The following is a 48064-nucleotide window of genomic DNA, read 5'->3' as shown; positions in this document are numbered from 1 at the left end:
CAGCAAGGCGGGCAGTCCGAAGATCCTGCCAGAATGCACCCTGCCGCTGACCGGCAAGGCCTGTGTCGACCTGATCGTCACCGACCTGTGCGTCATGGCGTGCGACAAGCCGGGCCTGCGGCTGATCGAAATGGCCCCCGGCGTCACGCTGGAGGAGGTGCGCGCCAAGACAAGCGCGCCGTTCGCCACGAATATACTGGAAGGCGTCGCCTGATGCCGTTCGTGACATCCGACGGAGCCGACATCTACTGGAAGGTCGAAGGCCAAGCGGATCGGCCGCGACTGGTGCTGCTCAACTCGATCGGCACCGACATGGACCTATGGAGCCCGGTCCTGCCGCTGTTGCGCGAACACGTCGCTCTATTGAGGATCGACACGCGCGGGCATGGCGCTTCGGATGCGTCGGCGGGGGATTATACCCTGGCCGGGCTGGCCCGCGATATCGCCGCGGTGATGAGTGCGGCCGAATGGGATAGGGCTCAGGTGGCGGGGGTGTCGCTGGGCGGCATGATCGCGATGCAGATGGCACTGGACATGCCAGACCGCGTGACGGGCCTGATACCGATCTGCACCTCGGCCGCAATGGACCGTGCCGCCTGGACCACCCGCGTCGACACGGTGCGTCGCGACGGCATGGCGGGAATCGTCGATCTTGCCATGTCGCGCTTCCTCTCCCCAACCTTCATCGCCGAGCGGCCCGGCCATGCCGCAACGATTCGGCAAGGGCTGCTCACGATGCGGGCCGAGGGCTATGCCGGTTGCGCCGCCGCGATCCGTGACATGGCGCTGGCCGATCGGTTGAACGGGATCGCCTGTCCGACGCTAGTGATCTCGGGCGAGCGCGACATCTCGACGCCCTATACCGGGCATGGCGAGCATCTGGTCGCGGCCATTCCGGGCGCACGGCATATCGCCCTCCCCGCCGCCCACCTCGCGCCGTTCGAAGCACCCGATGCGCTGGCCGAAGCCATTCTGAATCACCGGAGTTGACCGCATGACCGCCGCTTTCCTCTGCGACGCCGTCCGCACCCCGATCGGGCGGCTGAACGGCGCCCTGGCCGATATCCGCGCCGACGACCTCGCCGCCGTGCCGATCCGTGCGCTGGTCGAGCGCAACCGCAGCGTCGACTGGGACGCGGTGGACGATACCATCCTCGGTTGCGCCAACCAGGCGGGCGAGGACAATCGCAACGTCGCGCGCATGGCGGTGCTACTCGCGGGATTGCCCGAGGCGGTGCCCGGCACGACGGTCAACCGACTGTGCGGCTCGGGCCTCAACGCGGTCGGCTACGCGGCCCAGGCGATCCGGTCGGGGGACGCCGAACTGGTCATCGCAGGCGGGGTCGAGAGCATGACCCGCGCACCCTATGTCATGGGCAAGGCCGCCTCCGCTTTCGATCGCGCGCAGCGGATCGAGGACACCACGCTCGGCTGGCGGTTCGTCAACCCGGCGATGCAGGCGGCGTACGGCGTCGACACCATGCCGCAGACGGGCGAGAATGTCGCCGATCAATGGCGCATCCCGCGCGAGGATCAGGACCGTTTCGCCCTGGCCAGCCAGCAAAAAGCCGCCGCCGCGATCGCCAGCGGCCGGATGGCGGCCGAGATCGTGCCCGTCACCATCCCCCAGAAAAAGGGCGAGCCCCGCGTGGTCACGCAGGACGAACATCCGCGTGGGACCACCTTGGACGCCCTCGCCCGGCTGAAACCCGTCGTCCGCGCCGACGGCACCGTGACGGCCGGCAACGCCTCCGGCCTGAACGACGGTGCGGCGGCTCTGATCGTCGCGTCCGAAGCGGCGGCGGGGCGACACGGCCTGACGCCCCGCGCGCGCATCCTCGGCATGGCCGCCGCCGGGATCGCGCCTCGCATCATGGGCGTCGGTCCCATCGAAGCGGCTCGCAAGCTGTCCCGGCTGACCGGCGTTGCGCTCGACGATCTCGACGTGATCGAACTCAACGAAGCCTTTGCCAGCCAGGCGATCGCGACCTTACGTGATCTGGGCATTGCGCAGGACGACCCCCGCGTGAACCGCAACGGCGGGGCCATCGCGCTGGGGCATCCACTGGGCATGTCGGGCGCGCGCATCGTCATGACCGCCGCCGAGGAACTGCACCGGACGCAGGGGCGCTACGCCCTCGCCTTCATGTGCATCGGCGTGGGCCAGGGCATCGCATTGATGATGGAGCGGGTCTGACGCCATGAGCGGGCGGGGGCAGACACCCCCTGCCCGCTTTCCCATCAGGCGGGCAGCCGCAGGATAGGCTTGATCGTCACGCCGCTTTCGCTGTCCGCGACGGCCTGGTTGATGTCGGCGAAATCATAGAACTTCACCAGCCGGTCGAACGGGAACCGCCCCTGGGCGTGGAGCGCGATCAGTTCGGGAATGAAGACCTGCGGCACGACGTCGCCCTCCACGATGCCCATGATGCGCTTGCCGGGCACCATGACCATGTTCACGTCGAAACTCGCCTCGGTACCCAGCCTGGGCGCGCCGACGATGCCGCAGGTGCCCATGATGGTCAGCGCGTCGATCGCCTGGCGCAGCACCTCGGGCCGACCGCTGCTCTCCAGCGTGAAGTCCGCGCCGCCGCCGGTGATCTCCCGGATCGCTTCCACCGCATCGGTTTCGCGGCTGTTGACCACATGCGTGGCGCCCAGTTCCCTGGCGAGGTCGAGCCGACTGGGCGTCACGTCGACGGCGATGATCGTCGTGGCACCCGCGACGCGCGCGGCCATGATCGCGCTGAGGCCGACCGCGCCCGAACCGAAGGCGGCGAAGCTGGCTCCCGACGGCACCTTCAGCGCGCGCAGCACCGCCCCCGCGCCGGTCTGGATACCGCAGCCGAGCGGCCCGAGCAGTTCGAGCGGCGCATCCTTGGCGACCTTCACGATGTTGCGCTCCTGCGCCATCGCAAAACTGCCAAAGGAGGACTGGCCGAAGAAATGATCGTGCAGCGCCCCACCATGCGCATCGCAGGTGGCGGTCGACCCGTCCTTGCGCCCGCCGCCGAAATTCAGCGCGAAGAAGTCGCCGCAATGCGCCGGGTGGCCGGTCAGGCACGGACCGCAGACCCCGCACGAGGCGAAGCTGAGCACGACATGGTCGCCCGGCTCGACGGCGGTCACGCCGGGCCCCACCGCCTCGACCACGCCCGCGCCTTCATGGCCGAGCACGGCGGGCAGCGGCACCGGATAATATTGGTCGCGCACGATGATATCGGTGTGGCACACCCCCACCGCGACGATCCGGACAAGCACTTCGCCCCCTTGCGGGGCGGCGATCTTGGCCTCCTCGATCGCGAAGGGGGCGCCCTGGTCGCGAACCACGGCGGCGGTGATACTGCGCATGTCTGTCATTGTCATCTCCTGCATCATGTTATGTCGTTGCGAGCCGTCAGAAGGGATAGGCGGGTGCGGCGCCCTTGACCGTCACCCACTGCCAATGGGTGAACTCCTCCCAATTGGCCGGGCCGCCGATTGCGGACCCGTTGCCGGAGGCGCCCACCCCGCCAAAGGGATTGACCACCTCGTCATTCACGGTCTGGTCGTTGATGTGGAGCAGGCCCGCGCGCAGCCGTTCGCCCAATGCCATGGCACGGCCGACATCGCGGGAGATCACAGCAGCCGACAGGCCGTATTCGGTGTCGTTGGCGAGCGCCACGGCTTCGTCGTCCGTGTCGAACGGCACCAGCACCGCGACGGGGCCGAAAATCTCCTCCTCGAACGCCGCCATGCCGGGCACCACGCCGTCCAGCACGGTGGGGGCAAGGCACAGGCCCTGCGCTGTGCCCCCCGCCATGACGCGTGCGCCGGCGGCGACGCTACGGTCGAGAATGTCGAGCGCGTGGTCGAGCTGTGGCTGGCTGATGAGCGGACCGACCGCGACCGCGCCCGACATCGGATCGCCTGCGGGCAGCGCCTTCGCCTTGTCGGCCAGCCGGGCGGCGAAGGCGTCGAAGATCGCGCGGTGGACCAGGATGCGACCCGCCGTCATGCAGATCTGCCCCTGATGCAACCACGCGCCCCACGCGGCATTGCGGGTCGCGAGGTCCAGATCGGCGTCGTCCAGGATGATCAGCGTATTCTTGCCGCCCAGTTCCAGCGATACCTTCTTGAGGTGACGGCTCGCCGCCTCGCCGACTTTCCGCCCGGCTTCGGTCGAGCCGGTAAACTGGATCATCGCGATATTCGGGTCCGCGCAGAGCGCTGCCCCCGCCTCGCCGCCGCCGGGCAGCACCGACAGCACGCCGGCGGGCAGCCCCGCCCGTTCGAACAGTCGCGCGATCACCAGGCCACCGCAGATCGCGGTGCGCGGGTCCGGCTTGAGCAGCACCGCATTGCCCACCGCCAGCGCGGGCGCCACCGCCCGCATCGCCAGGTAGAGCGGAAAGTTGAACGGCGCGATCACGCCGACCACACCCAGCGGACGACGCCGCGCCAGGCTGAGCCGCCCCGGCTCGCTGGGCAGGACCAGCCCCTGCGCCTGATGCGGCATGGCCGCCGCCAGTTCGATCGCCTTGATCGTGATCGCCAGCTCGAACTCCGCCTTGGCGCGCACCGAGCCGCTTTCCCGCATGATCCAGGTCACGATCTCCTCGCCATGCGCCCGCGCCAGCGCCGCCGCCTGGACGAAGACGCCCGCCCGGACATCCGACGTCGCCGCCGCCCAGTCCTGCTGCGCGGCACGCGCGGCCGCCGCTGTTCGCGCGACGGTCGCGACGTCGACCGAGGCGGCCTGCGCCAGCACCGAGCCGGTCGCGGGTTCGAGGACATCATAGCCCTGGTCGCCCTCGATCCAGTTCCCGTCGAAGAACCGGCCATCGAGATGCGCGGCGTCGAGCAGGGATGTCATATCGCTCTCCATCATGATCGTTGAAATATTAGACGACGCGGTATCGAACGCCCCGCGCCTTCGGTCAGGCATCGACGGTGGCATGGACCAGGTCGGCCATGCGCTGGTGGCGCTTACAGCTGTCGGAGTCCTCCATCGGACCCGCCGAACGTTCCCGGTGCGGCCGGCATGCCGAATGCCGTCGGAATGGCATGGTACCCATCATCCGCTTCCTCTCCATAGGATGTCGCGTTCTGTCGTTGCGACGTGTCCGAAGCTCTAGCTTTTATGGAGGCAAGCATGTCGGGGCCGGTGCTGTCCGTCCAACACCAACTTCATATCCTGCCGATACCTGCAGGGTTGTTGGGGGTATTCAGCCCCGCCCGGCGAACAACGCGCCAGTCATCGAGAAAACCCTTAATCTTGTCCTCTCCGTCCGACACGCTATGTTGTTGCCCTCAACCGCGTTGGTACAGCAAGCAGGTACAGCGTGGCTGATCGCAAGACACAAAAAGCCCGCAAATCTGCGCCTTTTGTGACTGTGACATCCCTCCCGTAGGGGTCACCATTCCCGCGCCAAGTCGCGGAGTTTGACGGAAAACGGCGGAAATCAACGCTTCATTAGGTGCCCTATGCTACGAAAGGGTGCTACGAATGGGGCGTCGAATGAGTCACTCGCACAAGCGCGCGAGCTCGCGAAATGCATGGTTCCGAATGGATGTCCCCAAGGACATTCGTCACCTTGCCGGCAAGACGTCCTGGCAGCACTCCCTGAATACCGCAGAGCCCAATCTCGCCGCACAGCGTCGTGCGGCCTGGAGCGCGCACTACAAGGGCGAGGTGATCCGGCTGCGGAAGCTTGCGGCGCAAGAGGCACAGCAGTCCACCGACGAGCTCGTCGATCAGGCCTTCGACAAGCTGGCTCGATTCTCCTGTTCGATGGATCTGGCGGTCGCCGGCGAATTGCAGAAGCTTGCATCCATCGTCCGGTCGTCGTGGAGCAATGCCCATGCCCAAGCCGTGGAACGTCAGCATCTCGGCGAGGCCTGGACGAGTCTGCTCGACCCGGAACCAGCGTTGATCCCGTCGATCGACGACGATGAGGAGCGCCGCCGGTTCCAGCTCCGCGCCGAAATCCTCGAGAGCAACGCTGCGACCAGCGGCATCGTCTACCAGGAACTCGCTCGCGCGTTGCTGTCGCGCGGCGTGTACGAACCGCTGCACTTCGCTATCAGCTACCTGCCCTATCTGGTCCCCGCCATCGACCTTTCCACCAAGGCTGCCTATGACCGCGTCGCGCATGCCTATCTGACACGACTGGCCGAGCATGCGTTCGACTCCTGGCCGGTCGGCATCCGTGAAGCACTGCGCCCCGTCGTCACGTCGGCGGCGAACGGCGTCGCCGCGCCAGCGATAGCGCCGGCGCCACCGGCGTTTTCGGCAGCACCACCCTGCCCTGCCCCGGCCCATCATCACACGCTGGCCGAAGCCTTCAGTCTCTGGCGCAAGCGCAAGCGGATCACCGGCAAGGACAAGACCGCCGATGAGTTCGCGAAGGCGATCGCGCGCTTCGAGGAACTCACCGGCACCAGCATGGTCGAAGCGATCACACCGGCGATGGTGCGGACGTTCATCTCGCTGGTCGAGCAACTGCCGTTCCGCCCGAAGAAAGCCGTCAGCGCGCTGCCGCTGACCGAGCAGATCGCGCTGGCGCATGCGAAAGCATTGCCGACGCTTTCGCCGCCGACCGTCGGCAAGCAGCTGACCGCCCTCCGCGCGATCCTGAGCGTGGCCAAGGATGCGGAGTGGATCTCCGGCAATCCTGCGCAAGGCATCTCCGTCGAAGGGGCCGCCTGGGAAGGCGACGAACGCGACCACTTTTCGGACGAGGACATGCGGCGCATTTATGCCTCGCCGCTGATGACCGATCCCGATGCCTGCGACGACACGATGTTCTGGATCCTGTTCCTGGCACCGTTCCACGGATCGCGCCCCGGCGAGCATTGCAAGCTCAAGCCGAGCGAGATCGTGCAGGATGATGGCGAATGGGTCATGCGGTTCCGCCGGGATCGCCGCATCCGTCCCACCGCTGCCACGAACAATGAAACACGCCCGCGCAGACAGAAGACGCGCAGCTCGGTCCGGGACGTGCCGATCCATTGGATCCTGCTGGAAGCGGGCTTTGTCGACTTCGCCCGCCAGCAGCGGGACAGTGGCGCGGAGTGGCTGTTCGACGATCTCGAGGCCGACAAGTATGGCGACCGCTACAAATACCTGTCACGCCGGATCAACGACGCCTTACGCAAGCTCGGCATCCATGAACCGGACAAGTCTTTCTATTCGACCCGCCACACCATGAAGCGCGAGGGACGGCGGCTCAGGATCGACCATCAGAGCCTCGACCAGCTTGCCGGACATGCTCCCGTGTCGGTGGGGGGCCGCTACGGGCAAGGGTCATCCACCGAAACGCTGAAGGCCGACCTCGATCGCCTGGAATTCCGCAGTGTACCGTGGGACGATGTTGTCGCCTGGACGATATCATGAGGAAAAGCAGCATCGCGATCTGCGTGCTGAGGGGCATGTGGATGCCATAGGCCTGGGCGATGAAGATTGACGCGAACGTCATGTACATCATCGAACCGTCGAGGTTGAAGGAATAGCCGAGCGGAAGGACAAAGCTCGCGATCTTCGGCGGAACACCGAAGCGCTCGAGAGCCTCGAGCATTCGTGGGTAAGCTGCCTCGGAAGACGAGGTGGTGAACGCGATGAGCAACGGCTCCCGCACAAGCCGGATCAGCTCGCGAAACCGGGAACCGACGATCAGAAAGCCAAGCCCCAGCAGGATGCCCCAGAGGATGACGAGGCCGAGATAGAAGCCGCCCATGAAGACAGCGAGCTGACCGATGACGGTCGCGCCGCGTTCCGCCAGCGTCGCGGTGACCGCGCAGAAGACCGCAATGGGAGCCAGGCGCATGGCCTGCTTGATGTCAGCGATAGCTACGAATGGCTGATGGAGGCAGATGGGGCGATCCGACTTACTATCGAGGTTTATGATAGCCCCGACGAACCTGCACTCGCGTTCCGCAAAATGATCATCGAGCGGCCCGTTCCTCGATAATTCAATGTCCGCAATCCACCATAACCATACGAAATGGCACAGTGACATTCGCTACTAGGCTTAGCGAATTGGGCGCCTCGGAATTTATTTTGCCAAGTCGCTGAGGGGGGTATGGCGTATTTGCCTGACCTCGGCGACCATATTGCCACAGCGGGGTATGTGGCATGGCAAAGCACTATGGCGTTCTGACGTTCGACAATCGTGGTCCCATCAAGTCGTGGGAGCGGATGACGTCTATCCAGCGCCACAACGCGCGGACAGAGGAACTGCCCCATTGCGATCCGGCGGCACCGGAGCCTGAATTCCTGAAGGGTTCCGAAAGACTGGTCGAGGACGCGCAACGCGAATTGTGTTCGCGCGGGCTCGATCCGCAAGCTCTCCGGGCTAACGGCGTCATCGCCCATGAGGTGATCCTGACCGCATCGCACGAGTATTTTGCGCAGGGCGACGAAGCGGAGCGAGACCGGCGCCTGTGGCATTGGGTTGCCCGCGCCTATCTGGCTGCGATCAAGATCTGGCGGAAGGTGACCATCGTGCAGATGGTGCTCCACCTCGACGAATACACGCCGCATATTCATGTCGTCCTCATGCCGCTGGTAAAGAAGGTGTTCGGGCGGCGGCCGGAGGATGGCGAGCGCTGGACGCTGAACGGGCGCGAGATCACCGGTCCTGGCGAATTCCAGCGCGCACACGACGAATACGCGACCGAGATGAAGCCGCTGGGGCTGCAACGCGGCGTGTCGGGCAGCGGGCGCAAGTACCGGCCGTTCGCGGAGAAGGCCGCTGAGATGGACGAGCAGTGCAAGCGGGCGGCGGCGGCAGAGGCGGACGCCGCGAAGGCCAAAGTCGAGGCGGAGAAAGCCGAGCAGGCCCGAGCGGCACAGTGGGCGGACGAGTTCGACCGGCTGAAGCGCGACCGGCTCGAACTGGAGGAGGGCCAGCGCCTGCTGAAGATCGAACAGGCCAAGGTTCGTGCCGATACGCGGCTGGTCTTCCACTCGCTGCGCCACCGCTTCAAGGACGAGGGGCGCGGCGCCGATGTGCAGGAGCGCGTGCTCGATCAGCTGTGCGGCCATGTCCCCGCGACGGTTGGCGGTCGCTACGGTGAAGGCGCCGACCTTCAGGCGCTGAAACGCAGCCTGGATCGACTTCGGTTCGACTCCGTCGATTGGACCCGACTACGTACGGCAATCGGCACGATCTCCTGGGCGGATATCGTCTCCGAGATCGTCCTCCGGGTGAAAGCGAACGCGAGGAAGGGCATATGAGCGACGACCATCGCAATCGCTGAACCCGGCGGCGAGGTTATCGAGGTCGCCAGCAGCCTGTTGGTAGCCGGCACGGCCGTGGTCCTCCATGCCGTGACGGAGTGTGGCGTTACAACGCTGACCCTCGGCGACGGGCGTCCCTTTGAGATCGACTTCATCACCGACCCGATCCCGATCGACCATGGGGTCTCGATTTACCCGGACGGTAGCGACGAGCCGATCGCCCGGATTGAACGTCGCTTCCTGGCTCCTTGACCCAAAGGTGTGGCGGCCACAACATCAGTGACACAGTCGCCATACCGCATCTTTGCTGGTCTCAAGCGTCTTTTGCGTTCCCTTGCCAATCTGCGGCAGGCAGTAGAGGAAGCGGCATTTGGTCACGTCCGGAAAGAAGCCGAGTTAAGCGCTTGTAGTGATGTGGCATGGTAAGTAGAGGGTCACTTGCCCTGAACCGCGCGAGATTTGTCGGAAACCCCAACCCCTGAGAGAAAGGGCAATTTTTGTTGGGGTATATTACACCGCCGTATATCCGCCATCCGCGACGAACTCGGCTCCCGTGACGAATGCGCTAAGGTCGCTGGCAAGATATGCGACCAATGGCGCGATGTCTGTCGCTTGGCCTAGCCGCCCCAGCGGGATCAGACGGGTCCACGATGCTAGGGCCTCTTCCGGGCTAAGCGGGCGTCCCTCTGCATCAGTCGGCGGGTCCCAGCTTGCCCCCAAATTGGTCGCGACGGGTCCCGGCAGTACGCAGTTCACCCGTACACCTGAGGCCGCAAGTTCGGCGGCCACCGCCTTGCTAAGTGCCCGCACCGCGCCCTTTGTCGCGGAGTAGGCGGCATAACGCTCGCCGCCGACTTTGCCGTAGACCGAGGCGATGTTGATGATCGAACCGCCGCTAGCCTTCATCAGCGGTATCGCGGCGTGCATACCGATATAGACGCTATCGACATTGACCCGCTGTTGCCGATGAAGCCAGGCCACAGGCGCATTGACGAAGTTCCGGGACAGCATGATACCCGCGCAGTTCACCAGCACGTCGAGCCGCCCGTGTCGCGATCGGATATCATCCATGACGCGTTGCCAGTCTGCTTCGTCACCAACGTCATGTCGATGCAATGCGGCGTCTGGCCCGAAGTCCCCCGCGGTGCCCTTCAAGCCTTCCTCATTGAGGTCGCTGGCCTCTAAGATCGCCCCCAGAGTTGCGAAACTTCGTGCGATTTCATGGCCGATGCCGGATGCGGCCCCGGTCACCAGAGCAATCTTGCCATCAAGCCGGATCATATCTGATCTCCCACATTCGATCGGTCGAAACATTGTCGTGTAAAGGATTCGCCCAGCCATGGCAGCGCGCTGGCGCAATAGGCCTCCTGAGTAGGAACCCATTGATCGGGCTGATCGAGCGTCCCGGCCTTGACGATCGTGACGCCCGGAAAGGCATCTGCCACCGAAACGATAGGCGACCCGCAGCGCCCGCAGAAATGTCGGTTCACCACAAGGCCGGTATCGCCAGTGTCGCGAAAAACCTTTGTCTCGCCCTGCTGGTGATAGGCATCGTTGGATAGGACCCCAACGACAGAGAAGGCGCTGCCCGACTGACGCTGGCAGTGACGGCAGTGGCAGATCGCGACCATTAGCGGTTCCGTCGAAATCTTATAGCGAACCGCACCGCACAAGCATCCACCACTGCTTTCCAGCGCTTCAACGGGTTTCGTCATGGCGCAGCATCTCCCATGCGAGAGGGGAAGGAATAGTCCGCCACCCGGCAAGCATCGCCGCGACATCCTTCGCCGCGCCGATCCGTCCAGGCGTACGATCGAGGCGTGGGGCGGGGACGGGTTGCAACATACCGTCTTCAACGCCGTAGAGACCGCGGTGCCGGTTATGCGGATGGCTCTGAGCTTCGGCCAGTGTTAGCACGGGAACGACACAGGCATCGCTGCCGTCGAACAGTGCCGCCCAATGCGCTGCGGGACGGGTGGCGAACTCTGCTTCCAACCACGCCGTCGTCTGGGCCCAGGCTGAACGCTCCTGTGAGACGAAGGCCGGCGCATTGAGGCGGCTACAGACGATCCGCCAGAATTGCGGTTCGATCGCTCCGATCGCAATCTCGCGGCCATCCGCACACAGATAGCATCGATAATATGGGGCGACGCCGCCCAAGACATTCTCCGTCCTGTCCAAAGACAGCGGGCTGGCAGGTTGCGTGCCACTGAACATCGAGAGCATCGACGCAACCCCATCGAGGATGGCCGCATCCACGACCTGTCCATGCCCCGATCGTTCGCGCTCCACCAACGCCAGCATGATGCCGAATAGCAGGAACATCGACCCACCGCCGAAATCGCCGACCAGGTTGAGGGGCGGCACCGCCGGTTCTCCCGGGCGACCGATAGCGGCCAGCGCTCCGGTCAATGCCAGATAGGTGATGTCATGACCCGCCGAGCGGGCCAGCGGGCCATCCTGCCCCCAGCCCGTCATCCGACCATATACCAGCCGCGGGTTACGCTCCATCAGTATCGAGGGCCCGAGGTTCAGACGCTCCATCACGCCGGGCCGAAATCCTTCGATCACGACGTCGGCCAGATCGACGATCGCCAACGCCTCGGACTGGCCTTCCGGCGTCGTTAGATCGAGCGTGATGGTCGCCCGGCCACGATCCATGACAGGATTGGGCCAGCCATTCCCGCCGGGCCGGTCGATCCGCAGGACATCCGCGCCATGATCGGCCAACAGCATGGCACAATGCGGACCGGGGCCGATGCTGGCGAACTCCACGACCCGCAGTCCGGCCAAGGCCCCGCCGGACGCGGCAGATGAGATCGTGCCCACCATCAATCCTCGGGTGCGATCCGTATGCGACAATTCATGCCCATATCGCGGACCGCAAGTTGACAGGCGAGACGGGATCGGTCGGTGCGATGGGCGCTGCTGTCGAGCAGATCATCTTCGTCGGAACCGGGCGGCGGCGACTCCTCTCCCCCTGCCTCGACATAGACATGGCAGGTCGCACAGGAACAGCATCCGCCGCACATCGCCAGCAGTTCATCGACACCGGCCTCGCGGATCGCTTCCATGACACTAACATCGGCAGTGCCCTCGACCTCGATACGGTCGCCCTCACGGGTAATGACCTCGATCGTTGCCATTACGCCGCTCCCTGCGTGATGAAGCCCGACAAGCGCTCCGCGATCAGATTTTGCGCATCGCCGACGATCCGCTCGATCAGCTGGCGACAAGTCGGCACGTCATGGATCAGCCCCTGCACCTGCCCGGCCCAGACCAGACCCGCGTCCAGATCGCCGGTTTCCAAGGCCGTCCGGCCCTTGGCGCCGGACACCAGCGGCCGGATATCCTCGAACACGGCTTCGGGTCGCGCGGAAATTTCCACCACCTGATCCGATACGCTGGTCTTGGCCACCCGTCCGGTATTGTGGAAGCGGCGGAAGATCAGGTTGGTCGCGCGCTCGTCGTTGGCGACGATCAGTTGCTTGACCGCATCATGGATTGGGGCCTCGACCGTCGCACAGAAGCGGGTGCCCATATTGATGCCCTCCGCCCCGAGCGCTAGGGCGGCTACCAATCCCCGGCCATCCGCAAAACCGCCGCTCGCCAGCATGGGGATCGTCACCTTGTCGGCGGCGGCGGGGATCAGGACCAGGCCCGGAATATCGTCCTCCCCGGGATGTCCCGCGCACTCGAACCCATCGATCGAGATGATGTCGACACCCATCCCCTCGGCCGACAGCGCATGGCGCACGGCGGTGCATTTGTGGATGACGGTGATGCTGTGTGCCTTGAAGTCCTCGACATGCTCCTGGGGCTTGTGGCCCGCCGTCTCGACGATCGTCACCCCGCTGTCGATGATCGCGCGGCGGTACTCGGCATAGGGCGGCGGCGTTACCGAGGGGAGAATGGTCAGGTTCACGCCGAACGGCTTGTCGGTCATCCCCCGGCACCGCTCGATCTCGCGGCGCAGGTCGTCGGGCGTCGGCTGGGTCAGCGCGGTCAGCATCCCCAGCCCGCCCGCATTGGACACCGCCGAGGCCAGCTCGGCGCGGCCGACCCACATCATGCCGCCCTGGACGATGGGATGCGCGATACCCAGCATCCGGGTGACACGCGTCGCGAGCGCCATCACAGCGCCTCCACGATGGTGACGTTGGCGATGCCGCCGCCCTCACACATGGTCTGAAGGCCATAACGCTTGCCCCGTGCGCGCAGTGCGTGGATCAGCGTCGCCATCAGCTTGGTGCCGCTCGCGCCGAGCGGATGGCCGAGCGCGATCGCGCCGCCGTTGACGTTCAGCTTCGCTGGATCACCACCGACATGCTTCAGCCACGCCAGTGGCACGGGGGCGAAGGCCTCGTTCACCTCGTACAGGTCGATCTCGTCGATCGACAGCCCGCTCTTCTTCAACGCCTTGTCGGTCGCAAACAGCGGCTCCTCCAGCATGATGACCGGGTCGCCCGCGGTCACCGTCATGTCGACGATCCGGGCGATCGGGGTGAGGTTGTGCGCCTTCAACGCCCGCTCGCTGACGACCAGCACGCCGCTCGCGCCGTCGCAAATCTGGCTGGCATTGGCCGCCGAGATCATGCCGCCTTCCTGAAGCAGCTTGACCGCGCCGATGCTCTCCAGTGTCGCGTCATAGCGGATGCCCTCGTCACGGACATGCGGTTCGCCATCGACCAGCACCGGGACGATCTCGTCGGCAAAGCCCCCTGCCTCGGTAGCGGCGGCGGCGCGACGGTGGCTCTCCAGCGCGAAACGATCGAGCGCCTCGCGGTCGAAGCCATATTTGCGCGCCATCATCTCGGCCCCGGCAAACTGGCTGAATTCCTTGACGCCGAAGCGTTCGGCGATGCTGGGGCTGACCGGGCCGATGCCGATGCCTTCGCGCTGGTGAAAGCTGAGGTTGGAAAACATCGGCACCCGGCTCATGCTCTCGGTGCCCGCTGCGATCACCACGTCCTGCGTGCCCGACATGACCGCCTGCGCGGCGAATTGCACCGCCTGCTGCGACGATCCGCATTGCCGGTCGATGGTGACGGCAGGCACGCTGTCGGGCAGTTTCGACGCGAGCACGGCGTTGCGGGCAAAGGCGAAGGCCTGCTCACCCGCCTGGGTGACGCAGCCCATGATCACGTCGTCGATCGCCGCCGGGTCCAGGTCGTTGCGGTCGACCAGCGCGTTTAGGACATAAGCGGCGAGATCGGCCGGATGGACGCCGGACAAGCGCCCGTTGCGGCGGCCCCCCGCGGTGCGAACGGCGTCTACGATATAGGCATCGGCCATGTCAGGCTCCTTCAAAGTCGGGTTTGCGGCGTTCGATAAAGGCGACGATCCCCTCGCGCGCTTCGGCCTGGGCTCCGGCATGGGCGATGGTCCGGGCCTCATGGTCGAGATGATCGCGTAAGGACGCGGTCGCACCGTCGATCAGCAGGCGGCGCGCGGCACCCAAGGCAGCGGTCGGCGCGGCGATCAGGCGCGCGACCACCGCTTCGGCCTCGCTTGGCAGATCGGCGTCCTCGACCATGTGCGTGACCATGCCGATCCGCTCGGCCTGCTCGGCACCGATCCGCTCGTTGGTCAGGATGATAGCCTGCGCCCGGCGAAGCCCGACAAGGCGCGGCAGCAGCCAGCTCATGCCACCATCGGGGCTGAGCCCCACGCCGGTATAGGCGGCGGTGAAATGCGCCGAGCGGGCCGCGAGCACGACATCGCCCAATATGCCCAGGCTCAATCCCGCCCCCGCCGCCGGGCCATTGACCAGCACGACCAGCGGCTTGACCATCCCGGTCAGGGTGACGATCGCACCGTGCAGCGTATCGGCCAGATCGCGTAGGAAGGGCCCCGCCTCGCTACCCGCCGCCGCCATCGCGGCCACATCGCCGCCGACGCAGAACAGCCGTCCCGCGCCGGTCAACACGACGCAGCGTATCGTCGGATCCTCCGCCACGTTCCGCGCGGCCTCGGCCAGTTCACGCGCCATCGCCGGGTTGACCGCATTGCCCGCTTCGGGCCGGTTGAGCGTCAGCCAGGCGGCTCCCCCCTCCTTGCGGACCAGCACATTGTTCATCGACATGCCTCCATCGCTTCACGGGCCAGTCGTGCGAGGCGCGGAAAACTCGCCGCGCGTTCGCGGGCATGGGCGGAGGCCGCATTGCCCCGGATCACCCGTCCCTTGATCCCATGGAAGATCGCCGCGATGCGAAAGAAGTTGAACGCGAGGTAAAATTCATAATCCGCGATCCCGTCGCGCCCGGTCCGCGCGCAATAGGCCGCGACATAGTCCTGCTCGCTCGGCAGCCCGAGCGCCGCGACATCCGCCCCGCCCAGCCCGGCGACGATATCGGGCGGCATCCGGTACATCATCGCATGATAGGCGAAGTCCGCCAGCGGATGGCCGAGCGTCGACAGCTCCCAGTCGAGCACCGCCAGGACACGCGGCTCATGGGGGTGGAAGATCAGGTTGTCGCAGCGGAAATCGCCATGGACGATCCGGCTTTCGTCCCCCGCCGGGATATGCTCGGGCAGCCAGGCGACCAGCGCGTCCATGTCCTCGTTCCGCCCGGCATCGGCATCGTCCAGATATTGCCCGGACCAACGCGCAATCTGCCGCGCGAAATAGTTGCCAGGCCGCCCGTAATCGCCCAGCCCGACCGCCTCCGGGTCGATCCGGTGGAGCGCCGCGATCGTCGCGTTCATTGCGTCGAAATAGGCCGGGCGATCGGCCCGCGCGATCTCGGCAAAGGCCGCGTCCCAGAAGATGCGCCCCTCGACCATCTCCATCACGAAAAAGGGCGTGCCGATGACGCTTTCGTCCGAACAGACGCCATGGACGCGGGCCACCGGCACCGGCGTGTCGGCCAGAGCGGTCAGGATTCGCGCCTCGCGCAGCACGTCATGCGCACCCTTGGCCAAAGGGCCCGGCGGCTTGCGGCGCAGGACATAGCGGGTATCCGGGGTCGACAGCCGATAGGTCGGGTTGGACTGGCCGCCCTTGAACTGCTCGACGGTCAGGGGGCCGGTGAAACCGGGAATGGCCTGCGCCATCCACGCCGCCAGCGCCGCCTCGTCGAAGCGATGCGCCTCGCGGACCGGGGTGGTCCCGGCATTGGCGGCCTGATCGACAGCGGTCGCCATGGTCAGCGCCCCTGCCAGACGGGCGCGCGCTTCTCGGCGAAGGCGGCGGGCCCCTCTATGGCGTCCTCCGAGGCGAGCATCGCCTTCATCGCCGGATACTCCCAACCGGCCTTCAGCGCGCTCTCGACCGGCGCGTCCAGACCGCGCAGCACGGCGTCCTTGGTGGCGCGGATCGCCATCGGGCTGCACGCCAAAATCTGCTCGGCCCAGCGCCGGGCGGCGGCAAGCACGTCGCCCTCCACCACCTCGTTGACGAAGCCCAGCCGCACGCCTTCCTCCGCACTCACGCGGCGGCCGGTCAGCATCATGCCCATGGCGTGCTTCAGCCCGACGACACGCGGCAGACGCTGCAACCCGCCCGCCAGCGCCGCCAGGCCGACTCTGGGTTCGGGCAGCGCGAAGACCGCCCGCGTGCTGGCAACGATGATGTCGCAGGCCAGAGCCGTCTCGAACCCGCCACCCATTGCGACGCCATTGACCGCCGCAATCACCGGCTTTGTCATGTCGAACCGCCCGGTAAGCCCGGCAAAGCCGGTCGGGGGCACGACCATGCCGCCGCCGGACGCCTGCTGCTTCAAGTCGTGCCCGGCGCAAAACGCCTTGTTGCCCGCCCCGGTGACGATCGAGACCCATTGATCGGGATCGGTGGCAAAGGTGTCGAAGACGTCGGCCAGTTCGCGATGCGCCTCCGCATTGAGCGCATTGTACGCCTCGGGCCGGTTGATCGTCACGATGGTCAGCCGGTCTTCGCGGGCGACGGTGATGTATTGATAGGTCACTGTGCGGCTCTCCAATCCCGCTTGATTGCCTTGGCGAGGCTCCATTTGTGGACCTCGGTCGGCCCGTCATAGATTCGGAAAGCGCGAATCTCGCGGAACACCTGCTCGACGATGGTGTCGCCGGTGACGCCCGTCCCGCCCATCACCTGGACGCAGCGGTCGGCGACGCGCATCAGCGCCTCCGACACCGCGACCTTGGCCATGGAGCTTTCCGCGCCGCCGCTCTCGCCCGCATCCAGCACGCCAGCGCACCAGTCGATCATCAGTTCGGCCTGTTTCAGGTCGATCCGGTTCTCCGCCAGCATGAAGCCGACGCCCTCATGGTCGATGATCGTCTTGCCGAACGCCTCGCGGCGACAGGCATAGTCGGTGGCGATCTCGTTGGCGCGCAGGCACGCCCCCAACCAGCGCATACAGTGTGACAGGCGGGCGGGCGCGAGACGGATCTGGGCGTATTTGAAGCCTTCTCCGCTCTGCCCCAACATCTGGTCGGCGGGGATGCGGAGATTGTCGATGCGCACCACCGCATGGCCGCCGGGCATCGAGCTGTCGATCGTGTCCAGCACCCGCTCGACGGTGATTGCCGGGTCGGGCAGGTCGACCAGGAACATGCAGGCGCCATCATCCGACTTCGCCATGACGATCCCGACCTGCGCTCCTTGCGCGCCGGTGATGAACGCCTTGCGCCCGTTGACGACCCAATGATTGCCGTCGAGTACGGCGCTCGTCTTCATCATCGACGGGTCGGAACCCGCTCCGCCCTCACCTGCCGGTTCGGTCATGAAAAAGGCCGAGCGCGCTTCGCCCCGGACCAGCGGGTCCAGGAAGCGGCGCTTCTGCTCTGCGCTGCCCACCTTGCCGAGCAGATACATATTGCCCTCGTCGGGCGCGGCGGTGTTGACCGCCAGCGGCCCCAGCGGCGACAGCCCCGACTGGCGCAGCACATAGGCGGTTTCGCGCTGGGTCAGATGCTTGCCATTGCCCAGAATATGAGGTGTCAGTACGCCCGCAGCGCGTGCCTTTGCGCGCATCTCGGTGACCAGTTCGTCGGAGGGGCCGTGGGCGTCGCGTCTCGGATCCTGCTCATAGGGCACGACCACTTCGCGCACGAACGCAGCCACCGCCGCGCCGATCGTCTCGGCCCGCTGGGAGGGGGCGGGGCCGGTCGGGCTCATCGCGGGGCCATCCGGATCGCCCCGTCGATGCGGATCGTCTCGCCGTTCAGCATCGGGTTGGTGACGATCGCCTCGACCAGCTGCGCGAACTCATCCGGCTGGCCGAGCCGCGAGGGGAAGGGCACCTGCGCGCCCAGCGAGTCCTGCGCCTCCTGCGGTAACGTGGCCAGCAGCGGGGTCATGAAGATGCCCGGCGCGATGGTCATCACGCGAATGCCATAGCGGGCCAGTTCGCGCGCGATGGGCAGGGTCATGCCGACCACGCCGCCCTTGGACGCCGAATAGGCCGCCTGCCCGATCTGCCCGTCATAGGCCGCGACCGAGGCGGTGTTGATGACCACCCCACGCTCCTCACCCAGCGGATCGGCGGCGTGCAGCGAGGCGGCGAATTTGGACAGCACGTTGAAGGTGCCGATCAGGTTGATCGTCACGATCTTCGAGAAGGCGGCGAGCGGCAGCGGCTGGCCTTCGCGGTCGATGACCTTGGCGGGAGGACCGATCCCGGCGCAGTTGACCAGGATGCGCGCCTTGCCGTGCAGCCCTTCGGCCTCCTGGATCGCGGCGGCGACGGCGGTTTCGTCGGTCACATCGACCCGCACGAAATGCCCACCGATCTGCCGGGCCAGTGCCGTGCCGAGATCGGCGTTCAGATCGAAGATGGTGACCTTCGCACCCGTGCGGGCCAGCCGCTCGGCCGTACCGCCGCCCAGCCCCGATGCGCCTCCCGTGACGATGGCGGCTACGCCTTGGATGTCCATGACCCTGTCCCTTTCCGTATCAGATGAGTTCGATGGCGATGGCGGTCGCCTCGCCGCCGCCGATACACAAAGCCGCCACACCGCGCCGCAACCCCCGTGCTCGCAGCGCCGCGACCAGCGTGACGATGATCCGCGCGCCGCTCGCCCCGATCGGATGGCCGAGCGCGGTCGCACCGCCGTTGACGTTCATCCGGTCGCGCGGGATGTTCAGGTCCTGCATTGCGATCATCGCGACGGCGGCAAAGGCTTCGTTGACCTCGAACAGGTCGACATCGGCGACGCTCCAGTTCGCCCGCTCCAGCACCTTACGGATCGCGAAGACCGGCGCGGTGGTAAACAGGGCAGGCGCGTGCGCATGGGCGGCGGTGGCGACGATGCGTGCCTGCGGGGTCAGCCCTTCGGCCTCCGCCACGCTGAGCTGCGCCAGAACCAGCGCCGCCGCTCCGTCCGAAATGGAGGCGGAGCTGGCCGCCGTGATCGTCCCGTCGGCTGCGAAAGCGGGGCGCAGACCGGGTATCTTGTCGGGGCGCGCCTTGCCCGGTTGCTCGTCACGGTCGACCAGCACCGTACCTCCACGGCCGGTCACGGGAACGGCCGCAATTTCCCCGGCGAACGCGCCCTGCTCGATCGCCGCTTGCGCCCGCGCCAGGCTTTCCAGCGCATAGCCATCCTGCGCCGCGCGGGTCAGGCCATAGGTGCGCGCGGAGTCCTCGGCAAAGGCCCCCATCGGCTTGCCGCGATCATAGGCATCCTCCAGCCCGTCCATCATCATCGAGTCGATCACCCGGTTATGGCCGATCCGTGCGCCGCCGCGATGTTTGGGCAGCAGGAAGGGCGCGCCGGTCATGCTCTCCATCCCGCCCGCGACGATGATCCGCGCCGATCCGGCGGCGAGCGCCTCGGCCGCCATGATGACCGCCTGCATCCCCGATCCGCACATCTTGTTGATCGTCGTGGCTTCGACCGATGGCGGCAGCCCAGCTTTCAGCGCCGCCTGTCGCGCGGGGGCCTGTCCCAGACCGGCGGGGAGGACGCAGCCCATGGTGATGCGCTCAACGCGTTCCCCGGCGACCCCGGCCCGCTCGACCGCCGCCGCGACGGCGACCGCGCCCAGATCGACCGCGTTCAGCGTGGCGAACGCGCCCTGAAACCCGCCCATCGGCGTCCGGGCACTGCCGAGAATGACGATCGGATCAGCCATGATGCTCTCCCAGGCCACGAGCGATCACCATCCGCTGGATGTCGGACGTACCCTCGTAAATCTGGCAGACGCGGACATCGCGGTAGATCTTGGCGAGTCCGAATTCTTCCAGATAGCCATAGCCGCCCAGCGTCTGGATCGCTCCCGACACCACCGCTTCGGCGGTTTCGGAAGCGAAGAGCTTGGCCATCGACGCCGCCTGTAAGGCCGGACGCCCCGCATCCTTCAGTGCGGCGGCATGCAGTACCATCTGCCGCGCCGCTTCCAGTCGGGTGGCGAGGTCGGCCAGGCGGAAGCCGACCGCCTGATGCTCGATGATCGGCTTGCCGAAACTCTGACGGTCGCGCGCATAGGTGATAGCGATGTCCAGCGCGCCCTGCGCCATGCCGACCGACTGGGCCGCGATGCCGATCCGCCCGGACTCCAGATTAGCGAGCGCCATGGCATAGCCACGCCCTTCCTCACCGAACAGCGCGTCGGCGCCAACCCGGCAATCCTGAAAGCGCAGGCCGCAAGTGTCGGACGCCCCCTGCCCCAGCTTGTGCTCCACCTTGTCGACGCCGTAGCCGGGCGCGTCGGTGGGCACCAGAAAGGCCGACATGCCCTTGCGTCCCGCCGCCGGGTCGGTGACCGCAATGACCATCGCGACCGAGGCGATCTTCCCTGAGGTGATGAACTGCTTGGCCCCGTCGATCCGCCAGCCATCCTCCGTCCGCTGCGCCCGCGTGCGGATGGCTGCGGCGTCGGACCCGGCATCGGCCTCGGTCAACGCAAAGGCCCCGATCGCTGCGCCGCTGACCAGATCGGGCAGCCAGCGGTCGCGCTGCGCGGGGGAGCCAAAGGCGATCAGGCCGTTGACCATGATCGAATTCTGGATCGACACGATGGTCGACAACGCACCGTCCGCGGCGGCCAGTTCGATCAGGGCCAGCGCATAGGACACGTAATCCGCCCCCGCCCCGCCCAGTTCGGCGGGTACGGTCATGCCCATCAGGCCCATATCGCCCAGTTCGCGGAACAACTCAGGCGGATAGCCGCCCGCCGCTTCGAACGCCGCGGCTTGGGGGCGGATGCGCTCCTGCGCGAAGTCACGGACGGCGTCGCGGATCGCGACCTGATCGTCGGTCAGTACCAAAGGGCCTCTCCCATGCTCCCGTTTGCCGGGATGCCTGTTGCCCCATGGATAGCCGACAATGCCGCCACAGGCTTTGCCCCACATCGCCGTGCTTTTTCACATTTCTTGCGCCCCCGTTGCCGGGTGGCCAGCGACCGTGGTTCGCAACGGACATAAGATAAAAGGAGAGGCCCGATGCATCCGGCGAACCATGCCGCACGCCATCCCGACAAGCCCGCCATCATCATGGGCGGGACCGGCTCAACTATCCGCTTTGCCGAACTCGACACTGCGTCGAACCGGAGCGCGCACCTGCTTCGCGCCCTAGGGCTGAAGCGCGGTGACGTCGTCGCAACCGTCTTCGCCAATGCGCCGGAGGCGTTCATCCTGGGCTGGGCGGCGCAGCGCTCGGGGCTCTACCAGACCGCGATCTCGTGCAAGTTGAGCGCGCGCGACATGGCCTATATCCTGCGTGACTCCGGCGCAAAGTTGCTGGTCGTATCTCCCGCCTATGCCGATCTGGCGCGCGAAGCGGTGGCGGACATGCCGACGCTGCTGACCTATCGCTGGACGGGATCGGATGCCCGGTTCGCCGACTGGAACTTTGCCGCCAACGGCCATGCCGCAACGCCGATCGCGGACGAGAGCGCGGGCACCGACCTGCTCTATTCCTCGGGCACCACCGGGCGTCCCAAGGGCGTGATGCCGCCACTGCCCACCGGGCCGATTGACGCGCCGACGTCGCTGATGAAGATGGGCCAGGCGCTGTACGGTATGGGGCCGGACATGGTCTATCTGTCCAGCTCGCCGCTCTACCACGCTGCCCCCTTGCGCTGGGCGATGGCGGCGCAACAGCTGGGCGGCACGGTCGTCGTCATGGAGCGTTTCGAGCCCCAGATGGCGCTGGCGCTGATCGAACGCTACCGCGTCACCCACGCGACCTTCGTGCCGACGCATTTCGTGCGGATGCTCAAGCTGCCCGATGCCGAAAGACTGGGCCATGACCTGTCCTCGCTGCACGCCGTGATCCATGCCGCCGCACCCTGTCCGGTGCCGGTCAAGCGGGCGATGATCGACTGGCTCGGCCCCATCGTGCACGAATATTATTCGGGCACCGAATGCTGCGGCATCACCGCGCTAAGCAGCGAGGAATGGCTCCAGCGCCCCGGCTCAGTCGGGCGCGCGGTGCTGGGCCAGTTGCACATATTGGACGACGATGGCGGCGAACTGGCGCCGGGCGAGACGGGGAATGTCTTCTTCAGCGACGGCCCGGCCTTTTCCTATCTCAACGATCCCGCCAAGACTGCCCAGGCGCACAATGCGCAAGGCTGGGCCACCCTGGGCGATATTGGGCGGGTGGACGAGGACGGCTATCTGTTCCTGTCCGATCGCAAGAGTTTCATGATTATCTCGGGCGGGGTGAACATCTATCCGCAGGAGATCGAAAACCTGCTCGTTACCCATCCCAAGGTCGCCGATGCGGCGGTGATCGGGGTGCCCTGCGAGGAAATGGGCGAGACCGTGATGGCCATCGTCCAGCCCGCCGCCGGGATTGCCGGCGACGCCGCGCTGGCCGATGAATTGCAGGCGTTCGCCCGGCGCGAACTGGGCGGGGTGAAGACGCCGCGCCGGTTCGCGTTTCTAGACGAGCTGCCCCGCGAACCGACCGGCAAGCTGTTCAAGCGGCTGCTGCGCGACCGCTATGCCGCGTCAGGCTGACAGCAGGTCTTTCAGCGGTCGCGTCGTATCCTCAAGGAGGTCGGGCGCGATGACCGCCCCCGCCTGCACCAGCGCGCGGCCCTGGACATAGTCCTTCATCGCATTCACCGCGTCGATGGCGATCACCCGCCCCTCGCGCAGATACACCACCGAGAAACTCCGCGTCGCCGGATCGCCTCTCAGCACAGCCGCGTCATGTCCCGCAGACAGGCCGACGGTCTGGAGCTTCAGATCATATTGGTTCGACCAGAACCACGGCACCGCGTCATACGCCACCGGCCGCCCGACGATATCGCGCGCCGCCGTCACCGCCTGATCATTGGCGTTCTGGACCGACTCCAGCCGGATCACGGCACCCGCTGCATGAGGGTTTGGATGCGCGGCGCAGTCTCCGATGGCGTGGACATGGGGCAGGCTGGTGCGGCAATGGGCATCGACGATCACGCCATTGCCCACCTCCACGCCTGCCTCAACCAGCGGAGCGATGGCGGGGACAATGCCGATACCGACGATTACCATATCGGCGGGTAGCAGTTCGCCGCTGTCGAGCCGAACGCCGGTCACCCGATCCTCGCCATCTATGCAGGACACGCCGACGCCCAGCATCACAGTCACGCCATGCGCCCGGTGTTCGGCCTCATAGAAGCGCGACAGAGCTTCGCCCGCGACGCGCGCGAGCACCCGGTCCTGCGCCTCGACCAGCGTGACATTCTTGCCGAATTTCGTGAGCGCCGCCGACGCCTCAAGCCCGATATAGCCGCCGCCGATCACGACGATCCGATCAGCCGTTTCCAACTCGCCCAGCAGCCGGTCGACATCGGCGCGGGTGCGCACGGCGTGAATGCCCTTCAGGTCATGGCCCGCACAGCCCAGACGCCGGGGCTCGCCGCCGGTCGCCCAGATCAGTTCGCCGTAACCGATGATCTGACCGCTTTCGGTCGATACGGACCGGGCGGCGGGATCGATCGCCACCACCGTCTCACCGAGCAGCAGCGTCACCGCCCGCTCCGCCCAGAAACGCTCGGGCCGGATCAGGATACGCTCGAACGGCTTGGCCCCGGACAGATAGTCCTTGGACAGCGGCGGGCGTTCGTAGGGTGGATGCGGTTCAGCGCCCACGATCGCAATGGAACCGTCGAACTTCTCCTGCCGAAGCGCCACCGCCGCCTGCGCGCCTGCATGACCGCCACCGACGATCAGCACATCATAATGCGCGGCACTCACGGGATCAGCACCACCTTGACGCAATCACCGCGCTTCTGCGCCTCGATCGCTTCGTTGATCTCGGTCAGCGGGAAGGTCTGAACCAGCCTGTCAAAGGGGAATTGCCCGTTCCGGTGCGCGGCGATCAGTTCGGGTATGAAGCTCTGCGGATCGCTGTCGCCCTCCATGATCCCGACGACCCGCTGGCCATAGGTGATCATGCCCGCGATGTTGATGGTCAGCGCGGCATCGGCCTTGCCCGGCACGCCGACCAGCCCCAGCATCCCGCGTGGGGTCAGCGCGGCGAGCACCGCCTCCATCATCTCGACCCGCCCGCTGGTGTCGAAGGCATAGTCCACACCATCGGCCACGATCTCGCGGACAGCGGCCGTGACGTCACCCGCCATCGGGTCGACCACATGGGTCGCGCCCAACTCGCGGCCGAGGTCGCGACGCTTTTCGACCGGCTCGACCAGGATGATCGTCGTACAGCCCCGGATCTTCGCGCCCATGACGGCGGCCAGCCCGACCGGCCCGCCGCCGACGATGACGATGGACGCCCCCCCATGGCACGCCATGGAACGCATCACGCCCCCCGCCCCGGTCTGGAACCCACAGCCCAGCGGCCCCAGGATGGCCAGCGGCGCGGCCGGGTCCTCAACCTTCACGACGTTGCGCGCGCGAACGATGGCTTGTGCAGCGAAGCTCGACTGGCCGAAGAAATGCGAGGAGATCGCCTCGCCGTCCTTGGAATAGGCCTTGGACCCGTCCTCCAGCCGCATGCCCGCATAGTTGAGCGCGGGGAATTCGCGGCAATAGCTGGGCAGATGCTCGTCGCAGCGTGCGCAATGCCCGCAGCTCGAAAAGCCCAGCACCACCGCATCGCCGACCGCCAGCCCTTCGACACCCGGCCCCAGCGCCTCGATCACCCCTGCGCCCTCATGGCCCAGCACGGCGGGCAGCGGATAGGGGACGAACTGGTCGCGGAAGATCAGGTCGGTGTGGCAGAGTCCCACGCCTGCGATCCGGACCCGCACTTCGCCTTCGCGGGGTGCCTCGATCTCGACCGTTTCCAGGGTGAACTCGCCATGAGGCTGACGGGCGACGGCGGCAATGGTCTGCATGAAGGGCCTCTATTGAACGGTGTGGCGCCAACCGCTGGGCGTATCCCCGGCATATTGGCGAAAGGCGCGGGTGAAGTGGCTCTGGCTGGTAAAGCCGGTCATCTCCGCCACCTGCGCGATGGAAAGGTCGGACTGGCCGAGCAGGTCGCGGGCGCGATCAAGCCGGGCCTTCATCACATATTGATGCGGGGTGACGCCCGTCGCCCGCTTGAACACGCGGCAGAAATGCGAGGGCGTCAGCCCGGCCTGCGCCGCCAGCGCCTCCAGGCAATGATCATCCTCGGGGCGGCCGAGAATGTCGTTCATGATCTGGTGGATGCGATAGGCGGAGAAGTCGGCGCTGGGAAACGCCCCCTCGCTGCTCGGCGGCGAGCTGCGCAACGTGTGCATCTTCAAGGCGTCGAGCAGCGTGCCGATATAGGCCGTCCGCTCGACCGTCTGCGCGGCATAGAGTTCGCTGAGGATTTGCCGGGTCAGCGCGATGCCCAGCGGATCGGCAAAGGCGAAGCGCATCTCGCGAAACCGGTCAACCGCGCGCTGGTCCTGCAACTGGTCCATCGGCACCGAGACGGTGACGACGTCCAACTCGCCATCGATCCGCCAGCCCGTGCTGCACCCGGCGGGCACGATGGTGGCGCATCCCGGAATGGAGCGCGAACGGCTCCACTGGTCGGCTTCCCACAGCCGGGTGTCGGGCTTGCCACCGACATGGACGACGAAGACGGGATCGACGAGCGCGGGCAGTTCATAGCTGCCGATGAATTGCCGCCACCGCGCGAATTGCCACGATCCCAGGTTGACGCTGCGATCCGGCGCGCGGCCAAGCGTGTTGGCGATGATCTTTTCGTTGCTGGGCGAAAGCTCTGCCACGTTCATCTCTCCTCATACAGCCCGCAGAATGACGTCGAGGTTCTTGAGGCCGTTGATGAAGTTCGACCGGAACCGTCGCGGCGGTGCTTGCACCTCGAAAGATGTAACACGATCCGCGAGCATGTCGAACGCGACGCGCAGCTGCATTTCGGCCAGGCGCGAGCCGACGCAGACATGCTGTCCCGATCCGAAACCGACATGCTGCGCGCCCTTGCGGGTGACGAGGAAGCGGTCGGGCTCGGGAAAGACGGTCTCGTCACGATTGGCGGAGATGTACCAGAGCACGACCTTGTCGCCCTTCGCCACCCGCTGCCCGCCGACGGTGGTGTCCTCCATCGCCGTCCGGCGCATGTGCATGACCGGGCTGGCATAGCGCACCATCTCCGGCGTCGCGGTCTTCAGGACATCGCGGTTCTGGCGGATGATGTCCCACTGGTCCGGGTTCTGCGACAGGGCGACGATGCTGTGGCTCAGCGAGTTGCGCGTCGTCTCGTTGCCGCCGACCAGCACCAGGATCAGGTTGCCGATGAAGTCGCGGAACGGCACCGGCTGCCCGTCGATTTCGGCATTGGCGAGCAGCGAGGCGATGTCCGAGGTCGGCTCGGCCCGCCGTGCCTCGAACAACTCCTGCCCGAAGGCGAAAAACTCGCCCAGGGTCGCCGCCATCGCCTCGGGGCTCTGGCGGAACTCGGGGTCGTCCTCGCCGACGAATGCGTTGGTCCAGTCATACAGTTTGGGCCACAGGTCGATCGACACGCCCAGCAGCTCGGCGAGCGTCATCAGCGGCAGCGGCGCGGAGAGCAGCGGCACGATGTTGACCGCTTCATTGAGCGGGATCGCGTCGATCAGCTTCGTCGCCCGGTCGCGGATACGCGTCTCGATGTCGCCCAGCCGCCCCGGAGACAGGGCGGGCATGACGAACTTACGATAGCGGGTATGCACCGGCGGATCGCGCGAAATGAAGGGGATGCCGATGGCGGACTCACCCGCGCCGGTCAGCCCGACTTCATTCTCGTTGAAGATGCGATGCCCGCCATTCTCATGCGCAGAGGAGAACAGCAGAGGCTGGCGCGACACCTCGACGACATCGGCATGGCGCATCACGGACCAGAAGCCCGTGCCATCCTGTTCCGGGTTCCAGTGGACCGGATCGTCGCGGCGCAGTGCCGCGAAGAGGTCATACGGGACCCCCGCCTCATAGAGGCCGGGGTCCTTCAGGTCGGGGGTCGTGATCGTCGCCATGTCAGAATGCCACCCGGACAGAGCCGCCGAAGGTGCGCGGGGCGGCGGGAACGAGGAAGTTGTAGGGGAAGCCCGCCCCGCGCAGGTCGAGGCCGTAAGCATAGGTCTTGGCGTTCAGCAGGTTGGTCGCGAACGCCTTGATGGTGAAGCGCCCGGTGGTCAGCGCGGCGGTCAGATTGACCTTGGCGAACCCCTTTTGCTGCAACTCGCTATTCTGCTGCCCGGTCCCCGCCACGTTGATCGTGTTGAAGGGCGAGAAATATTGCCGCGAGAAATAGGCGACGCTGGGCGAGACAGTCAGCCCGTCATTGCCGTTGCGGAACAGCGTCAGGTCCACCCCGCCCTGCGCGGTGAAACGTGGCGCGAAGGGCAGGTCGTTGCCGTCTAGCCGGGTATTTTGGAGGGTCAGTTCCTTGTAGGTCGCATGGAGATAACCCGCCGACGCATTCACGGTCACCGCCGGGGTCAGACGCCACCGCGCCTCGCCCTCGACACCGTAGACCTCGGCCTTGGGCGCATTGACCAGGAAGGACACGGGCCCCGGCCGAGTATCCTGCACCTGCTGGTTGATATAGTCGTAATAGAAGCCCGACATGGTCAGGGTTAGCGCATTATCAAAGTACCGCCCCTTCAGCCCGACTTCATAGGCATTGACCCGCTCCGGCGCGATATAGTTGATGCCCGCCGACGAGGTATAGCCACCGCCATTGAACGCGCCCGAGCGATAGCCGCGATTGTAGCTGGCATAGACCAGCGTACCGCCCTCGAAGGTGTAGTTCAGCGACACCCGCCCGGTCAGCGCATTGTTGCGCCCGTCCAGTGCGAACCGCGCATTGGGGTTGTACGGGCAGGTGCCGGGTGCTCCCGAACAGGGCACAGTGGTCGCCAGCGGCAGGTCCGGCCCGCCGATATTGCCCGCGAACAGATAGGCGTAGCCGTCGCGATACTGGCTGCGGTCCCAGGTATAGCGCGCGCCCAGCGTCAGGCTCAGCCGCTCGGTCAGGTCGTAATCGCCCTGCGCGAACACGGCATAGGACCGGCGTACCTGGCGATAATGCTGGAAGAAGCCGCCATTCACCGTCGGCGCGATCGCCTGGCCGATATTGAAGCGGTTGTCGGTGATCACCTCGTCCCAGCCATAAAAGCCGCCGCCGACCAGCTTCAGCCGGGTGCCGTTATAGTTGAACCGCGCCTCCTCGCTGAACTGCTGGAAGCTCGACCGCCAGTTGATGTCGAGGATGTCGAGCGGCGATCCGTCGGCCGCCTGCTGGAGATTCTGCTTGCCGCCATCGCGCGAGGTGATCGAGGTGAAGACCACGGTCGGCGACACGTCATAGGCGATGGTCGCGGACCCGCCATACGCCTCGGTCCGGTTCAGCCCGATCCGGTTCTCGTTCGTCTCGAAAAAGCCCAGGCCGGTGCGGAACGCGCCCAACCCATGGATCGCCGCCTGCGCGCCCTGATCTCGCCCGCCATAGACCTTCAGCTTGATGTCGAGCGGACCATCGCCGGGCCGGATGCGAAGCGAAGCGCGTCCCTGCAACGTATCCTGTGAATTGCCGTCGCGCCCGCCGGGATAGACGTTGCGGATCTGGCCATCGCCCTTGGCATAATTGCCCGCGATGCGCACGCCCAGCTGGTCCTCGACCATCGTCGCCTCGACCGCGGCTTGCGCGGTGAAGGTGTTGAAATTGCCGTATCCCGCCTCGGCATAGCCTTCATTGCCGTGGAGGCTCGGCCCCTTGGTGATGAAGTTGATCGCGCCGCCCGTGGTGTTGCGGCCGAACAAGGTGCCCTGCGGCCCGCGCAACACCTCGACCCGGTCGAGATCGAACAGGCCCATGCCATGCGCAGTGCGGCTGGCGAGATAGACGTCGTCGATATAGACGCCGATCGGCGACGCCTGGTTGGAGTTGTATTCGTTGGCGACGCTGATGCCGCGCAGCGAAAAATTGGGTTGGGTCTGTCCATAAGGACTGCTGACCTGAAGATTGGGCACCGCGACCGCCAGATTGGCCGAGTTGGTGATGCCCTTCGTCACCAGCGCATCGCCACCGATCGCTGAGATGGCGATGGGAACGGTCAGGATCGACTGGGCGCGCCGCTGCGCGGTCACGATGATGTCCCCCGACGATGCAGTATCCTGCGAAGCGGTGGTGGTCGACGTTGCCTCGGTGGTCGGTGGCGCGCTCTGCTGCCCTGCGTCGACGCTTTGCGCCTGTGCCGCGAACGGGAACACGATTGCCGCGCTGGCGAACAGCGCCGCGCTGATCCTGGCCCTCATAGCCCTCTCCTATTTTTGCAGAGACTCTGTGACGGCCTCTTGCTGGATCATGTGTAGATCAGGTCCGGTCAGGCGGCTTTGCATGGACCTGTCGCGCTTTTTGACATTTCTTGCGGGGGTCCTGCGTTCCTTGCGCATGATCTGATAGCGCCCATTGCACAGACAGAGCGGACCGCGACCGACGGGACCGCCGGAGATGGAGAGCGAGATGGACTTCGATACGTCGTTCCACATGACGATCGGCGGCAAGCCGGTGGCCTCGGACAGCCTGTTCGACGTGCTCAACCCCGCGACCGAGCAGGTGCTGGCCCAGGCGCCGGACGCGGGCCCCGACCATCTCGACGCTGCCGTGGCCGCCGCCCGCGCCGCCTTTCCCGGCTGGGTCGCTACCCCCATCGCCCGGCGTCGCGCGCTGATCGACCAGCTGGGCGACGCGGTGATCGCCCATGTCGAGGACTTCAAGCGCCTGCTGACAGCAGAACAGGGCAAGCCGCATGGCGATGCCTTCAACGAGGTGATGGGCGCCGGGCTCTGGCTGAAGGGGGCGGCGACGCTCGACCTGCCGGTGACGGTCAATGAGGATAGCGCCGATCGCTATAGCGAGACGCGGCGGGTGCCGATCGGTGTCGTGGGCGCGATCGCGCCGTGGAACTTCCCGATGGTGCTGGCGATGTTCAAGGTCGGTCCGGCATTGCTGGCGGGCAATACGATGGTGCTGAAGCCCTCCCCCTTCACACCGCTGACGACGCTGAAATTCGGTGAGCTGGCCGCGACCATCCTGCCGCCCGGCGTCCTCAACGTCGTGACCGGCGGCGACCAGCTTGGCCCCTGGCTGACCGAGCATCCCGGTATCGACAAGGTCAGCTTCACCGGATCGACCGCGACCGGGCGGCGGGTGATGCAGAGCGCCTCGGCGACGCTGAAGCGGGTCACGCTGGAATTGGGCGGCAACGACGCCGCCATCGTCCTGCCGGATGCGAATGTCGAGGCGCTGGCTGAGCAACTCTTTTGGGCAGCCTTCGCCAATAACGGCCAGATCTGCATCGCGACCAAGCGCATGTATGTCCACCGCGACGTCTACGAACCGCTGAAAGACGCGCTGGTCGCCTATGCCAGGACGGTGCAGGTCGGTGACGGCGCGCAGCAGGGCGTGCGGCTGGGCCCGATCAACAACCGCCTGCAATATGAGCGGGTGCTCGACCTGATCCGCGACGCGCGGACCAAGGGCTATGACTTCCTGCTCGGCGGCGAGGCGGCGGAGACACCCGGATATTTCGTCCCCATCACGATCCTCGACAACCCGCCCGAGAACAGCCGCATCGTCCAGGAAGAACAGTTCGGCCCCATCCTCCCCCTCCTGAAGTTCGACGAGGTAGACGAGGTGATCGAGCGGGTGAATGCCAGCGAATATGGCCTGGGTGCCTCGATCTGGACCGGCGATCCCGACGCCGCGATGGACCTCGCCGCGAGGATCGTCAGCGGCACCGTCTGGATCAACGAAACGCAGCACCTTACCCCCCTCGCCGCCTTCGGCGGCATGAAGCAATCGGGGCTGGGTGTCGAAGGCGGGACCGAGGGACTGATGGAATATACCAACGCCCAGACCATCACCCGGCGGCGCTGACGATGGGCTCGAACTCGGTCGAACTGGAACGCCGCCGCGCCGCCGCGCGTACCGGTGGCGGCGAGAAGCGCATCGCCGCGCAGCACGCCAAGGGCAAGCTGACCGCGCGCGAGCGGCTCGACGTGCTGCTGGACGAGGGCAGCTTCGAGGAACTCGACATGTTCGTCGAACATAACTGCGTGGACTTCGGCATGACCGAGCAGGTGGTGCCCGGCGACGGCGTGGTGACCGGTTCGGGCACGATCAACGGGCGGCTGGTCTTCGTGTTCAGCCAGGACTTCACCGTGTTCGGCGGCTCGCTGTCCGAGCGCCATGCGCAGAAGATCTGCAAGATCATGGACATGGCGATGAAGGTCGGCGCGCCGGTGATCGGCTTGAATGATTCGGGCGGCGCCCGCATCCAGGAGGGCGTCGCCTCGCTGGGCGGCTATGCCGAGGTGTTCCAGCGCAATGTGCTGGCGAGCGGTGTCGTTCCGCAACTGTCCCTCATCATGGGGCCGTGCGCGGGCGGCGCGGTGTACTCGCCCGCCATGACCGACTTCATCTTCATGGTGAAGGATGCGAGCTACATGTTCGTCACCGGCCCCGATGTGGTGAAGACGGTGACCAACGAGGTCGTCACGCAGGAGGCGCTGGGCGGCGCGGTGACGCACACGACGAAGACCGGCGTTGCGGACGTGGCGTTCGAGGACGATATCGAGGCGCTCTTAGCGGCGCGCGACTTCATCGACTTCCTGCCCGCCAACAACCGCGAGGGCGTGCCCGAGCGGCCGACGGCCGACGCCTGGGACCGTATCGAGGAAAGCCTCGACACGCTGATCCCGGCCAGCGCCAACCAGCCCTATGACATGCACGAGCTGCTGTCGAAGGTCGTCGACGAAGGCGATTTCTTCGAGGTGCAGCCTGCGCACGGGGCCAACATCATCACCGGCTTCGGCCGGATCGAGGGGCGCACGGTCGGCTTCGTCGCCAACCAGCCGATGGTGCTGGCGGGCGTGCTCGACATCAATTCTTCAAAGAAGGCGGCGCGGTTCGTCCGCTTCTGCGACGCGTTCGAGATCCCGATCGTGACCTTTGTCGACGTGCCCGGCTTCCTGCCCGGCACCGCGCAGGAGCATAACGGCATCATCAAGCATGGCGCCAAACTGCTCTTCGCCTATGCCGAGGCGACGGTGCCCAAGATCACCGTCATCACGCGAAAGGCTTACGGCGGGGCCTATGACGTGATGGCGTCCAAGCACTTACGCGGCGATCTGAACTACGCGTGGCCGACCGCCGAGATCGCGGTCATGGGCACCAAGGGCGCAGTGGAGATCATCTTTCGCGGGAGAACCCCGGAAGAGATCGCCGAGCGGACGGCGGAATATGAGGCGCGCTTCGCCAACCCGTTTGTGGCGGCGAGCAAGGGCTTCATCGACGAGGTGATCCAGCCGCACTCCACCCGCCGCCGGATCGCGCTGGGTCTGCGGAAGCTACGGGGCAAGGCGCTGGAGAATCCGTGGAAGAAGCATGACAATATTCCGCTGTGAGTAGGGATGCGATCACCGCGCTGCTCATATTGGCCTTTGGAGGCCTGCTGACCGTTCATTGTCCACGTGCCGCGGTCCGCGAAGTTCGGGATGGCGTCGCTCGCGGTCGCAAGGGCGACTACCCGCGCGCGACGAGGCCTGTTCATTTCTGGACGACGATCGTCATGACGGCTGCCGCGGGGGTGCTGGGGATTATCTTGATGTCATCCGCCATTCTGACGTTGATCGCTCTTCAGAGTACCGATCTATGACCCTCGGTCGCCTCAACCATGTCGGCATCGCGACACCGTCGATCGCCCGGTCGATCGAAACCTACCGCACCCTGCTCGGCGCGACCGCGATCGGGGAGCCGTTCGATCTGCCGACGCAGGGGGTGAAGGTGTGCTTCATCGACGCCGCCAACACACAGATCGAGCTGATAGAGCCCTATGACGATGCCTCGCCCATCGCCGACTTCCTCAGGAAGAACCCGGCAGGCGGGCAGCATCATGTCTGTTTCGAGGTGGCCGATATCCATGCCGCGGTCGCGGACCTCAAGGCGAAGGGCGCGACCGTGCTGGGCGAGCCGCGTACCGGCGCGCATGGCACGCCGATCGTCTTCATCCACCCGCGCGACATGGGCGGGGTGCTGGTCGAATTGATGGAGACGCCGCATGGCCATTGACGGGACTCCCGCCCCGGCGAACGCCGGGGCCCAGTTGGGGGACGGCGCTTGGTTGGCGCTTCGCTCCACGAAAACCACCTTTCCAACTGGGCCCTGGCCTGCGCCGGGGTGGAGCTTTGCGTAAAATGGCCGAGATCGAACGCAACCTCGGTGAGGATGCCGGCGCCGCGCCGCCTCCGCCTGCGCAGCCGGAACCCAAAACGCAGCCGACTCTTGCCGATTGGCAGGCCGCCGCCACGAAGGAGGTCAAGGGCCGCGATCTCGACTGGCGGACGCCGGAGGGGATCACGGTCAAGCCGCTCTATACGGCGGACGATATCGAGGGCTGGGACCCCGGCCTGCCCGGCTTCGCGCCCTTCGCCCGCGGCGTGCGCGCGTCGATGTACGCCGGGCGACCGTGGACGATCCGGCAATATGCGGGCTTTTCGACCGCGGAGGAATCGAACGCCTTCTACCGCCGCAACCTCGCGGCCGGGCAAAAGGGGCTCAGCGTCGCCTTCGACCTCGCCACCCATCGCGGCTATGACAGCGACCATCCGCGCGTGGTCGGCGACGTCGGCAAGGCGGGCGTCGCGATCGACAGTGTCGAGGACATGAAGATCCTGTTCGACGGCATCCCGCTCGATCAGATGTCGGTCAGCATGACGATGAACGGCGCGGTGATCCCGATCCTCGCCTTCTTCATCGTTGCAGGGGAAGAACAGGGAGTCGACCGCAAGCTGCTCGACGGGACCATCCAGAACGACATTCTGAAGGAGTTCATGGTCCGCAACACCTATATCTACCCGCCCGAACCCTCGATGCGGATCATCTCGGATATTTTCGGCTACACCAGCCGCGAGATGCCGAAGTTCAACAGCATCTCGATTTCGGGCTATCACATGCAGGAGGCGGGGGCGACGCAGATCCACGAACTCGCCTTCACCATCGCCGACGGCATGGAATATGTGAAATACGGCGTCGCCAGCGGCCTCGATATCGACAGGTTCGCCGGGCGCCTGTCCTTCTTCTTCGCGATCGGCATGAACTTCTTCATGGAGGTCGCCAAGCTGCGCGCCGCGCGCGTCCTCTGGCATCGCGCGATGACGCAGCTGGGCGCGAAGGACGAACGCAGCAAGATGCTGCGCACCCACTGCCAGACGTCGGGCGTGTCGTTGACCGAGCAGGACCCCTGCAACAACGTCATGCGCACGACGATCGAGGCGATGGCGGCGATGCTGGGGGGCACCCAGTCGCTGCACACCAACGCCCTCGACGAGGCGATCGCGCTCCCCACCGATTTCTCCGCCCGGATCGCGCGCAACACCCAGATCGTGATCCAGGAAGAGACGGGGATGACCAGGGTCGTCGATCCGCTCGGCGGCTCCTATTATGTCGAAAGCCTGACGCAGAGCCTGGTCGACGGCGCGTGGGAGATCATCGAGCGGGTGCAGGCCGAGGGCGGCATGGCGAAAGCAGTCGCGGCGGGCTGGCCCAAGGCGATGATCGAAGAAGCCTCCGCTGCCCGCGCCGCCCGCGTCGACCGGGGCGAGGACGTGATCGTCGGCGTCAACAAGTATCGCAAGGCCGACGAAGACCCGATCGACATCCTCGACGTCGACAATGTCGCGGTGCGCGAGGCGCAGATCCGGCGGATCGAGGCGGTCAGGGCGAACCGTGACGCGGCGGCCTGCCGCGCCGCGCTGGACGCTTTGCGGGATGGCGCACGGGGCAAGGCCAATCTGCTGGCGCTGGCCGTGGATGCAGCCCGAGCGCGGGCGACGTTGGGCGAGATATCGTCGGCGATGGAGGATGTGTTCGGTCGATTCGGGACGCAGCCGACGCCGGTTAAGGGCGTTTACGGCGGCGCCTATATCGAGGACGAGCGCTGGGCCCGGCTGGTCCGCGGCGTCGAGGCGACCGAGCGCCGCCTGGGCCGCCGCCCCCGCATGCTCGTCGCCAAGATGGGGCAGGACGGGCATGACCGCGGCGCCAACCTCGTCAGCTCGATGTTCGGCGATCTGGGGTTCGAGGTCGTGCCGGGCCCGCTGTTCCAGACCCCGGCGGAGGCGGCCGAACTGGCGCTCGATCGCGATGTCGATATCGTCGGCGCCTCCAGCCTCGCGGCCGGGCACAAGACGCTGATCCCGGAGCTGATCGGCCATCTGAAGGATGCCGGGCGGCCTGACATCAAGGTGATCGCGGGTGGCGTCATCCCCGCGCAGGACTATCAGGCGCTGCGCGACGCGGGTGTGCAGGCGATCTTCGGCCCCGGAACGAACTTGATCGCGGCGGCCGAGGACGTGCTGCGGCTGCTGGGCCACAACATGCCCTCCGAACAGGATGCTGCCGAGTAATGACCGACCTGCGTACCGACTGGACCCGCGAAGAGATTGCCGCGCTGTTCGACCTGCCGTTCGACGAACTGATGTGGCGCGCGCAATCAACCCACCGCGCGCATCATGCGGTCGGCGAGGTGCAGCTGTGCACGCTCTTGTCGATCAAGACCGGCGGCTGTCCGGAGGATTGCGGCTATTGCTCGCAATCCGTCCATGCCGACAGCGGCGTCAAGGCGACGAAGCTGATGGACGTGCAGGCCGTGCTCCAGCGCGCGGCGGAGGCGAAGGATGCCGGCTCGCAGCGGTTCTGCATGGGTGCGGCGTGGCGCAATCCCAAGGATCGCGACATGGACGCGATCGTCCAGATGATCGAGGGCGTGCGCGCCATGGGGATGGAAACCTGCATGACGCTGGGGATGCTGACGCCCGACCAGGCGCGGCGGCTGGGCGCGGCGGGGCTGGATTACTACAACCACAATATCGACACCTCGCCCGATCGCTATGGCGAGGTCATCACGACGCGCAGCTTCGGCGAGCGGCTGGAGACGCTGGACCATGTCCGCTCGGCGGGGATCAACGTCTGCTGCGGCGGCATCGTCGGCATGGGCGAGACGCGTGAGGACCGGTTCGGCTTCGTCCATGCGCTCGCCACCATGCCGCATCATCCCGAGAGCGTGCCGGTCAACGCGCTGGTCCCGGTGAAGGGCACCGTGTTGGGCGACATGCTCGCCGATACGCCGCTCGCCAGGATCGACGATATCGAATTCGTGCGGACGGTCGCGGTCGCGCGGATCACCATGCCGCTCAGCATGGTCCGCCTGTCCGCCGGCCGCGAGAGCATGTCCGAGGCGACGCAGGCGCTGTGTTTCATGGCGGGGGCGAACTCGATCTTCACCGGCGACAAGCTGCTGACCACCGGCAACCGCGGCGACAGCGCGGACGCGGCGCTGTTCGCGAAGCTGGGCCTAAAGCCAATGGAGGGCGCCGAGCCAATGCGGTTCGCAGCGGAGTAATGCTGTTACCCCTCATCCCGACCGCCCCAGCGAAGGCCGGGGTGGTAGACGACAGACGACACGGACCAACGACATAAAAGGAGAGATATTCCCGTGTTCCAGAAGATCCTGATCGCCAATCGCGGGGAAATTGCGTGCCGGGTGATCCGCACCGCCAGAGCCATGGGCATCGCCACGGTTGCGGTCTATTCGGATGCCGATGCCAGCGCACCGCATGTGCGGCTGGCAGACGAAGCGATCCGCCTCGGTCCCGCTCCCGCCGCCGAGAGCTACCTCAAGGCCGAACTGATCCTCGCCGCCGCGAAAGCCACCGGCGCGGATGCGATCCATCCCGGTTACGGCTTCCTGTCGGAGCGCGAGAGCTTCGCCAAGGCCTGTGCCGAGGCGGGCGTGACCTTTATCGGCCCGCCGCCGAACGCCATCGCCGCGATGGGCGACAAGATCGAATCCAAGAAACTCGCCAAGGCCGCCGGGGTCAACGTCGTCCCCGGCTATCTGGGCGAGATCGCCGATACCGAGGAAGCGGTGCACATCGCCGCCGAGATTGGCTTTCCGGTGATGATGAAGGCCAGCGCCGGTGGCGGCGGCAAGGGGATGCGGCTCGCCTGGTCCGAGGCGGATGTGCGCGAAGGCTTCGAGGCGACCAAGCGCGAAGGCCTGGCCAGTTTCGGCGACGACCGCGTCTTCATCGAGAAATTCATCGAAAGCCCCCGCCATATCGAAATCCAGGTGCTGGGCGACCAGCATGGCAACATCGTCTATCTCGGCGAGCGCGAATGTTCGGTCCAGCGCCGCCACCAGAAGGTGGTCGAAGAGGCCCCGTCGCCCTTCGTCACCCCCGAGATGCGCCGCGCCATGGGCGAGCAGGCGGTCGCGCTGGCGCGGGCGGTCGGCTATTATTCGGCGGGCACGGTCGAGTTGATCGTGTCGGGTGCGGATACGACCGGCAAGAGCTTCTACTTTCTCGAGATGAACACGCGGCTCCAGGTCGAGCATCCCGTGACCGAAGAGATCACCGGTCTCGATCTGGTCGAGCAGATGATCCGCGTCGCCGCCGGTGAACCGCTCTCCTTCACGCAGGACGAGGTGACGCTGACCGGCTGGGCGATCGAGAACCGGGTTTATGCCGAAGACCCGTATCGCGGCTTCCTGCCCTCGACGGGGCGGCTGGTCCGCTACAACCCGCCTGCCGAGGAACGGGACGACGCCATCCGCGTCCGCGTCGATGACGGCGTCGCGGAGGGTGGCGAGGTCAGCATGTTCTACGATCCCATGATCGCCAAGCTGGTCACCTGGGCCCCGACCCGCGAAGCCGCGATCGATGCCCAGATCGCAGCACTCGACGCCTTCGAGATCGTCGGGCCGGGGACGAACATCGACTTCGTCTCCGCACTGATGCAGCATCCGCGCTTCCGCTCAGGGGGACTGTCGACCGGCTTCATCGCCGAGGAATATCCCAAAGGCTTCCAGGGTGCGCCCTCCAGCGACGAACTGACCCGCACGCTCGCCGCCGTCGCCGCCTTCGCCGCCACCGCCGAGGCCGACCGGGCACGCCGGATCGATGGCCAACTCGGCCACCGGCTGCAACCGCCCGCCGACTGGACGGTACGGATCGGCGGGGCGGACCACCAGGTCAACGTGTCGACCGACGGCCTCATCGTCGATGGGGCGGCTCTGGACCTCGCCATCGCCTATACGCCGGGCGACCGGATGATCGCGGTCGAGGACGAGGCGGGCGAGACGCTCCATGTCCGCATCGCCAGGACTCGCACCGGCTTCCGCCTGACCACGCGCGGGACCAGCCACACGGTGCGCGTTCTTCCCGCTCGCGCGGCGCCTTACGCGCGGCACCTGATCGTAAAGGTGCCGCCGGACCTGTCCAGATTCCTCATCGCACCGATGCCGGGCCTGCTCGTCCGCCTCGACGTGGCCGAGGGGGACCCGGTCGAAGCCGGGCAGCAGCTGGCGGTCGTCGAGGCGATGAAGATGGAAAACATCCTGCGCGCCGCGAAGACCGGCATTGTCAAGACGATTTCAGTCAAGACCGGCGACAGCTTGGCCGTGGATGCGGTGATTCTAGAACTTGAATAGAGGTTCGATCATTACTTACACAAGTGAATTGACAAGAGGATTTGCCCCTAGACCCGAGGAGGACGTTCCACAAACGGTCGCAGTCGTGACGCGAAGGAGGCTCGGCTACGCACGCCCTTCACGCTTGAACACGTAGTGCTGACGACGCCGGGAATCACTGTGTCCGGCGTGATATCCGGGTGGCAGAACTATACATCGCGTAGTGTTCCCTCGACGCCTACCTCATTGATGGGGTGTCTCCCATCGGCTATCCGGGATACTCGGCGCGACATGACTATCTATGAACGTGCCGAGATTCGGCGCGGCCCAGTTGACCTTTTCTCCGGAGTCGCTGGCCGGGTGGCGCCGTCCATCTGTTGCGCAAGCGGCAAACCTCGACATTGACGCCAAATGGCACCTTACTTGCTATTAGCTGAAACAATCTTCGCGGCGAGGTGGACGCCGGCGGTCCGGTCACAGCCGATGGACGTGTGAAGTTGCGGGTCGCGCTATAGACGCAGGATTTCAACGTGTCCTACGACTATGGCGGGCGTCGGCGCTACGCTGCCTACGGCATCATCACCGCCAGCGTGAGGCCGCAGGTTGGATGTGATGGCCGAGGGGTTCGACGTCGCGATCCGGGTGCGCTTTCCGCCGCTCGGCCACAGCGACTTCGTGATGCGCCGGCTGGACACCACTGCGCGTGCCTAGTCGCCAGTCCGGGGCTGATCCCGCAGCGCCTGGCCTCACCGGCCGACCTCGCCGCCCTGCTCAGCCTCGACCTCCGCCCCGCGGGGCGCGATCACCAACGGCAACTGGAAGGGCCGGACGGGCTTCCGACCGTAACCGTTGCGGCTGTTGCCCGCGCCATCTTCACTCGTTCGGTATCGCAGGCTCTTTGCGTCGGGACATATCGGGTCTCCTTCTTCCCCTTTATGCCCGCCCGCACACGAAATTCCTGACACTCCCGCGTCCGCGGACCAGCGATCCGCACCCGGAGCACCGGATCTACCCGTATCTGCTGCGCGATCTGGAGATCACCCGGCCGGGTCACGTCTGGTGCGCCGACATCACGTACCTGCCGATGCGGCGAGGCTTTCTCTATCTGGTCGCGATCATGGATTGGGCGTCACGGAAGGTGCTGGCCTGGCGGTTGCCATACTCACTTCGCATCAGACCGCCCCCTGTCACCCATTCATCGACGAGCCGGGCGTACTGGCGGGTGCTAAGGTGGCCATGCCGATCAACCCGGCTGGGGAAGACGTAGTCATCCACCGTGCCATCCCGCCGTTCGAGCCAAGCCAGCAGGCTGGCGCGAGCGTCTGGAAGCAGTTCGAACTGAACCGGACGGCCTGTCTTCTACTGCATGACAATCGCTCGTGTTCGGACTTGTCCGCCGCTGACGAGGTCGCCGATCTTCATCTGGACCAAGTCGCAGCCTCGAAGTTTGCTGTCGATCGCCAGATCGAACAACGCCCGATCTCGCAAGCGGCTACGCTGATTGAGGTAGAACCGTATCTCCCATATTTGCTTCGGTTTCAGCGCCCGCTTTGCGCCGACAGATCTTCCGGCGTTCCAGACTTGCCGCTTAGTGGCGACGGGTGCGGTTTGGGACATCCCCATATTCATTCTCCAATGGCCAAATCGACCATCGGAAGAACGCCTTGGGGCATGCCGCTTGGTATCTAACGGGACCTGTGCTGACCAGGGCGGGTCGTTTAGAGCAGCCGCCACGACCGTTTGCTTTTGGCAAAAGGTGCTGATGAAACGTTTCGCAGCAGGCCCGCAGAAGGTGCCCCGGTGGCGGTGATTAGGCATCGGACGGCGGATGCCGGGAAGCGGACATCATCCGGATGGCGATGCTGATGCGCAAATATCTAACCCATTGATCGGCACCACAGCTTGGCGTAAAGGCCCTCGCACTGTTTCTCGAACCAAGGAAAGGAGTGAGCAAATGCGAGCCGCAACCGCACCCGTCATCACTCCCGCTTTCCGAGTTCAGGAACATATAACATGGGCAATTCCCGTGCGGGTGACTGCGGTCGCCTGACCCCTTTTCGCGGCCATCGCGCCGCGTCCCGTTCTTATATTCAACGTCCGCCGGCCAACCTCTCCGCTTTCTGGGAGGGTCGCCATGCGCGCTGACATGTTCAAGGTCATCGTCGAGCGTCCCCGCTGGGGCTCGCGGCATGCACCTTCCGTAAAACTCAAGAAGGACAAGAGCGACTTCAAGAAAATCGGTCTCAAACGGCATGTCCGCGAGCGCGCGGACTATTCGAAATCACTCAACGGAAATCTCGCCCCGCTCGTGCGCTTTCTTCAGCGGCGCGTCGGTCGGCGCTGGGACGATGTGTTCAGCGAAATCTGTGCCAAGCTCGATACCGGTAGCACCGTAAAGATGCACGTTCGCGAACATCTGCGCGATTTCGTGATCTTCGGCATCGCACAGGGCCGACATGGCGAATTGTTGCGCGAAGGCCATGTCCTGCGTCCGGACCGGCGTAACTGCCGTGGCAGAGAACTCTATGTCGATCCCCGCGACGGCGTTCTGAAGGATCGCGTATGGTTCTGGCGCGATCAGGGACATGCCGTTCCGCCGGGCAAGCGGCACCTCGGGTGGAAGGATGCGGTGCGATGACCAACGCAACCATTCATATCGTCTCGTCGCCTGAAAGCTGGATCGAGCAGGTCGCCGTGGATCAGCTTCACCAGACCGCGCGGCTCGAAGGGATTGAGCGCATTGTCGGGCTGCCCGACCTGCATGCCGGCCGCGGCATCGCGGTGGGTGCCGCGTTCTGGTCACGCAGCCATGTCTATCCCCATCTTGTCGGCAGCGACATCGGCTGCGGGATGGGCCTGTGGCGTGCGAGCTTGCCGCTGCGCAAGTTTCGGCTCGACGCCGCCGAGCGCAAGCTGCGGGGTCTGGACGATCCGTGGTCGGGCGATGTTGCCGCGCGACTCGCCGAGGCGGGGCTGGCAACCGACCTTGCCGGCGAAGCGCTGGGCACGATCGGCGGCGGCAACCATTTTGCCGAGTTGCTGCGGGTCGAGACGCTGCATGGAGACGGGGACGCGGCGGTTGATCCCGCCGCGCTCTATCTGATGGTGCATAGCGGATCGCGTGGGCTGGGCCAGGCCATCCTCGATGGGCATCTTGCGCGGCATAATGTCGGCGGGTTGGTTGTCGGCGATACGGCCTGTGCGAACTATCTGGCGGCGCATGACGGCGCGATGCGTTGGGCCGAGATCAACCGCGTGCTGATTGCGGAGCGCTTTCTCGATCGGATCGGGAGCTATGGTGAGCGCCTGCTCGACATCTGCCATAACAGCGTCACGCCGCACCAGGGCGGATGGTTGCACCGCAAGGGTGCGGCGCCCGCAGACAAAGGCCTGGTCGTCATTCCCGGATCGCGCGGGGACATGACCTATCTGGTCCGGCCCCGGCTGGAGCGGGCGGACACCGCGCTGCATTCGCTGGCGCATGGTGCCGGCCGCAAATGGAGCCGCAGCGAGGCCAAGGACAAACTCGTCCGCCGGTTCAGCATCGCCGATCTCGAGCGAACGAACCTGGGCAGCCGGGTCATCTGTGAGGATCGCAACCTGATTTATGAGGAGGCGCCGCAGGCGTACAAGGACATCCATCAGGTCGTGCGCGATCTCGAAACGGCGGGGCTGATCGACCTGGTCGCGACGCTGCGCCCGCTTCTAACCTACAAGACGAGGCGGGCATGACGGAGATCATTCTGCACCTCTCCTCCGGTCAGGGGCCGAAGGAGTGCGAGTGGGTCGTGGCGGAACTGGTCCATGCCCTATGCCGGGAAGGTAGGGCGGCAGGCCTCCTCTGCGAGCCGCTCGAGCCGATACAGGCCCCGATGGCGTCGGCATTGCTGCGCGTATCGGGCGACGGCGCAGAAGCGTTCGCCGCCCTATGTGTCGGCACGATCCGCTGGATCGGGACCAGCCCGTTCCGCCCCCTGCACAAGCGGCGCAACTGGTTCGTGGGCGTTCAACCCATCCAGATCGACGAGCAGTCGCCGGATTTGCGAGAGCAAGACATTCGATATCAAACCTTCCGCGCTTCCGGGCCGGGTGGGCAGCACGTGAATAAGACCGATAGCGCGGTTCGGGCGACGCATCTGCCGACAGGGCTGGTCGCGGTGTCCCAAGATCAGCGGTCGCAATTCGCCAACAAGAAAATCGCACGACTGAAGCTGGCGGCGGCGCTTGATGATCGACGCCGCGCAGGTGAAATTCAAGGAAAGCGGGCAGTGTGGGACCAGAACCGCGAGCTCGAACGTGGCAATGCAGTCCGTACATATGAGGGCGAACGGTTCCGGCGACGTTAGCCGATAAGGCTGACCGACATAAGAGAGGGGCAGCTTCGCTCGATCTTCGCAATCGAAGCTCCCCTCCACCTGTGCTGCGCGACGGCGTCGATGATGTCGTCTGCCTTCGCTGTACGGATCAGCTTGCGATAGAGCGGCCTTGCGCCCCAAAAGCGGCGCGGGCCGATCTTGTCAGACGGCTTCAGATAGATGCACAGCATCCCGACTTCGCGGTGCTGGACGATAAAACGATCAGGCATGGCAGGGCTTTCGACAGGCAGCAGAAATCAGGCGCGCGTGCGTCGGCGGGAGGCGCGGTGTGTGCGGACATCGCGCAGGGTCACGCCGGATGTGAGGTGTGCGGCAGGCACTTTCGGCACGGCGACGCGCTGCGACAGGTAAATGCCGTTGTGACCCGAGCAAAGATAGGCGACGAAGCACGCTACCGCGATCGGCACCGCATAGGCAGCGCCGAATAACTCAATCCCCATGAAGGTGCAGGCGAGCGGCGTGTTGGCTGCGCCGGCAAACAGCGCGACGAAACCGATCGCTGCGAACACCCCTGTCGGCACCCCGAATATGGGCGCAAGCGCGTTGCCGAGCGCGGCCCCGATGAAGAACAGCGGTGTCACTTCCCCGCCCTTGAAGCCGGCGCTCAGGGTGACGACGGTGAACAGCAGCTTCAGCGCCCAACTCCACGGATGCGTTTCGGGACCGAAGAAGCTGGCAATAGTCAGGCCGTCCGGCGTCGCCGCCAGTGTGCCGAGGCCGAGATAGTCGCGCGTGCCGAACAGCCATACCAGCGCGATCACGGCCAGTCCGCCCATGACAGGGCGTAGCGGGCCATAGGACACCACGCGCTTCAGCCATCCGCCCAGCGCATGATTGGCCTCTGCAAAGACAAGCCCGACCAGCCCGAAGGCGACACCGGCGACACCAGCCTTGGCGATGAGCAGCGCATCGACTGGCACCAGCGTATCGACCCGGTAGATGCCGTGATGAATACCCGTTGCCAGGCAGGTCCAGTCACCTACCAGCGCGGCGACGAGACATGGCACCAGTGCACGATACTCGACGCGGCCGATCGCCAGCACCTCCAGCGCGAAAACCGCGCCGGCGATCGGTGTGCCGAACACCGCGCCAAACCCCGCTGCGATGCCGGTCATCAGCAGGATGCGTGTGGCGTCCGCATCCAGCTTGAGCACGCGTCCGAACCCGCTGGCGAGGCTGCCGCCCAACTGGACGGCGGTGCCTTCGCGTCCGGCTGACCCGCCGAACAGATGCGTTACGACGGTTCCAAAGAAGATGAGCGGTGCCATGCGCAGCGGTACGCCACCGCCCGGTTCATGGATTTGCTCGACGATCAGGTTGTTGCCGCCCTCCACCGAACGCCCGGTCAGATGGTAGAGCAGCCCAACGACGAACCCGCCGATCGGCAACAGGTACAGGAGCCAGGGATAGGCGAAGCGAAGCCGCGTCACCGCATCGAGGCTCCACAGAAATGCGGCGCATAGCAGCCCGACCGTCGCTGCCATCGGGACCAGGATCAGCGCCCAGCGCAAAACCGACATCGCATGATCGTGACGATCGCGAACGAAGGCCGGCACATTGAACTGGTCGTAGAGAATGCGAAACGTCGCGCGCACAATTCCTCCTTGCTGCCTTACGGCGCCTGGTAGGAATCATCGGCCCTTGCGAGGGCGGTTCGGCCAGATGGCCCGGCGGAAATCCATCGCCGTGCCCACGCATATGCTGTCTAACCGCAATTTCGTCAATCGGTGCGGAACCTTAGAGCATTCTCCGAAAGGAAAGCCTCCGCCGTCTCGCCACGCCCTTCCCTCCAGAGTGAAGGTCTGGGCACCGGGCGGGTGATGCCTCGGTGCCCCTGACTGCGATATGGGACCTATTGCTCGACCTGCCGCTGAACGACGTTGCTCGGCGCCTCAGGCTGGCCAGCAGCGATGACCAGATAGCGGCGTGAGCCTGCGGGGGCAGCCTGCGTGACGATCTGCCGCAGCGGTCCGACTGCGTTGACGATCGCGCCGCCTGCGGGGTTGGTCATGAACTTGGCGAGCGGTTCGACTGGGCCGTTACCATCGGGACTGGCAGACAGTCCCAGCACGAACGGCATCTTTGGCGGCAGGCCGGCGACGGCGGCCTGCAGGATCTGCACCTGCCCCTGATCGAACAAAGTCACCTGGCTTCGTCCCGTACCAGAGAGCATCAGCAGCACCTTCTCGCCCGCCTTGGCGAGCGGCTGAAGGTTGGCCATGCCGGTGCCGGATGGCACCGCGCCCGGAACATAGGCCACGCCTTGCGGGCCTTGCCCGATCGGGATGGTGGCGATGACCATCCCAGGTACCGCGATGGGCGAAGCGGCGATGAAGACACAGCTCTCCGCCAGATACGGCAAGCCCGATGCGGTTAAGGATCAGGGGCTTAGCTGGCACTGGTGTGCGCCGCAGGCGGTGAAGATCTGCGGCATGATCTTTACTGGCGGCGAGCTCGATACGGCGTGGCCGACGCTGCGGGGCAGCACCGCCATGGGCACCAATTCCATCATCCTGGAAGCGGGCACCGATGCCGATCGCCGCCTTAGCCAAGCGTTCGAGGCCGCCGTGCTGGCGCGGACGCCCAAGACAGACCGGGCCGCGTTCTGATGGCCGGACGGGGCGGCTGCCGCCGCCCCGTCCACCTGCTCAAGCGGCGGCCAATTGCTCCCATCCGGCACGGAATGCCTGCCACTCCTCCGCCCACATCCGGTGTGCGGTGTCGACGAGATCGGGGTGCTCCGCGGCCCAGCCGCTCGGCGTGTGCTGGCGCGCCAGCATGCAGACATGGACATGCGGTAGGGCGCGGCTCAATTCATCTCCGGGGGCATGGGCTACGACCACGCTGGTCAGTGATCGGCCGCAGGCGAGATGGATGGCGGCGTAACTGGTCGCCATATCGAACAGGTCGTGGATCGGCTGGGTCACGGCACCGCGCAGCGTCAGCACGCCGGCGAGCAGGCGCTGATGCGGGCGGACGGCACGATCATACTCGTCGAGCAGCGGCGCCAACGCCATGTCCCCGACACCTCGGGCGAGCACGAGCCGGTGCTGGCGGGCGGTCACCGGGATGCCGCAGGCGGTCGCGCGCGAGGCGCTGGTCGCCTCGACCGGCGCCATCTTCGCGCGGATCAGTGCGGTCGCGCTGTTCGCCTTTTGCTTCGCGCGGGGACGTAGCAGAGCATAGCCCAGTTCCTCGCACCCGGGCTCGCGCACATCGAAAAGCGTGTCCATCACGGCGCTCGGGCTCAGCCAACCCGGGACCACGTTCGTCTTGGTCTTCATATCATTTCCAGTCCGGCGGCGCGGGGCTGCTCGCGTCGCCTTCAGGTCCATTTCACCATCATGGTGCAGCCGACAGGCTATTCCCCTCCTTCCTTCTGGCCGATCGCATCGATCGGGGCGGCCCGAAATCCGTCATTCTCTTTCTGAACCGCGATCCATAGGCCGCTGTGACGGCGCTACGTCGTCCGGCCCTTTGCTGCGAATATTTGGCGGTGATCCCTTTGGCCTGTCCCACGGGGCAAACCCGGGCGGCACCTGCCGCTGGCGTTCTTTCTCTCGCTGCGGATCAGCGTTGGTCACATCGAGCGGATCAGTTGGTTTTTGATTGACGGGCTGGGTAGCGGGGTAATCGACAGAAGCGGGAGGAACAGCTTCGGGTGGCGATGTCCTTTCCGGCACGGGCGGCCTGCCCGCAGGCTGGGCGGCTGGCATGTCGGCAGCGACGGGTTCTGGCCGCGCATGGTCCTCCGCCGGCGATATCGCTCTGATACCGTCGTCCGCTTCCGCCGTCGCGGCCTGTTGCTTCTGATGGGCCGCCTCGGCGCGTCGCTGCGCTGCCTGCTCGTCGCGCTGCCGCTTGGCATCAGCCGCGGCTTGATCGGCCCGCCGCTCCCGTTCGCCGGTAAGCCAATTCTGGAATTCCTCCTCGCCAGCGAACAGCCGCATCAGCCATTTACGAAAGTGGCCACGCACCTGCTCTTCAAAATCCGGATGGTGCATCGTCGCGGCGGGCGCCGTCCGTGTGGAAACATAGGTGATCGTAGGAGGGCGTTGGCCCTTTGTCGCAATCGCCGCCGCAACCTCGTCCCATGCGGTTGCAGCCTGCACTTCGATCCTGGCGAGCCGCTGCCGTTCGGCCACACGCTCCTCGTCGGAGGGTGAATGCTGCGCCACCCATTCAAGGTGCGCGTGCGCCGCCTCCAACAGCGCACGGTCGCCAGCGCGTGGCTTGGTCCGGCGGCCGGGCTCCGGGTCCAGCGTTGCGATCACCGCTTCCGCCCTTGATCGCGATGCCGCCACCACGACATCGGCGACGTCCATGTCATGACGGCGCTGGATCAGTCGGCGGGACAATCGCTCATACCGCCGGGCAGAGGCAACCGCGTCGGCCTGGTCACCGATCGACGGCAGGATCAGCGTCATGTCCCTTGCCAGCACGTCGGTCGCAGCCGCCGCCTTCCTATCGCAGGCGGCAAGCTCATCGCTCACGATCCGCCGCGCGTTGCGGGTGCCGACCTCCGTCGCCATTCCACGCCGCTCGTGGCCGGTCGCGCGATTGCCCATATGCTCGAGCGGGGTCAGGGCGATGCCATTTTCCTCATAGGTGCCGTGGAGGTAGCGCTCCTCG

General features: G+C 65.8%; 41 protein-coding genes, 4 pseudogenes and 1 riboswitch. Of the genes and pseudogenes, 18 read left to right on the top strand and 27 right to left on the bottom strand.

Annotation, left to right across the window (positions count from 1 at the left end):
* From SM191_RS14265 to pcaF, 3 genes and pseudogenes are all read left to right on the top strand, one after another.
* Window positions 1-214 (top strand): annotated as a pseudogene (locus SM191_RS14265) (succinyl-CoA--3-ketoacid-CoA transferase); the annotation flags it as partial.
* The gene (pcaD, locus tag SM191_RS14260) at window positions 214-990 is read left to right on the top strand and encodes a 3-oxoadipate enol-lactonase (RefSeq protein WP_341506777.1); all 777 of its coding nucleotides are present in this window, start codon (window positions 214-216) and stop codon (window positions 988-990) included. The pseudogene SM191_RS14265 and the gene pcaD, both read left to right, overlap by 1 nt.
* A 4-nt stretch (window positions 991-994) precedes the next feature.
* A complete protein-coding gene (gene pcaF, locus SM191_RS14255) occupies window positions 995-2197 on the top strand; it encodes a 3-oxoadipyl-CoA thiolase (protein WP_341506776.1) in 1203 nt (400 codons plus the stop codon).
* 44 nt (window positions 2198-2241) lie between these two features.
* Here the strand turns inward: pcaF and SM191_RS14250 are convergent, their stop codons facing one another.
* A complete protein-coding gene (locus SM191_RS14250) occupies window positions 2242-3360 on the bottom strand; it encodes an NAD(P)-dependent alcohol dehydrogenase (protein WP_341506775.1) in 1119 nt (372 codons plus the stop codon).
* 37 nt (window positions 3361-3397) lie between these two features.
* Window positions 3398-4855, bottom strand: a complete 1458-nt coding sequence (locus SM191_RS14245) for a benzaldehyde dehydrogenase (protein WP_341506774.1) — start codon at window positions 4853-4855, stop codon at window positions 3398-3400.
* 693 nt (window positions 4856-5548) lie between these two features.
* Here SM191_RS14245 and SM191_RS14240 point away from each other — a divergent pair.
* Entirely contained in the window at window positions 5549-7378 is a 1830-nt protein-coding gene (locus tag SM191_RS14240) for a hypothetical protein (protein WP_445949864.1), read from the top strand.
* Window positions 7379-7424: 46 nt separating this feature from the next.
* Here SM191_RS14240 and SM191_RS14235 read toward each other — a convergent pair.
* Window positions 7425-7808, bottom strand: a pseudogene (locus SM191_RS14235) (dicarboxylate/amino acid:cation symporter); the annotation flags it as partial.
* A gap of 308 nt (window positions 7809-8116) precedes the next feature.
* Between SM191_RS14235 and SM191_RS14230 the strand changes: the two are divergent.
* Together SM191_RS14230 and SM191_RS14225 are read left to right on the top strand one after the other, a co-directional pair.
* On the top strand, window positions 8117-9220 hold the full coding sequence (locus SM191_RS14230) for a plasmid recombination protein (protein ID WP_341506772.1): 1104 nt from the start codon (window positions 8117-8119) through the stop codon (window positions 9218-9220).
* A gap of 78 nt (window positions 9221-9298) precedes the next feature.
* Window positions 9299-9475, top strand: coding sequence for a hypothetical protein (locus SM191_RS14225; protein WP_341506771.1), 177 nt, complete (start codon window positions 9299-9301; stop codon window positions 9473-9475).
* 258 nt (window positions 9476-9733) lie between these two features.
* Here the strand turns inward: SM191_RS14225 and SM191_RS14220 are convergent, their stop codons facing one another.
* Genes SM191_RS14220 through SM191_RS14160 form a run of 13 tightly spaced genes read right to left on the bottom strand, consistent with a single transcriptional unit; the run spans window position 9734 to window position 21417 of the window.
* Complete coding sequence (locus tag SM191_RS14220) at window positions 9734-10504, bottom strand: SDR family NAD(P)-dependent oxidoreductase (RefSeq protein WP_341506770.1); 771 nt, start codon at window positions 10502-10504, stop codon at window positions 9734-9736.
* Window positions 10501-10938: a GFA family protein gene (locus SM191_RS14215; RefSeq protein ID WP_341506769.1), complete on the bottom strand. Its 438-nt coding sequence runs from the start codon at window positions 10936-10938 to the stop codon at window positions 10501-10503. The genes SM191_RS14220 and SM191_RS14215 overlap by 4 nt, the downstream gene beginning before the upstream one ends.
* The gene (locus SM191_RS14210) at window positions 10922-12055 is read right to left on the bottom strand and encodes a CaiB/BaiF CoA transferase family protein (RefSeq protein ID WP_341506768.1); all 1134 of its coding nucleotides are present in this window, start codon (window positions 12053-12055) and stop codon (window positions 10922-10924) included. The genes SM191_RS14215 and SM191_RS14210 overlap by 17 nt, the downstream gene beginning before the upstream one ends.
* A complete protein-coding gene (locus tag SM191_RS14205; protein ID WP_341506767.1) occupies window positions 12055-12369 on the bottom strand; it encodes a 2Fe-2S iron-sulfur cluster-binding protein in 315 nt (104 codons plus the stop codon). Before SM191_RS14205 ends, SM191_RS14210 begins: the two co-directional genes overlap by 1 nt.
* Window positions 12369-13358 carry an NAD(P)H-dependent flavin oxidoreductase gene (locus tag SM191_RS14200; protein ID WP_341506766.1) on the bottom strand — a complete coding sequence of 330 codons (990 nt, stop codon included), beginning with the start codon at window positions 13356-13358 and terminating at the stop codon, window positions 12369-12371. Before SM191_RS14200 ends, SM191_RS14205 begins: the two co-directional genes overlap by 1 nt.
* Window positions 13358-14518 (bottom strand): acetyl-CoA C-acetyltransferase, encoded by a 1161-nt coding sequence (locus tag SM191_RS14195; protein WP_341506765.1) that lies wholly within the window; start codon window positions 14516-14518, stop codon window positions 13358-13360. Before SM191_RS14195 ends, SM191_RS14200 begins: the two co-directional genes overlap by 1 nt.
* Before the next feature lies 1 nt (window position 14519).
* Window positions 14520-15308, bottom strand: coding sequence for an enoyl-CoA hydratase/isomerase family protein (locus SM191_RS14190; protein WP_445949863.1), 789 nt, complete (start codon window positions 15306-15308; stop codon window positions 14520-14522).
* On the bottom strand, window positions 15299-16369 hold the full coding sequence (locus SM191_RS14185) for a phosphotransferase family protein (protein ID WP_341506764.1): 1071 nt from the start codon (window positions 16367-16369) through the stop codon (window positions 15299-15301). The genes SM191_RS14190 and SM191_RS14185 overlap by 10 nt, the downstream gene beginning before the upstream one ends.
* 2 nt (window positions 16370-16371) lie before the next feature.
* A complete protein-coding gene (locus SM191_RS14180; protein ID WP_341506763.1) occupies window positions 16372-17148 on the bottom strand; it encodes an enoyl-CoA hydratase-related protein in 777 nt (258 codons plus the stop codon).
* Complete coding sequence (locus tag SM191_RS14175) at window positions 17145-18323, bottom strand: acyl-CoA dehydrogenase family protein (RefSeq protein WP_341506762.1); 1179 nt, start codon at window positions 18321-18323, stop codon at window positions 17145-17147. The genes SM191_RS14180 and SM191_RS14175 overlap by 4 nt, the downstream gene beginning before the upstream one ends.
* Window positions 18320-19081, bottom strand: a complete 762-nt coding sequence (locus tag SM191_RS14170; RefSeq protein ID WP_341506761.1) for an SDR family NAD(P)-dependent oxidoreductase — start codon at window positions 19079-19081, stop codon at window positions 18320-18322. Before SM191_RS14170 ends, SM191_RS14175 begins: the two co-directional genes overlap by 4 nt.
* 19 nt (window positions 19082-19100) lie before the next feature.
* Window positions 19101-20285, bottom strand: a complete 1185-nt coding sequence (locus tag SM191_RS14165; protein ID WP_341506779.1) for an acetyl-CoA C-acyltransferase — start codon at window positions 20283-20285, stop codon at window positions 19101-19103.
* Window positions 20275-21417, bottom strand: a complete 1143-nt coding sequence (locus SM191_RS14160; RefSeq protein WP_341506760.1) for an acyl-CoA dehydrogenase family protein — start codon at window positions 21415-21417, stop codon at window positions 20275-20277. Before SM191_RS14160 ends, SM191_RS14165 begins: the two co-directional genes overlap by 11 nt.
* Window positions 21418-21591: 174 nt before the next feature.
* On the opposite strand from SM191_RS14160, the gene SM191_RS14155 reads away from it, so the two are divergent.
* Window positions 21592-23115 (top strand): acyl-CoA synthetase, encoded by a 1524-nt coding sequence (locus SM191_RS14155; RefSeq protein ID WP_341506759.1) that lies wholly within the window; start codon window positions 21592-21594, stop codon window positions 23113-23115.
* Here the strand turns inward: SM191_RS14155 and SM191_RS14150 are convergent.
* The 5 genes from SM191_RS14150 to SM191_RS14130 are packed head-to-tail and all read right to left on the bottom strand — an operon-like array spanning window position 23107 to window position 29838.
* Entirely contained in the window at window positions 23107-24339 is a 1233-nt protein-coding gene (locus SM191_RS14150; RefSeq protein ID WP_341506758.1) for an NAD(P)/FAD-dependent oxidoreductase, read from the bottom strand. The two genes, SM191_RS14155 and SM191_RS14150, sit on opposite strands and share 9 nt — an antisense overlap.
* A complete protein-coding gene (locus SM191_RS14145; RefSeq protein ID WP_341506757.1) occupies window positions 24336-25442 on the bottom strand; it encodes an NAD(P)-dependent alcohol dehydrogenase in 1107 nt (368 codons plus the stop codon). Before SM191_RS14145 ends, SM191_RS14150 begins: the two co-directional genes overlap by 4 nt.
* Window positions 25443-25451: 9 nt before the next feature.
* On the bottom strand, window positions 25452-26312 hold the full coding sequence (locus tag SM191_RS14140; protein ID WP_341506756.1) for an AraC family transcriptional regulator: 861 nt from the start codon (window positions 26310-26312) through the stop codon (window positions 25452-25454).
* A gap of 12 nt (window positions 26313-26324) precedes the next feature.
* A complete protein-coding gene (locus tag SM191_RS14135; protein ID WP_341506755.1) occupies window positions 26325-27554 on the bottom strand; it encodes a cytochrome P450 in 1230 nt (409 codons plus the stop codon).
* Window position 27555: 1 nt separating this feature from the next.
* Window positions 27556-29838 carry a TonB-dependent receptor gene (locus SM191_RS14130; protein WP_341506754.1) on the bottom strand — a complete coding sequence of 761 codons (2283 nt, stop codon included), beginning with the start codon at window positions 29836-29838 and terminating at the stop codon, window positions 27556-27558.
* 208 nt (window positions 29839-30046) lie between these two features.
* Between SM191_RS14130 and SM191_RS14125 the strand changes: the two genes are divergently transcribed.
* The 7 genes and pseudogenes from SM191_RS14125 to SM191_RS14095 all read left to right on the top strand — a co-directional run.
* The gene (locus tag SM191_RS14125) at window positions 30047-31462 is read left to right on the top strand and encodes an aldehyde dehydrogenase family protein (RefSeq protein WP_341506778.1); all 1416 of its coding nucleotides are present in this window, start codon (window positions 30047-30049) and stop codon (window positions 31460-31462) included.
* A gap of 2 nt (window positions 31463-31464) precedes the next feature.
* Window positions 31465-32991: an acyl-CoA carboxylase subunit beta gene (locus tag SM191_RS14120; RefSeq protein WP_341506753.1), complete on the top strand. Its 1527-nt coding sequence runs from the start codon at window positions 31465-31467 to the stop codon at window positions 32989-32991.
* Window positions 32992-33238: 247 nt separating this feature from the next.
* Window positions 33239-33655 (top strand): methylmalonyl-CoA epimerase, encoded by a 417-nt coding sequence (mce, locus tag SM191_RS14115; protein ID WP_341506752.1) that lies wholly within the window; start codon window positions 33239-33241, stop codon window positions 33653-33655.
* A gap of 125 nt (window positions 33656-33780) precedes the next feature.
* Window positions 33781-35991: a methylmalonyl-CoA mutase gene (gene scpA, locus SM191_RS14110; RefSeq protein WP_341506751.1), complete on the top strand. Its 2211-nt coding sequence runs from the start codon at window positions 33781-33783 to the stop codon at window positions 35989-35991.
* Window positions 35991-36986 carry a biotin synthase BioB gene (gene bioB / locus SM191_RS14105; protein WP_341506750.1) on the top strand — a complete coding sequence of 332 codons (996 nt, stop codon included), beginning with the start codon at window positions 35991-35993 and terminating at the stop codon, window positions 36984-36986. The genes scpA and bioB overlap by 1 nt, the downstream gene beginning before the upstream one ends.
* A gap of 93 nt (window positions 36987-37079) precedes the next feature.
* The gene (locus SM191_RS14100; protein ID WP_341506749.1) at window positions 37080-39077 is read left to right on the top strand and encodes an acetyl/propionyl/methylcrotonyl-CoA carboxylase subunit alpha; all 1998 of its coding nucleotides are present in this window, start codon (window positions 37080-37082) and stop codon (window positions 39075-39077) included.
* A gap of 949 nt (window positions 39078-40026) precedes the next feature.
* Window positions 40027-40212: pseudogene (locus SM191_RS14095) on the top strand (DDE-type integrase/transposase/recombinase); the annotation flags it as partial.
* Here the strand turns inward: SM191_RS14095 and SM191_RS14090 are convergent.
* A pseudogene (locus tag SM191_RS14090) lies at window positions 40212-40679 on the bottom strand (tyrosine-type recombinase/integrase); the annotation flags it as partial. The pseudogenes SM191_RS14095 and SM191_RS14090 sit on opposite strands and share 1 nt — an antisense overlap.
* Window positions 40680-41202: 523 nt before the next feature.
* Here SM191_RS14090 and SM191_RS14085 point away from each other — a divergent pair.
* The 3 genes from SM191_RS14085 to prfH are packed head-to-tail and all read left to right on the top strand — an operon-like array spanning window position 41203 to window position 43402.
* Window positions 41203-41694, top strand: a complete 492-nt coding sequence (locus SM191_RS14085) for a hypothetical protein (protein ID WP_341506748.1) — start codon at window positions 41203-41205, stop codon at window positions 41692-41694.
* On the top strand, window positions 41691-42788 hold the full coding sequence (locus tag SM191_RS14080) for an RNA ligase RtcB family protein (protein ID WP_341506747.1): 1098 nt from the start codon (window positions 41691-41693) through the stop codon (window positions 42786-42788). Before SM191_RS14085 ends, SM191_RS14080 begins: the two co-directional genes overlap by 4 nt.
* A complete protein-coding gene (gene prfH, locus SM191_RS14075) occupies window positions 42785-43402 on the top strand; it encodes a peptide chain release factor H (protein ID WP_341506746.1) in 618 nt (205 codons plus the stop codon). Before SM191_RS14080 ends, prfH begins: the two co-directional genes overlap by 4 nt.
* Here prfH and SM191_RS14070 read toward each other — a convergent pair.
* The 3 genes from SM191_RS14070 to SM191_RS14060 form a co-directional block, all read right to left on the bottom strand.
* The gene (locus SM191_RS14070) at window positions 43399-43641 is read right to left on the bottom strand and encodes a hypothetical protein (protein WP_307001631.1); all 243 of its coding nucleotides are present in this window, start codon (window positions 43639-43641) and stop codon (window positions 43399-43401) included. The genes prfH and SM191_RS14070 overlap by 4 nt on opposite strands.
* 27 nt (window positions 43642-43668) lie before the next feature.
* Window positions 43669-45027, bottom strand: coding sequence for a voltage-gated chloride channel family protein (locus tag SM191_RS14065; RefSeq protein ID WP_341506745.1), 1359 nt, complete (start codon window positions 45025-45027; stop codon window positions 43669-43671).
* 23 nt (window positions 45028-45050) lie between these two features.
* Window positions 45051-45127: riboswitch (Fluoride riboswitch) on the bottom strand.
* 157 nt (window positions 45128-45284) lie between these two features.
* On the bottom strand, window positions 45285-45734 hold the full coding sequence (locus SM191_RS14060) for a hypothetical protein (RefSeq protein ID WP_341506744.1): 450 nt from the start codon (window positions 45732-45734) through the stop codon (window positions 45285-45287).
* On the opposite strand from SM191_RS14060, the gene SM191_RS14055 reads away from it, so the two are divergent.
* Window positions 45727-46041 (top strand): hypothetical protein, encoded by a 315-nt coding sequence (locus tag SM191_RS14055; RefSeq protein ID WP_341506743.1) that lies wholly within the window; start codon window positions 45727-45729, stop codon window positions 46039-46041. The genes SM191_RS14060 and SM191_RS14055 overlap by 8 nt on opposite strands.
* A 39-nt stretch (window positions 46042-46080) precedes the next feature.
* On the opposite strand, the gene SM191_RS14050 is transcribed toward SM191_RS14055, so the two are convergent.
* Together SM191_RS14050 and SM191_RS14045 are read right to left on the bottom strand one after the other, a co-directional pair.
* Complete coding sequence (locus SM191_RS14050; RefSeq protein ID WP_341506742.1) at window positions 46081-46665, bottom strand: hypothetical protein; 585 nt, start codon at window positions 46663-46665, stop codon at window positions 46081-46083.
* A gap of 183 nt (window positions 46666-46848) precedes the next feature.
* Window positions 46849-48064 (bottom strand): hypothetical protein (locus SM191_RS14045; protein ID WP_445949862.1); only part of this gene is annotated, 1216 nt, incomplete at its 5' end.

Source organism: Sphingomonas sp. 2378, from assembly GCF_038084995.1.
Lineage (GTDB): Bacteria > Pseudomonadota > Alphaproteobacteria > Sphingomonadales > Sphingomonadaceae > Sphingomonas.
The sequence above is the reverse complement of the archived record's forward strand: the minus strand, read 5'-3'. Positions and strand labels throughout refer to the sequence as shown.

Bases quoted from the DNA above. Each gene is read 5' to 3' on its own strand.
- pcaD (WP_341506777.1), top strand. From the start codon at position 214: ATGCCGTTCGTGACATCCGACGGAGCCGACATCTACTGGAAGGTCGAA.
- pcaF (WP_341506776.1), top strand. From the start codon at position 995: ATGACCGCCGCTTTCCTCTGCGACGCCGTCCGCACCCCGATCGGGCGG.
- SM191_RS14250 (WP_341506775.1), bottom strand. From the start codon at position 3,360: ATGACAGACATGCGCAGTATCACCGCCGCCGTGGTTCGCGACCAGGGC.
- SM191_RS14245 (WP_341506774.1), bottom strand. From the start codon at position 4,855: ATGACATCCCTGCTCGACGCCGCGCATCTCGATGGCCGGTTCTTCGAC.
- SM191_RS14240 (WP_445949864.1), top strand. From the start codon at position 5,549: ATGGATGTCCCCAAGGACATTCGTCACCTTGCCGGCAAGACGTCCTGG.
- SM191_RS14230 (WP_341506772.1), top strand. From the start codon at position 8,117: ATGGCAAAGCACTATGGCGTTCTGACGTTCGACAATCGTGGTCCCATC.
- SM191_RS14220 (WP_341506770.1), bottom strand. From the start codon at position 10,504: ATGATCCGGCTTGATGGCAAGATTGCTCTGGTGACCGGGGCCGCATCC.
- SM191_RS14215 (WP_341506769.1), bottom strand. From the start codon at position 10,938: ATGACGAAACCCGTTGAAGCGCTGGAAAGCAGTGGTGGATGCTTGTGC.
- SM191_RS14210 (WP_341506768.1), bottom strand. From the start codon at position 12,055: ATGGTGGGCACGATCTCATCTGCCGCGTCCGGCGGGGCCTTGGCCGGA.
- SM191_RS14205 (WP_341506767.1), bottom strand. From the start codon at position 12,369: ATGGCAACGATCGAGGTCATTACCCGTGAGGGCGACCGTATCGAGGTC.
- SM191_RS14200 (WP_341506766.1), bottom strand. From the start codon at position 13,358: ATGGCGCTCGCGACGCGTGTCACCCGGATGCTGGGTATCGCGCATCCC.
- SM191_RS14195 (WP_341506765.1), bottom strand. From the start codon at position 14,518: ATGGCCGATGCCTATATCGTAGACGCCGTTCGCACCGCGGGGGGCCGC.
- SM191_RS14190 (WP_445949863.1), bottom strand. From the start codon at position 15,308: ATGTCGATGAACAATGTGCTGGTCCGCAAGGAGGGGGGAGCCGCCTGG.
- SM191_RS14185 (WP_341506764.1), bottom strand. From the start codon at position 16,369: ATGGCGACCGCTGTCGATCAGGCCGCCAATGCCGGGACCACCCCGGTC.
- SM191_RS14175 (WP_341506762.1), bottom strand. From the start codon at position 18,323: ATGAGCCCGACCGGCCCCGCCCCCTCCCAGCGGGCCGAGACGATCGGC.
- SM191_RS14170 (WP_341506761.1), bottom strand. From the start codon at position 19,081: ATGGACATCCAAGGCGTAGCCGCCATCGTCACGGGAGGCGCATCGGGG.
- SM191_RS14155 (WP_341506759.1), top strand. From the start codon at position 21,592: ATGCATCCGGCGAACCATGCCGCACGCCATCCCGACAAGCCCGCCATC.
- SM191_RS14145 (WP_341506757.1), bottom strand. From the start codon at position 25,442: ATGCAGACCATTGCCGCCGTCGCCCGTCAGCCTCATGGCGAGTTCACC.
- SM191_RS14135 (WP_341506755.1), bottom strand. From the start codon at position 27,554: ATGGCGACGATCACGACCCCCGACCTGAAGGACCCCGGCCTCTATGAG.
- SM191_RS14130 (WP_341506754.1), bottom strand. From the start codon at position 29,838: ATGAGGGCCAGGATCAGCGCGGCGCTGTTCGCCAGCGCGGCAATCGTG.
- SM191_RS14125 (WP_341506778.1), top strand. From the start codon at position 30,047: ATGGACTTCGATACGTCGTTCCACATGACGATCGGCGGCAAGCCGGTG.
- SM191_RS14120 (WP_341506753.1), top strand. From the start codon at position 31,465: ATGGGCTCGAACTCGGTCGAACTGGAACGCCGCCGCGCCGCCGCGCGT.
- mce (WP_341506752.1), top strand. From the start codon at position 33,239: ATGACCCTCGGTCGCCTCAACCATGTCGGCATCGCGACACCGTCGATC.
- scpA (WP_341506751.1), top strand. From the start codon at position 33,781: ATGGCCGAGATCGAACGCAACCTCGGTGAGGATGCCGGCGCCGCGCCG.
- bioB (WP_341506750.1), top strand. From the start codon at position 35,991: ATGACCGACCTGCGTACCGACTGGACCCGCGAAGAGATTGCCGCGCTG.
- SM191_RS14085 (WP_341506748.1), top strand. From the start codon at position 41,203: ATGTTCAAGGTCATCGTCGAGCGTCCCCGCTGGGGCTCGCGGCATGCA.
- SM191_RS14080 (WP_341506747.1), top strand. From the start codon at position 41,691: ATGACCAACGCAACCATTCATATCGTCTCGTCGCCTGAAAGCTGGATC.
- prfH (WP_341506746.1), top strand. From the start codon at position 42,785: ATGACGGAGATCATTCTGCACCTCTCCTCCGGTCAGGGGCCGAAGGAG.
- SM191_RS14070 (WP_307001631.1), bottom strand. From the start codon at position 43,641: ATGCCTGATCGTTTTATCGTCCAGCACCGCGAAGTCGGGATGCTGTGC.
- SM191_RS14055 (WP_341506743.1), top strand. From the start codon at position 45,727: ATGACCATCCCAGGTACCGCGATGGGCGAAGCGGCGATGAAGACACAG.
- SM191_RS14060 (WP_341506744.1), bottom strand. From the start codon at position 45,734: ATGGTCATCGCCACCATCCCGATCGGGCAAGGCCCGCAAGGCGTGGCC.
- SM191_RS14050 (WP_341506742.1), bottom strand. From the start codon at position 46,665: ATGGACACGCTTTTCGATGTGCGCGAGCCCGGGTGCGAGGAACTGGGC.